Genomic DNA, 55,283 nt, shown 5'->3' on the forward strand with positions numbered 1-55,283 from the left:
CCGGTTCGACACGTGGCGCGGGATGCCGTCGGCGTAGCCGAGCGGCACGAGGCCGAGCCAGGTGTCCTCCTCGGGCCGGTAGGTGTACCCGTACGAGACGCCGGTGCCGGCCGCCACGCGCTTGACCGAGATGAGCCGGGTCTCCAGGCGAAGGGCAGGGCGCAGACCGAGCTCGGCCGACCCCACGCCGTCGTAGGGCGAGAGGCCGTACTGACCGATGCCGAGTCGCACCTGGTCGAGCCGCATCTCGGGCAGTCGCAGGGCGCCGGCGGTCGAGGCGAGGTGGCGCACGGTGGGCTCGAGTCCGGCCGCCCGCGCCGCCGCGGTCGCCTCCTCGAAGGCCGCGAGCTGCGCGCGGTCGTCGTCGTCGCTCGCGTTCGAGAGGTGGCTGAAGAGGCCCTCGACCAGGATGCGACCCTCGTCGACCCCGCGCCTCGCCTCCGCGAACGCGGGCTCCCAGTCGCTCCGCTCGAAGCCGTTGCGGCCGAGCCCGGTGTCGATCTTGAGGTGCAGGCGGGCGGGCCGGCCGGTGCTCCCGGCCTCGATCGCGGCGGCGAGCTGCCCCCGGGTCGAGATCCCGAGGGTGATGTCGTGCGCGACGGCCTCGTCGAACACCGGATGCGCGCCGTGCAGCCACGCGAGCACGGGCGCGTCGATGCCCGCATCCCGAAGCGCGAGTCCCTCAGCGACATCGGCGACGCCGAGGCTCGTCGCCCCGCCCTCCAGTGCCGCGCGGGCGGTCTCGACCGCGCCGTGACCATAGCCGTCGGCCTTCACGACCGCCATCACGGCGGCGGGGGCGACGCTCCGCGCCACGTGCTCGACGTTCGCGCTGATCGCCCCGAGGTCGATGTGCGCCCGGCGGAGCATGGGGGGCGCGCCCGCGACCCCGGTCATCCGGCGTCCCGTTCGGCCACGACGAAGGCCACGGCGTGCCCGCCGTCGTGCGTCATGCTGAGGTGCACGCGATCGGCACCGAGCTCGGCGAGGGCGGCGGCGACCCCGCCGGTGAGGGCGAAACCGGGGTTGCGTTCGGCATCCGAGACCACTTCCATGTCGTGCCAGCGGAACTCGGTCGAGTGCCCGACGGCCTTGATCAACGCCTCTTTCGCCGCGAAGCGCGCCGCGAGCGAGCGCACGGGCAGACCGCGTTCGCCAGGAGCGAACAAGCGCTCGATCAGCCGCGGCGTGCGCTCGAGCGACCGCTCGAACCGAGCCACATCGACGAGGTCGACCCCCACTCCGACGATCATCAGGGCTACTCGACCGTGACGGACTTCGCCAGGTTACGCGGCTGATCCACGTCGAGCCCCTTGGCGGTGGCGAGCTCCATCGCGAACAGCTGCAACGGGATGACGGTGAGCAGCGGCTCCATCAGCGGGGCGGCGAGCGGGATGCGGATGACCTCGTCGGCGAACGGGAGCACCGCCACGTCCCCCTCCTCGGCGATCGCCAGGATCCGCGCGCCGCGCGCCCGGATCTCCTGGATGTTCGAGACGACCTTCGCGTGCAGCGAGTTCGGGTCGCGCGGGCTCGGCACCACGACGAACACGGGCTGGCCCGGCTCGATCAGCGCGATCGGACCGTGCTTGAGCTCACCGGCGGCGAAGCCCTCGGCGTGGATATACGCGAGCTCCTTGAGCTTCAGCGCGCCCTCGAGCGCGATCGGGTAGCCGACGTGCCGGCCGAGGAAGAGCACCGCCCGCGAGTCCGACATCCACTTGGCGAGCTGGGTGATCTCGGGCGCGCTGGTCAGCACGCGCTCGATCTTGGCGGGGATCGCCTGCAGCTCGGCGAGCTGGTCGGCGGCGACCTCGGGGTCGAGCGTGCCGCGCACCCGCGCGAGGTGCAGGCCGAAGAGGTAGAGCGCGGTGATCTGCGCGACGAAGGCCTTGGTCGACGCGACGGCGACCTCGGGGCCGGCGTGCGTGTAGATCACGGCATCCGACTCGCGGGCGATCGTGGCGCCCTGGGTGTTGCAGATCGAGAGCGTGCGGGCACCGTTCGCGATGGCGTACTTGACGGCCATCAGCGTGTCCATGGTCTCGCCCGACTGGCTGATCGAGACGACCAGGGTCGTCGGGGTCAGCACCGGCTCGCGGTAACGGAACTCGTGCGAGAGCTCGACCGAGACGGGCACGCGGGCCCACTTCTCGATCGCGTACTGGCCGAGCATGCCCGAGTAGCTCGCGGTACCGCAGGCGATCACGATGATGCGGTCGATGCCGGCCAGCACGTCGTCGAGGCCGGCGAGCTCGGGCAGCACGACCTGGTCGCCGTCGACGCGGCCGAGGATGGTGTTCGCGACGGCCTCGGGCTCCTCGCTGATCTCCTTGGCCATGAAGCTCGACCAGCCGCCCTTCTCGGCGGCCGACGCGTCCCACGACACCTCGAACTCGTGCACCTCGACGGGGGCGCCGTCGAAGTCGGTCACGGTCACGGTGTCGGGCGTGATGACGACGATCTGGTCCTGCCCGATCGCGACGGCGCGGTGGGTGTGCTCGACGAACGCCGCGACGTCCGAGCCGAGGAAGTTCTCTCCCTCGCCGAGCCCGATCACGAGCGGCGAGTTGCGGCGGGCGCCGACGACGACGCCGGGCTCGTCCTGGTGCAGGGCGAGCAGGGTGAAGGCGCCCTCCAGGCGCGAGACGACCCGGGCGAGGGCGTTCGGCAGACCGTCGCCCGCGGCGTACTCGCGGCCGAGCAGCTTGGCCGCGACCTCGGTGTCGGTCTCGCTCTCGAAGGTGTAGCCGTCGTCGAGCAGCTCCTGCTTGAGCACGGCGAAGTTCTCGATGATGCCGTTGTGGATGAGGGCGATCCGGCCGTCGGCGGAGAGGTGCGGATGCGCGTTGACGTCGGTCGGTCCGCCGTGCGTCGCCCAGCGGGTGTGCCCGATCCCGGTGCGCCCGTCGGCCATCGGCCGCGCCTCGAGGTCGTCGGCCAGCACGGCGAGCTTGCCCGCGCGCTTCCGGGTCGAGAGCGAGCCGTCCTCGCCGATCACTGCCACACCGGCGGAGTCATAACCGCGGTACTCGAGCCGGCGCAAGCCGCCGAGGAGCACCTCGAGACTGCTGTTGTTGCCGACGTATCCCACGATTCCACACATGCTTGCGAGTTTAGCCGAGCGTTCCGGGGCCGAGGCTGACAGCGGCGACCGCACAGCTGCGCTCCGGATCTCGGGCAGAATGGAGTCCTATGCCCGATTCCGCAGCGACCAATGGATTCGCGCAGTTCAGCCCCTTCATGGAGTTCGACCGGGCGCACTGGGCGGCTCTCGCCCCCTCGACGCCGCTCCCCCTGCTCGAGACCGAGATCGTGCAGCTGCGCGGTCTCGGGAACCCGCTCGACCTCCGCGAGGTCACCGAGGTCTACCTGCCGCTGGCCCGGCTGATCAACCTCTACGTCACCAACGCGAAGGAGTTGCACCGCTCCACCGCCGACTACCTCGGCGAGAATTCCAAGAGCACGCCGTTCATCATCGGCGTCGCCGGCTCGGTCGCGGTCGGCAAGTCGACCACCGCGCGGCTCCTGCGCGAGCTCCTCGCCCGCTGGTCGAACACGCCCCGGGTCGAGCTCATCACGACCGACGGCTTCCTGCTGCCGAACGCCGAGCTCGAACGACGTGGGCTGATGCAGCGGAAGGGGTTCCCCGAGTCGTACGACCGGCGTGCCCTGCTGCGCTTCGTCAGCGCGATCAAGAGCGGCAACCCCGAGGTCCGGGCGCCGTTCTACTCGCACCTCAGCTACGACATCGTGCCCGAGGCCCAGATCGTGGTGCGCCAGCCCGACATCCTGATCGTCGAGGGACTGAACGTGCTGCAGCCGCCGCCGGCGAACCGGCTCGCGGTGAGTGACCTGTTCGACTTCTCGGTCTACGTGGATGCGCGCACGTCGGACATCGCCACCTGGTACGAGAGCCGCTTCCTCGACCTGCAGCGCGGGGCGTTCTCGAACCCGAAGTCGTACTTCCACCGGTACTCGAGCCTGTCCGAGGCCGAGGCGCGCGCGACCGCACGCCGCATCTGGGACTCGATCAACCTCCCGAACCTCCGCGACAACGTGCTGCCGACCCGCTCGCGGGCGACGCTGGTCCTGCGGAAGGACGCGGATCACACGATTAATAGGGTCTTGCTGAGAAAGCTGTAGCGCTGGATTTTTCTCCGCGCCGCCGCCTCTGCGGCGCGGGCGACATGCGCCGGTGCGGTCGGAGATCGCGGCCTTCGGTCGAGATCTCCGGCCGCGCCGTCGCCTTGGGTCGTCGAGAGCGGCCTGTTGCGTTCGCACCCCGCCGCGAGGTCTTTAGAGCGAGCGCTCTACTCCGGTGGAGAGGCGCTGGCGGACGACGTCGGCGAGGGACTCGGCGATGCGGTCGGCGGTGGCCTGGTCTCCGGCCTCGACCATGACGCGGACGAGCGGCTCGGTGCCCGAGGGGCGCAGCAGCACGCGGCCGGTCTCCCCCAGGTCGGCCTCGGCCTCGGCGACGGCCTCGGCGAGCACCCGGTCGGTCGAGACGCCGTCCCGATCCACCCCGCGCACGTTCACGAGCGTCTGCGGGTAGACCTTCATCACGGCCGCCAGCTCGGCGAGGCTCTTGCCCGTCGCCGCCATCTGGCTGAGCAGCTGCAGGCCGGTGAGGATGCCGTCGCCGGTGGTGGCGTGGTCGGCGAAGATGATGTGGCCCGACTGCTCGCCGCCGAGGCTCAGCTTCTTCTCGTTGATCGCCTCCAGCACGTAGCGGTCACCCACCCGTGTCTCGAGCATCTCGATACCGTTCTGGGCCATCGCGACCTTGAGCCCGAGGTTCGACATCACGGTCGCCACGAGGGTGTTCTCCCGCAGCAGCCCGCGTGAGGCCTGGGCGATCGCGAGGATCGCCATGATCTGGTCGCCGTCGATGATGTTTCCGTCGGCGTCGACCGCGAGGCAGCGATCGGCGTCGCCGTCGTGCGCGATGCCGACGTCGGCACCGGCCGCGACGACCGCGTCGGCGAGCAGATCGAGGTGGGTCGAGCCCACGCCGTCGTTGATGTTCATCCCGGTCGGGTCGTTTCCGATCACCGTGATCCGGGCGCCCGCCTGGCTGAAGGCCTCGGGCGAGACGCCGGCCGCTGCGCCGTGGGCGCAGTCGAGCACGACGTGGATGCCGTCGAGCCGGTGGGGCAGGGTCGTCAGCAGGTGGACGACGTACCGGTCCTCTGCATCCGCGAACCGCCTGATCCGGCCGATGTCGCCGCCCAGCGGCTTCAGCTGCGGATGCTCGAGCGCGGCCTCGATCTGGATCTCGACCTCGTCGGGCAACTTCTTGCCCTCGGCGGCGAAGAACTTGATCCCGTTGTCCGGCGCCGGGTTGTGCGACGCCGAGATGACGACGCCGAAGTCGGCGCCGATGTCCGCGATGAGGAACGCGGCAGCCGGGGTCGGCAGGACTCCGGCGTCGAGGACATCGACGCCGGAGCTGGCGAAGCCGGCCGAGACGGCGGCCGCGATGAAGTCACCGGACTGCCGTGGGTCGCGAGCGACCACGGCGACCGGTCGTCGACCGGCTTCTCGGGCCGCGTGACCCAGCACGCGTGCACCGGCCTGCGCGATCCGAAGAGCGAGGTCGGCGGTGACGTCCTGGTTCGCGAGCCCACGCACCCCATCGGTGCCGAAAAGGCGAGCCATCCGCTAAGCGTAGAGCCGAAGCGCGATCAGCGCTTCGAGAACTGCGACGCCTTACGTGCCTTCTTGAGACCGGCCTTCTTGCGCTCGATGACGCGGGCGTCACGGGTGAGGAAGCCGGCCTTCTTGAGCTGGGCACGGTTGTTCTCGCGGTCGATCTCGTTCAGCGCACGCGCGATGGCGAGGCGGAGCGCACCGGCCTGACCCGAGGGGCCACCACCGGTGATCTTCGCGACCACGTCGTAGGAGCCGATCAGGTCGAGCACCTTGAAGGGGTCGGTAATCAGCTGCTGGTGCAGCTTGTTCGGGAAGTAGTGCTCGAACTCGCGGCCGTTGACCGTGAGGGTCCCGGCACCCGGGACCAGGCGCACGCGGGCGATGGCCTGCTTGCGACGGCCCACGGCTGCGCCGGAGACGTTGAGGACGGCGCGAGGCGCACGGGGCGTCTCGTCGGCCGGGGTTTCGGTGGAGTAGCTCTCGGGAGCCACGTCAATCTGGTCTGCGATCTTCGCCACGGTACTGATTAGTCCTTTGTCTGAGTCTGCTGTACGAACGCGGGACGCTACTACTGGGCGACCTGGTCGAGGATGTACGGGGTGGGCTGCTGAGCAGCGTGCGGGTGCTCGGCGCCCGCGTAGACCTTCAGCTTGCGGAACTGGTCGCGACCGAGGGACGTCTTGGGGAGCATGCCACGGATGGCCTTCTCGACGGCGCGCTCGGGGTTCTTCTCGAGCAGCTCCGAGTAGGTCACGGCGCTGAGGCCGCCCGGGTAGCCGGAGTGGCGGTAGGCCTTCTTCTGGGCCAGCTTCGCACCGGTGAGCGCGACCTTGTCGGCGTTCACGATGATGACGAAGTCACCCATGTCCATGTGGGGGGTGAAGGTGGCCTTGTTCTTGCCGCGGAGGATGGCGGCGGCGTGGCTGGCCAGACGGCCGAGGACGATGTCCGTGGCGTCGATGATGACCCAGCCGCGCTGGACTTCGCTTGCCTTCGGGGTGTAAGTGCGCGTCACAGTAGTGCTGCTTTCTTGTTCGAGGTGAGGAGTTCGTGAATCCCACTCCGGTGGGTCTTCCGCTTCAGAGAGAAGAGGAAGGCAGCCGATGGAGGGCTCAACTTCGGGCGGCGCGCAACGAGGCGCGGACACCAAGGGTCAACAGTACGCGATACCACCGGCGCGGTCAAATGAGCTCACGACGCGCCCGCGTGCGCTCGGCGCGCCCCGCCAGCTCGTCGTCGGCCGGGTAACCCACCTCGGTGAGGACCAGGCCCTTCGCCGGCATCACCAGGAAGGCGCCCGAGCGCATCCGCTCGTCGCGGAGCCGGACGAGGTCGGAGGCCGTGAGGCTGCCGTCGCCCACCGCGACCGTGGCGCCGACGAGCGAGCGCACCATGCTGTGGCAGAAGGCGTCGGCCTGCAGCGACGCCACGAGCACCCCCTCGCCGTCCCGCTCCCAGCGGAACGACTGCAGGGTGCGGATCGTGGTCGAGCCCGCCCGCGGCTTGCAGAAGGTGGCGTAGTCGTGGAGGCCCAGCAGGGCGCGCGCCGCGGTGTCCATCGCCTCGAGGTCGAGGGTCGCCGGATGCCGCACCGTCGTGCGCCGGAGCAGCGGGTCGCGGCCTCCGGTCGGGTCGCTCACCCGGTACTCGTAACGCCGCCAGACCGCCGAGAACCGGGCGTCGAACCCGGCGGGTGCGATCGTGCTGTCGAGCAGCACGACGTCGGAGTCGGCGCCGAGGATGCCGTTCATCCGCTGGGCCAGGAGCCGGGCGAGCGCCTCCGGCTTCATCGTCGAGGCGTCGTCGCCCCGGCGCCGGAGGCTGCGGAGCTGGGCGTCCGTGAGGTCGAGGTGCGCCACCTGGCCGGTCGCGTGCACGCCCGCATCCGTCCGCCCTGCGACCGAGACCCCGGGGGCGGGCGGGTAGCGCCGGAAGAGCGTGGCCAGCACGTCCTCCAGCACGCCCTGAACGGTGCGGAGGCCCGGCTGCCGAGCCCAGCCCGAGAAGTCGGTGCCGTCGTACGCGATGTCGAGGCGGAGCCGCCAGTCTCCGTGCTCGTGTCTCACGCCCGCCATTCTACGACGAAGGCCCCGCCACCCTTTCGGGTGCGGGGCCTTCGTGCGAGTGAAGGGGGAAGCCTACTTGGCGTCCTTCTCCTCGGTCTCGGTGGTCTCCTCGGCGGGAGCCGCGTCCTCGGCCGGAGCCTCGGTCTCGGTCGCCTCATCGGCCGGAGCCTCGGTGGTCTCCTCGACCGGGGCCGACTCGGCCTCGGGCTCGGCGACCGGAGCAGCGGCGGCGGCCGGGGCAGCCTTCGTGCTCTTCTTCTTGGCCACGACGGGCTCGAGGACGAGCTCGATCTGCACCATGGGGGCGTTGTCGCCCTTGCGGAAGCCGAGCTTCGTGATGCGGGTGTACCCGCCCTCACGCTCCGCCATCAGCGGGGCGATCTCGGTGAAGAGCTCGTGCACGACGGACTTGTCGCCGATCACGCCGAGCACGCGACGACGCGCGTGCAGGTCTCCGCGCTTGGCGAAGGTGATCAGACGCTCGGTCAGCGGACGCATCCGCTTGGCCTTGGTCTCGGTCGTCTTGATGCTCTTGTGGGTGAACAGGGCGGCAGCCAGGTTCGCGAGCAGCAGGCGCTCGTGCGCCGGTCCTCCGCCGAGACGGGGTCCCTTGGTCGGCTTGGGCATTTCTTATCTCCAGATGTGGGTCAGTGTGTCAGTGAAGTCGAACGGGGCGAAGCAACGTGGTTAGACGTTGGTCTCTTCGTCGTATCCGCCGTAGAAGTGAGCGCCGTCGAAACCGGGAACGGTGTCCTTCAGCGAGAGACCGAGCTCGACGAGCTTGTCCTTCACCTCATCGACCGACTTCTGCCCGAAGTTGCGGATGTTCATGAGCTGCGTCTCCGACAGGGCGACGAGCTCGGAGACGGTGTTGATGCCCTCGCGCTTGAGGCAGTTGTACGAACGCACCGACAGGTCGAGGTCCTCGATCGGGACCGAGAGCTCCGAGGAGAGGACGGCGTCGACCGGCGCGGGGCCGATCTCGATGCCCTCGGCCGCGGTGTTGAGCTCGCGGGCGAGACCGAACAGCTCGGTGAGGGTACGGCCGGCGGAGGCGATGGCGTCGCGCGGCGTGATGGCCGGCTTCGTCTCGACGTCGACCACGAGGCGGTCGAAGTCGGTGCGCTCACCGGCACGGGTGGCCTCGACGCGGTAGGTGACCTTGAGCACGGGCGAGTAGATCGAGTCGATCGGGATCTGACCGGCCTCGGAGAACTCGCTGCGGTTCTGGGTCGCCGAGACGTAGCCGCGGCCACGCTCGATGATCAGCTCGAGCTCGAACTTCGCCTTGTCGTTGAGCGTGGCGATGACGAGCTCGGGGTTGTGGATCTCGACCCCGGCCGGAGCCGAGATGTCGGCCGCGGTGACCTCGCCCGACGCGTGCTTGCGCAGGTAGGCGGTGATCGGCTCGTCGTGCTCGCTCGAGACGACGAGGCCCTTGACGTTGAGGATGATCTCGGTGACGTCTTCCTTCACACCGGGAATGGTGCTGAACTCGTGCAGGACGCCGTCGATGCGGATGCTCGTGACAGCCGCCCCGGGGATCGAGGAGAGCAGGGTGCGGCGGAGCGAGTTGCCGAGGGTGTAGCCGAAGCCGGGCTCCAGCGGCTCGATGACGAACCGCGAGCGGAACTCCGAGATGTTCTCCTCGGTGAGAGTGGGGCGCTGTGCAATGAGCACTGTTATTCCTTTCGGCTGAGTGTCCGCTATATGACACTCACGTGACGAGGTATTGAGTTGTGAGAAAGGATGACCGCCGGGGCGCGCAGAGCGCACCCCGACGGTTGAAGAGCGCTAGCGCTACACGCGGCGACGCTTGGGCGGGCGGCATCCGTTGTGCGCCTGCGGGGTCACGTCGTTGATCGAGCCGACCTCGAGGCCTGCGGCCTGGAGGGAGCGGATCGCGGTCTCGCGGCCGGAGCCCGGTCCCTTGACGAACACGTCGACCTTCTTCATGCCGTGCTCCTGAGCCTGGCGCGCGGCCGACTCGGCAGCGAGCTGCGCGGCGAACGGGGTCGACTTGCGCGAGCCCTTGAAGCCGACGCCACCCGAGGAGGCCCAGCTGATGACCGCACCGGTGGTGTCGGTGATCGAGACGATCGTGTTGTTGAAGGTCGACTTGATGTGGGCCTGGCCCACGGCGACGTTCTTCTTCTCTTTCTTGCGCGGCTTGCGAACGGCCGACTTGGGGGTTGCCATATTTCTCTCCTGGAATCCTGGTCAGTCGCCCGCTACTAGCGGCCGGCCTTCTTCTTGCCGGCGACGGTGCGCTTCGGGCCCTTGCGGGTACGAGCGTTGGTCTTGGTGCGCTGACCGCGGACCGGGAGGCCCTTGCGGTGACGGACGCCCTCGTAGCTGCCGATCTCGACCTTGCGGCGGATGTCGGCGGCGACCTCACGGCGGAGGTCACCTTCGACCTTGTAGTTGCCCTCGATGTAATCGCGGAGGGCGACCAGCTGGTCGTCGGACAGATCCTTGACGCGGATGTCTCCGCTGATCTCCGTGTCGGCGAGGGTCTTCAGCGCGCGAGTGCGGCCGACCCCGTAGATGTACGTGAGGGCAACTTCCACGCGCTTGTCGCGGGGGATGTCAACTCCTGCTAGACGTGCCATTGTGGCTATCTCCTGTTGATGAGTGGAGGTCTGTGACAGTGAATGTGCTCCGGCCTCCTACCGAAGGTGTCCGCCGCCCGACTCTCGCCGGGCGGCTTCTGACACTGCCATGTGTTGTTCGCGACCTGGGTCGCGCGACGGGGACTAGCCCTGACGCTGCTTGTGACGCGGGTTGCTCTTGCAGATGTTCATCACGCGGCCGTTGCGGCGGATGATGCGGCAATGCTCGCAGATGGGCTTGACGCTGGGGTTGACCTTCATGTGATTTTCTCTCTTCGCTGTCCTCGTACCCGATAACTCATCGGGCCGTTACTTTCCAGCGCAGCCGAAATGGTTCGGCACTACTTGTATCGGTAGACGATCCGGCCACGGGTGAGGTCGTAGGGGCTCAGCTCCACGATCACGCGGTCCTCGGGGAGGATCCGGATGTAGTGCTGGCGCATCTTGCCCGAGATGTGGGCAAGCACCTTGTGGCCGTTCGTCAATTCCACCCGGAACATTGCGTTCGGGAGGGCTTCGACGACCGCGCCTTCGATCTCGATAACACCGTCTTTTTTGGCCATAGCCTCACTGTCGCTCAAGTAGTCTGTGCTGGTCTTGCGGAGGATCGACCCACGAAAATGGGCCGAAAACACCAAAGATCGAGCCTACACTACGAAGCGCTCATTACAAAACGCCGGTGGTCAATCAGCGGAAGGCGTCGACGGATCGGATAGTGGCCACGAGGTCGGCGAAGAGCGGATGCTCCGGCCCGATCCCGCAGACCTCGGTCGCGAACTCCTCGGGCGACTTCGACGAGAGCAGCTCGGCGAGCTCGGCGCTCTGCGGATCGCTCGGCGCGTCGAAGCGGAGGGCGGCGCGGACCGCGCGGAGCAGCGCCGCATACGGCAGCCCCCGCTCGGCCAGCTCGGCCGCGGGGCCGATGAACCGCTCGTGCCGGCTGAGCTTGCGGAGCGGCTGCCGCCCCACCCGCTCCGGGGTGTCGGTGAGGGAGGGGTTGGCGAAGCGCACGAGGTTCTTCTCCAGGTACGCCTCCTGCACCGCGGGCTCGAACTCGTGCTTGGCGACCAGGAGCGCCTTCGTCTCCTCCAGCACCGCCTTCACCTCGGTGAAGACCTCCGGCACCGCGAGGGCGTCGGCCAGCGTCGTGGCCCCCTCGACCCAGCCGTGGTAGGCGACGGTGGCGTGACCGGTGTTCACCGTGAACAGCTTGCGCTCGATGTAGGGCGCCAGGTCGGCGACGAAGTGTGCCGCGGGGATGACGGGAGGCGTGTCGCCGAACGGCCCCGCCTCGATGGCCCACTCGAAGAAGTCCTCCACCGTCACGTCCAGGCCCTGCCCGGGCGCCTGGTTCGGCACGATCCGGTCGACCGCGGTGTTGGCGAAGAGGGCGCGGCCGAGCGCGGGCGACGACTCGCCCTCGGTCAGCCGGCCGACGATCTCGGCCTTCAGCGCATCCGTCGCGTTGATCGCGTTCTCGCAGGCCATGACCGTCAAAGGCGGCAGTGAGGGGTCGCGGGCCTCGAGGCCGCGGGCAATCACCGGCGCCACGAACTTCAGGATGGTGGGGCCGACCGCGGTCGTCACGATCTGGGCCGTCGCGATCTCGGCGACCACCGCATCCTCGTCGGTGCCACTGTTCAGGGCACGGAAGCCCGTGACCGTCTGCGTGGACGAGTCCTCCCCCACCGCGTGCACCTCGTAGCTCGTCGCCGCGGCGAGCGCGTCGATCAGCTCGGCGTTCACGTCGGCGAAGACGAGTTCGTAGCCGGCGTCGTGGAGGATGAGCCCCACGAACCCGCGCCCGATGTTCCCGGCTCCGAAGTGCACGGCTTTCATGGGAGTACTCCTTGGTTCGGTTGTGGTGTCCGTCAGCTGCTGACGTCGCCGAGGATGGCGAGGACCTCGTCCGGCGTCTCGGCGGCCAGCAGCTTGTCGACCTCGTCCTCGTCGCTGAACACGATGGCGATCCCGGAGAGGATCTCCATGTGCCCGCCGTCCTTGCCCGCGATGCCGACGACGAAGCGCACGTCTTCGCCGCCCCAGTCGAGGGGCTCGTCGTACCGCACGAACGAGAGCGCGGAATCGAGGATCGTGTCCTTGCCCTCGTTCGTGCCGTGCGGGATGGCGAGGAGGTTGCCCATGTACGTCGACACCGTCTCTTCACGCTGACGCATGAAGTCGAGGTAGGCCGGTTCGACCGCACCGGCGGCCACCAGGATGGCGGCGGCCTCGGCGATCGCCTCGTCCTTCGTCTTGGCAGTGCCGTGCAGGTTGATCTGCGACGCTTCGATGACGGCCATGGGCTTTTCCTCCTCGTCGTGCCGCGCCTACTCGGCGGCGGCCTGGTCCTTCAGCTTCTCGACGACCTCGTCGTAGCGAGGGCTGTTCATGAAGTTGTCCACCGAGACGTGCTCGGCGCTCGGGGTGCGCTGCTGGGCCCGGGGGGTCAGCTCGCGCTGGGTGATCACGAGGTCGATGTCGTCGTCGAGGTTCGCGATGGCCTTGTTGACCACCGTGACGCCGTCGATACCGGCCTTCTTGATCTTATTCCGCAGCACCGACGCGCCCATGGCGCTCGAGCCCATTCCGGCGTCGCAGGCGAACACGATGTTCCGGATCGGACGGGTGTCGGTCAGCAGCGAGGTCTCCTCGGCGACGGCCTCGGCGTCACCGGCGGGGACGCCCTCGGCGCGGAGGTTGCCCAGGACCGAGCTCTCCTTGCCCTTGTTGGCCTCGGTCTTGGCGATGGCGGCCGACAGGTCGCCGGCATCCTCCCGCTCGAGGTCGCGCTTGCGGCTGGCCCGCAGGATGATCGCCGTGACCAGGAACGAGACGGCAGCGGCAGCGATGACCGAGAGGATCACGCCGACGAAGCTGTCCGGCGCGGTCGCGGCGAGCACGGCGATGATGCTGCCGGGCGAGGCCGGGGCGCGGAGGCCGGAGTTGAACAGCACGTTGACCGCGACACCGGTGGCGCCACCCGCGATGGCCGCGAGGATGGTCATCGGCTTGGAGAGCACGTACGGGAAGTAGATCTCGTGGATGCCGCCGAAGAACTGGATGATGACGGCTCCGGGGGCGCTCGCCTTGGCCAGTCCGATCCCGAAGATCGAGAAGGCGAGCAGGATGCCGAGGCCGGGGCCGGGGTTCGCCTCGATCAGGAACAGGATGGACTTGCCCTGCTCCGCGACCTGCTGCACGCCCAGCGGGGTGAACACACCGTGGTTGATGGCGTTGTTGAGGAAGAGCACCTTGCCCGGCTCGACCAGGATCGAGGCCAGCGGCAGCAGACCGAGGCTGATCAGCCAGTCCACGCCCGTCTCGAGCGCCTTCGACAGGCCCTGGATGACCGGGGCGATGCCGAAGAAGCCGGCGATCGCGAGCAGACCACCGAGGATTCCGGCGGAGAAGTTGTCGACCAGCATCTCGAAGCCGGCCTTGATCTTGCCGGCCCAGATCTTGTCGATCTGCTTGATCAGGTACGCACCGAGCGGGCCCATGATCATCGCGCCGATGAACATCGGGATGTCCGCTCCGACGATGACGCCCATGGTCGCGATCGTGCCGACCACGCCACCGCGGGCGCCGTAGACCATACGGCCACCGGTGTTCGCGATCAGCAGGGGCAGCAGGTACGTGATCATCGGCCCGACCAGACCCACGTACTGCGGGAAGGTGGTGCCGTCGTCGGCCTGGGCCAGCGCGGTGGCCGCACCCGTCCAGCCGATGGCGTCGGCGTTGCCGAAGCCACCGAGGATGCCGTTCGGCACCCAGCCGGTGGCGATGAAGAGGCTCGTGATGAGGCCCCAGGCGATGAAGGCGGGGATGTTGGGCATGACCATGCCCGAGAGGAAGGTTCCGAAGCGCTGAACGCGCACCCGGGCCCCACCCCCTGTCGTGGTTCCTGACGTCGTTGTCATGACGACTGCTCCAATTCTGTGTTCGTAGGGTTGCGTGTGAAGGGGTGTTACTCGGTGGTCGCGGCGGCCGAGGTGACCGCCGCTCGGGCTTCGACCGCGCTGTTCGCCGAGAGTGCGAGCTCGGCGAATCGACGGGCGTCCTCCCGCGTGAAGCGGGAGAGTTCGGCGCGCACGTCGGCCAGGGCCGACGGCGACATCGAGAGGGTGGTGGCTCCGAGGCCGACCAGCACGACGGCCAGCAGCGGGTCGGCCGCCGCCTCGCCGCAGATGCCGACCGGCTTGCCGGTGGCCTGCCCGGCCTTCCCGACCTCGCCGACCAGCTTCAGGACCGCGGGGTGCCACGGGTCCTGGAACGAGGCGACCGAGCCGAGTAGACGGTCGGCGGCCAGCGTGTACTGGGTCAGGTCGTTCGTGCCGATCGACGCGAAGTCGGCGTCGGCCAGGATGCGGTCGGCCAGGAGCGCCGACGAGGGCACCTCGACCATGACCCCGGCCGTCTTGAGCCCGGCCTCTCGGGCAAGGGCGGTGAAGTACCGCGTCTCCTCGACCGTGGAGACCATCGGCGCCATGACCCAGAGGTCGGCGTCGGTCTGGGCGTCGGCGGCGGCGAGCGCGGCGAGCTGGTCGCGGAGGATCGGCTCGTTGGCGCGCAGGGCGCGGAGTCCGCGGAGGCCGAGCGCGGGGTTCTCCTCGGGGGCGTCGTTCAGGAAGCTGAGGGGCTTGTCGGCTCCCGCATCCAGGGCCCGCACGACGACCTTCTTGCCCGCGAACGCGTGCAGCAGGCGCACGTACTGCGTCTTCTGCTCCTCGACGGTGGGGGCGCTCGTGGAGTCGAGGAAGAGGAACTCGGTGCGGAACAGGCCCACGCCCTCGGCGCCCTTCTCCAGCGCGTCCGCGGCGCCGTCGGCCGAGCCGAGGTTGGCCAGCAGCGGCACGAGGGTGCCGTCGGCGAGCGTTCCGGGGCCGGTCGCCGCGTTGCGGGCGGCCTTGAGCTCGGCTGCGCGCGCGACGGCCGCATCCCGTTCTTCATCGCTCGGGGAGACGGTGACGACGCCGGTGGAGGCGTCGACGACGATCTCGGTGCCGTCGGCGAGGCCCAGCGCATCCGCGACGCCGACCACGGCGACGATCGACTTCTCTCGGGCCAGGATCGCGGTGTGCGAGGTCGGGCCGCCGTCGCTGGTGACGAGGGCGAGCACCTTCGAGAGGTCGAGCAGGGCGGTGTCGGCCGGTGCGAGATCGCGGGCCACGAGAACGAACGGATGCTCGGGGTCGGGCACCCCGGGAGCCGCCACCCCGCGCAGGTGCGCGACCACCCGCTGCGAGACGTCGTCGAGGTCGGTCGCCCGCTCCCCCATGTAGCCGCCCATGCTGAGCAGCAGCTCGCGGAAGGCGGCGAAGGCCTCGAACACGGCGCGCTCGGCGGTCTTGCCGGTGTCGATCCGCTCGCCGACGTCGTCGATCAGGGTCGGGTCCTCGGCCATGAAGGCCTGGGCCTCGAGCACGTCCTTGGCCGAGCCACCGGCCCGCTCTCCGCGGTGCCGGATGATCGCGGCGGTCGCGGCGAGCGAGGCCCGCGCGCGCTCCTTCTCCGCGTCGGGGGTGAGCGCGCTGGGCGTCTCGTCAGGCTCGGGGAGCGGGTCGGGCATCCGGAGCACGGGGCCGACGGCGATGCCGCGGCCGATGCCGGTTCCCTGGAGGGTGGATCCGCTCATCACTCGGCGTCCAGGTCGGAGGCCAGCAGCGCAGCGAGCTCGTCGAGCAGCGCGTCCGAGGCCGGGTCCTCCGACACCAGCGTGACGGTGTCGCCGTGCTCGATGCCCAGCGAGATCACGCCGAGGATGCTCGCCGCGTTCACCGTGCGGCCGCTCGCCTTCGAGATCTGCACGGGCACGCCGGACTTCGCGACGGTCTGAGTGAAGAGGGTCGCCGGACGGGCGTGGAGTCCGTGCTTCGAGGCGATTTCGACGGTGCGTTCGGCCATGTTCTTCTCCTTGTCTCCGCTCATCCCTGAGCGTTGGGGCTCGAGCTCCCGCGGGCGGCGAGGAGTTCGGTCACGATGTCGGCGGCGAGTTCTCCGCCGTCCGGTCCGTAGACGGTTCCGGGCAGCAGGCCGGCTTCCGCACCCGCGGCGGCGGCTTCGCCGGCGAGGGCGCCGAACTGCTCCGCGAGGTGGGGGCCGACCAGAAGGATGCGTGTGGCTGCGAGCCGCTCGCCCACGTCCGCCACCGTCCCGGCTTCCACGACGAGGTCGAGGTCGCGTTCGCGGAGCGCCCGGCGCATCCGCAGGGCGAGGAACGTGCTCGATGCTCCCGCACCGCAGACGATCAGCACCCTGTCCACGCACGCCTCCTCGCGTCCTGCTTCGATCTCAGACGATCATCCGCCACCGGTGCGACGGGATCCAGCGACGTTGCTTCCGGACCCCCGGAAGCGGCCCGACCCCCACGTACACTGGGTGCAGATGAGCGAGAAGTACGAACGGCTGCTGGCGTATCTGGCCGAGTCCGACGACTGGGTCACCGCCGGTGAGCTCGCCGACCGGCTGGGCGTGACGACGCGCAGCGTGCGCAGCTACGTCACCGCCGTGAAGACGGCCGCGAAGCCCCTCGAGGTCATCGTCTCCTCCACGAGCGGCTACCGGCTGAACCGCGAGGCCTACGCCACCTTCCTCGCCGACCGCCGCTCCCGCGACAGCGAGCCGGGGAGCCCCCGGGAGCGCGTGCACGTGATCATCCGCAGTCTGGGCGACTCGATCGACGGCCTCGACGTGTACGACCTGGCCGCCGGGCTCTTCGTCAGCGAGTCGACGATCGAGGCCGACCTGCGGAAGGCGAAGCTGCTGGTCGAGGAGGCGGGGCTCTCGCTCGTCCGCCGGGGCAGCACGGTCGCCCTCTCCGGCACCGAGCTCAACCGCCGGCGGCTGCTCAGCCGGCTGTTCCGCGACGAGAGCGCCCAGGGCTTCCTCGACCTCGAGAACATCCAGCGCGAGTTCTCGTCCGAGAACCTGGCGGGCTTCAAGTCCGAGCTGATCGCGATGCTCGACGGCAACGGCTACTTCGTCAACGAGTACTCGATCAACAACGTGCTGCTGCACATCGCGATCGCGGTCGACCGGGTGGGCAAGCAGCAGTCGATCGACCCCGCCGACGACCAGCCCGCGGCCGACGCCGAGCTCGACGTCTCCCCCCAGCTCGACGAGCTCATCCGCTCGCACTTCGGGGCCTCCCTCGGGGCGCGCGAGCTGCGCTACCTCTCGGTGCTGCTGACCACGCGGGTGCTGACGCCCGGGCACGGGCAGCCGGCCGAGAGCGTGGCCTCGAGCTACCTCGACCCGGACGACCTGGCCGCGATGCGCGACATCGTCCGGCTCGCCAGCGACGAGTACCTGGTCGACCTGAACGACGAGGACTTCATCGTGCGGCTGAGCCTGCACATCCGCAACCTCGTCGCCCGCGCGCAGGAGAACTCGTTCTCGCGCAACCCGATGACCCGCTCGATCAAGGGCTCCTACCCGATGATCTACGAGCTCGCCGTCTTCATCGCGAGCCAGATCCAGCGGCGCGAGGGCATCGTCGTCACCGAGGACGAGATCGCCTACATCGCCCTGCACGTGGGCTCCTACCTCGAGCGCCAGAACCTCCGCGAGGAGCGGGTGACCTGCGCGATCGTCTGCCCGAACTACTACGACATGCACCTGATGCTGCGGCAGAAGCTCGAGGCCGAGCTCGGCACCGAGCTGCAGGTCGACGTCGTGATCACTCGGGCCGACGTCGACTGGCCGGCGCTCTCCTCGGACATCGTGGTGACGACGATCCCGGTGCCGACCATGCGCGACAACGTGGTGCTCATCCAGCCCTTCCTCACCGAGGGCGACCTGCAGGCCGTGCGGCGCGCGATCGCCGCCGTGCGGAGGCACCGGCGGCGGATGGAGATCAAGGACGAGCTGCTCCAGTACTTCGACGAGCGCCTGTTCTACCGCAACGTCGAGGCCAGTTCCGAGGCCGAGCTGATCCGGATGCTCGGGGGCGCGATGGTCTCCCTCGGCGTGATCGACGAGAGCTACGTCGAGGGCGCGATCGAACGCGAGCGGATGTCGTCGACCGCGTTCACCGACACCATCGCGGTGCCGCACGCGATGGCGATGACCGCATCCCGTACCGCGATCGCGCTGGTGGTCAACGAGTCGCCGATGACCTGGGGCGACAACCGGGTCAACGTGATCGCGCTGATCGCGTTCAGCGCGAGTGGGCGGAAGGCGTTCCAGAACGTCTTCGATCAGCTCGTCGAGGTGTTCTCCGAGCGCGAGGACATGCAGCGCATCGTGCGCGGTTCGACCGACTTCGCATCCTTCATCGACGCCCTCGTCCACGTCATGGACGTCTGACCCCACGTCATGGACGTCTGACCGAGCGTTACGGGATGGGGACGGGCGTGATCCCGAGAGGGGCGAGCGCCGCCGCTCCCCCGTCTTCGGCGGTCAGCACCCAGATGCCGTTCTCGTGCACCGCGACCGAGTGCTCCCAGTGCGAGGACATGCTGCCGTCGGCCGAGGCCACGGTCCACTCGTCCTCCCGCACGATGGTCTCGGTCGTGCCGGCGGTGATCATCGGCTCGATGGCGACGACCAGGCCGGGCTTCACCTCGGGTCCGCGCTGGCGCACCCGGTAGTTGAACACCGGCGGCGCCTCGTGCATGCTGCGGCCGATGCCGTGCCCGATGTAGTCGGTGAGGATGCCGTAGACGGCTCCCTCGCGCGTCGACGGGTGATCCTCCACGTACTCCTCGATCGCCTCGCCCACCTCGTTGAGGTGACGGGCGGTCGCGAGCCGAGCGATCCCGTGCCAGAGCGACTGCTCGGTGACCTCGGAGAGCAGCCGCCGGCGGGCGACCTCCTCGGGACGGGACGGGTCGTCGAGCACGATCGTGATGGCGGAGTCGCCGTTCCAGCCGGCCACCTCGGCACCGCTGTCGATCGAGACGATGTCACCGGGCTCGAGGACGCGTCCGCCGGGGATCCCGTGCACGATGTCCTCGTTCACCGAGGTGCAGACCGTGTGGGCGTAGCCCGGCACGAGCTGGAAGTTCGAGATGCCGCCGAGCGATCGGATGGTGCGGTCGGCGATCGCATCGAGCTCGAGCGTCGTAATCCCGGGCCGGATCGCCTTCCGCACCGCGGCGAGCGACGCGGCGGTGACGAGGCCCGGCTCGACCATCAGCCGGAGCTCTTCGGGCGTCTTGTAGATGCCCTTCTTGCGCCCGATCATCGGCGGGGAACCGAGTTCATCGTGCGGATCCGGTTCATCGGGCGGCGAGGGCCGCGATGATCCGGCCGGTGACGACGTCGATGTCCCCGAGGCCGTCGACGTTCACCACGAGGCCGCGCTCGTCGTAGACGGCGACGAGCGGAGCGGTCTGCTCCTCGTACACGTCCAGACGCTTGCGGATGACCTCTTCGGTGTCGTCGCTCCGGCCCTGCTCGGCCGAGCGCTTCAGCAGCCGGGTGACGACCTCGTCGGTGTCGGCGGTCAGCACGACCACCGCATCCAGCGAGAAGCCGTCGACACCGAGGATGCCGTCGAGCTCCTCGACCTGCTGCAGCGTGCGCGGGTAGCCGTCGAGCAGGAAGCCGTCGGCCACGTCGGGCTGGCTGAGCCGGTCACGCACCAGGTCGTTGGTCAGCGAGTCGGGGACGTACTGTCCCGCATCCATGTAGCCCTTGGCCTGGACGCCGAGCTCGGTGCCGTTCTTGACGTTCTCGCGGAAGATGTCTCCGGTCGAGATCGCGGGGATGCCGTACGCCTCGGAGAGGCGGGCGGCCTGCGTTCCCTTGCCGGCTCCGGGAGGCCCGATCAGCAGGAGGCGCAGGGCGCCGCTCGCGTCGGACGCTCCGCCGGGCACGGTCATCGAAGCAGTCCCTCATAGTGCCGCTGCTGCAGCTGCGAGTCGATCTGCTTCACGGTCTCGAGTCCGACACCGACGATGATCAGGATCGACGCGCCACCGAACGGGAAGTTCTGATTGGCGCCGACCGCGACCAGCGCGATCAACGGCAGCAGCGCGATCAACCCCAGGTAGATCGAGCCCGGCAGGGTGATGCGGGTGAGGACGTAGTCGAGGTACTCGGCGGTCGGCCGGCCGGCACGGATGCCGGGGATGAAGCCACCGAACTTCTTCATGTTGTCGGCGACCTCTTCGGGGTTGAAGGTGATCGCGACGTAGAAGTAGGTGAACCCGACGATGAGCAGGAAGTACAGCAGCATGTAGAGCGGGTGATCGCCGCGGACCAGGTAGTTGTTGATCCAGGTCACCCAGCCGGCGGGCTGCTGCCCGGCAGCGGGCTGGTTGAACTGCGCAATCAGCGCGGGCAGGTACAACAGCGACGAGGCGAAGATGACGGGCACCACGCCGGCCATGTTGACCTTGATCGGGATGTAGGTGTTGTTGCCGCCGTACGTCCGCCTCCCGACCACGCGCTTGGCGTACTGCACAGGGATGCGTCTCTGCGAGAGTTCGACATAGACCACCGCGAAGACCACGCCGATGCCGACGACGATCACGATCAGGAAGGTCTCGAAGCCCTTCGTCTGGGCGATGAGGCCGAGCGACTCGGGGAAGCGGGCGGCGATCGACGTGAAGATCAGCAGCGACATTCCGTTGCCGATGCCGCGCTCGGTGATGAGCTCGCCCATCCACATGATGACACCGGTACCGGCGGTCATGGTGATGACCATGAGCAGGATGGCGTACCAGGCGTCGTTGGTGATCAGCTGGCCGCACTCCGCGACGGTGGAGGTGCCGAACAGGGCGCCCGAGCGGGCGACCGTGATCAGGGTCGTGGACTGCAGGACACCGAGCGCGATGGTGAGGTAGCGGGTGTACTGCGTCAGACGGCTCTGGCCCGACTGACCCTCCTTGTAGAGGGTCTCGAAGTGAGGGATGACCACGCGCAGCAGCTGCACGATGATCGAGGCCGTGATGTACGGCATGATCCCCAGCGCGAAGATTGACAGCTGGAGGAGCGCGCCACCGGAGAACAGGTTGACGAGCTCGTAGAGGCCCGACGTGCCCTGGTTCGCGGCCAGACAGGTCTGAACGTTGGCGAAATCGACGAACGGCGCCGGGATGAACGATCCCAGACGGAACAGCGCGACGATGCCGAGCGTGAAGCCGATCTTCCTTCTGAGGTCCGGAGTCCGGAAGATCCTCGCGACGGCTTTGAACAAAAAGGGCCTCCTGCGTTCGTGTGGCTCAGTGCCAAGAAAGCCGGTGACCCGATTCGTGGCCTCGACAGGCTACCTCATTCTCATGACGTATCTGACGACTGCCTACGGATCGGGTCACCGGTTTTGGGGGTACCTACTTGACGGAACCACCAGCGGCGACGATCTTCTGCTCGGCGGAGCCGGAGACCTTGTCGACCGCGACGTTCAGCTTCACTGCGATGTCGCCATCGCCGAGAACCTTCACTTTTTCGTTCTTGCGAACCGCACCCTTGGCGACCAGGTCGCCGACGGTGACGTCGCCACCGGCCGGGTAGAGCTCCGCGAGCTTCTGCAGGTTTACGACCTGGTACTCGACGCGGAACGGGTTCTTGAAGCCGCGCAGCTTCGGGGTGCGCATGTGCAGCGGCATCTGCCCACCCTCGAAGCCGATACGCACGGTGTAGCGAGCCTTCGTACCCTTGGTACCGCGGCCCGCGGTCTTACCCTTGGAGCCCTCACCACGGCCGACGCGGGTGCGTGCCTTCTTGGCACCCGGAGCCGGACGGAGGTGGTGCACCTTGAGCACGTGCTCGCGAGCGGCTGCCTCGTCGGCCGAAGCCTTCGGGGCGGCCTTGGCCGCGGGCGCCTTGGCGGCGGCAGGCGCCTTCTCCGCAGCCTCGGCCTTGTCGGCCTTGGGCGCGGCGGCCTTCTTGGGAGCAGCGGCCTTCGCAGGCGCCTTCTCCGCAGCATCCGCCTTCGCAGCGGAGGCCTTGGGGGCGTCGGCCTTGGGGGCAGCGGCCTTCTTCGGGGCGGCAGCCTTCTTCGGAGCAGCCTTGGCGGCGGTCTCCTTGGCTTCTTCTTCAGCCATTAGTCAATCTCCTCGACCTTCACCAGGTGTGCGACGGTGCGCACGTAACCACGGTTCTGGGCGTTGTCTTCGCGCACGACGATGTCGTTGATGCGCTTCAGTCCGAGGCTGCGCAGCGTGTCCCGCTGGTTCTGCTTCTCGCTGATCTTGGACTTGATCTGGGTAATCTTCAGACGCGCGGCCATCATGCACCTGCCTTCGCTGCGAGGGCGTCGGCCTCGGCACGCACGAGGCGGGCCGGGGCGACGTCTTCGAAGTCGAGGCCACGACGAGCGGCGACGGCGCGCGGCTCCTCGAGCTGCTTCAGGGCCTCGACGGTCGCGTGCACGATGTTGATCGTGTTCGACGAGCCGAGCGACTTCGAGAGGATGTCGTGGATCCCGGCGCACTCGAGGACGGCGCGGACCGGGCCACCGGCGATGACACCGGTACCGGCGGCGGCGGGGCGCAGGAGCACCACACCGGCAGCCGCCTCACCCTGAACCGGGTGGGGGATCGTGTTTCCGACGCGGGGGACGCGGAAGAAGTTCTTCTTCGCCTCCTCGACGCCCTTGGAGATCGCGGTCGGCACCTCGCGGGCCTTGCCGTAGCCGACGCCCACCAGACCGTTGCCGTCGCCGACGACCACGAGAGCGGTGAAGCTGAAGCGACGACCACCCTTCACGACCTTGGAGACGCGGTTAATGGTGACGACGCGCTCGAGGAAGTTGCTCTTGTCAGAGTCACGTCCTCCACGGTCGCCGCGGTTGGGGTTGCGCTCCCGGCCGCCACGACGGGCCTCGCGGGGTTCCGTCGTCGCGTTCTGGCCGCTCGAAGCCGCCGTCTCGACGGGCGCCTCGGTGATCGCGGCGACGTCGGGCTCTTTGTTGGTTTCAGTGCTCACAGGTTCAGACCACCCTCTCGTGCTCCATCGGCGATCGCGGCGACGCGACCGGCGTAGCGGTTGCCACCGCGGTCGAAGACCACGGCCTCGATGCCGGCCAGCTTGGCGCGCTCGGCGACGAGCTCGCCGACCTTCTTGGCCTTGGCGGTCTTGTCACCGTCGAAGCTGCGGAGATCGGTCTCGAGCGTCGAAGCCGACGCGAGGGTGTGACCCTTGCTGTCGTCGACGATCTGCACGAAGACGTGGCGGGCCGAACGGGTGACGACCAGGCGCGGACGCACCGGCGTTCCCTCGACCTTCTTGCGAAGGCGGGTGTGCCGGCGCTCGCGGGCTGCGGCCTTCGATTTTCCTCTGGTTCCAGTAGCCATGGCTTACTTACCACTCTTTCCGGCCTTGCGGCGAACTACCTCGCCGGCGTACCGCACACCCTTGCCCTTGTAGGGCTCGGGCTTGCGCAGCTTGCGAATGTTGGCGGCAACCTCACCGACAGCCTGCTTGTCGATTCCGTTGACCGTGAGCTTGTTGTTTCCCTCGACGGTGAACGTGATGCCCGCAGGCGGCTCGACCGAGATGGGGTGCGAGTACCCGAGAGCGAACTCCACGCCGCTGCCCTTGGCAGCGACACGGTAACCGGTCCCGACGACCTCGAGGCTCTTGGAGTAGCCCGTGGTGACGCCGATGATCTGGTTCGCGATGAGGGTACGCGTGAGGCCGTGGAGCGAGCGCGAGGTGCGCTCGTCATCCGGACGGGTGACGAGAACCTGGTTCTCCTCGACCGTGGCCGCGATCGGGGCTGCGATGACGAGCGCGAGCTCACCCTTGGGCCCCTTGACTGCAACCTGCTGGCCGTCGATGGTGACGGTGACGCCGGCAGGGATGTCGATGGGAAGACGTCCGATTCGTGACATTGTCAGTTACCACACATAGGCGAGGACTTCCCCACCTACGCCCTTCTTGCTCGCCTGGCGGTCCGTCAGAAGACCCGAGGAGGTGGACAGGATGGCGACGCCGAGGCCACCGAGGACCGTGGGGATCTCGGTCGACTTCGCGTAGACGCGGAGTCCGGGCTTCGACACCCGCTTGATGCCTGCGATCGAGCGCTCGCGGTTCGGTCCGAACTTCAGGTTCAGCGTGAGCGTCTGCCCGACCTTCGCGTCCGTGACCTCCCAGCCCGAGATGTAACCCTCGGACTTCAGGATGTCGGCGATGTGCGACTTCAGCTTCGAGTGCGGCATCGACACCGTGTCGTGGTGTGCCGAGTTCGCGTTGCGCAGTCTGGTCAGCATGTCTGCGACCGGATCTGTCATTGTCATGATCTATTGCCTTTCGCGCCTGGTTTCGACACCCTTTCCGAGGATGCCGACCTGTGGTCGTCGTGGGTGGGTGGAGCTAGTTGGTGGTGCTGTCGTTCGACTTGAAGGGGAAGCCGAGCGCCTTGAGCAGCGCGCGTCCCTCGTCGTCGTTCTTCGCGGTGGTGACGACGGTGATGTCGAATCCACGCACGCGGTCGATCTTGTCCTGGTCGATCTCGTGGAACATCGACTGCTCGGTCAGACCGAAGGTGTAGTTGCCACGGCCGTCGAACTGCTGGTCCGAGAGACCGCGGAAGTCGCGGATACGGGGCAGGGCGAGCGAGACCAGGCGGTCCATGAACTCCCAGGCGCGGTCGCCGCGCAGCGTCACGTGGGCGCCGATCGGCTGACCCTCGCGCAGCTTGAACTGGGCGATCGACTTGCGGGCCTTCGTGACCTGCGGCTTCTGGCCGGTGATCGCGGTGAGGTCCTTCACGGCGCCGTCGATGACCTTGCCATCGCGGGCTGCTTCACCGACACCCGTGTTCACGACGATCTTCACGACGCCGGGCACCTGGTGCACGTTCGTGAAGCCGAAGTCCTTGGTGAGCTGATCGACGATCTCGCTCTTGTACTTCTGCTTGAGGCGCGGCTGGATTTTGCCAGCGGGCGCGGCAGTCTCGGTGCTCATCAGAGGTCTTTTCCTGACTTCTTCGCGTAACGAACGCGGACAGTCTTGGTGACGCCGTCCTTCGTTACCTCTTCGTTGCGGTGGCCGACGCGGGTCGGCTTCTTGGTCTCGGGGTCGACCAGGGCGACGTTCGACACGTGGATCGGCGCCTCCATGGTCTCGATGCCGCCGGTCTTGGTGCCGCGCTGGGTCTGGCCCACGCGGACGTGCTTCGTGACGAAGTTGACGCCCTCGACGACGACGCGGTCCTTCTCGACCTGCACCTCGATCACGCGACCCTGCTTGCCGCGGTCTCCGCCACGGTCCTGGGTCGCGCCGGAAATGACCTGAACCAGGTCACCCTTCTTGATGTTTGCCATGACTAAATGACCTCCGGTGCCAGCGAGATGATCTTCATGAACTTCTTGTCACGGAGCTCACGGCCGACCGGGCCGAAGATACGGGTGCCACGGGGGTCACCATCGTTCTTCAGGATCACGGCGGCGTTCTCGTCGAACTTGATGTAGGAGCCGTCGGAACGACGGGTCGACTTGACGGTACGGACGATGACGGCCTTGACCACATCGCCCTTCTTGACGTTTCCGCCGGGGATGGCGTCCTTCACGGTCGCGACGATGACATCGCCGAGACCTGCGTAGCGACGGCCGGATCCACCGAGCACACGAATCGTCAGGAGTTCCTTGGCGCCGGTGTTGTCGGCGACCTTGACTCGTGATTCTTGCTGCAGCATGTTACTTCGCCTTCTCCAGGATCTCGACCAGGCGCCAGCGCTTGGAGGCGCTCAGCGGACGGGTCTCGTTGATGAGGACGAGGTCGCCGACCCCGGCGCTGTTGGTCTCGTCGTGCGCCTTCACCTTGGAGGTGCGGCGGATGACCTTGCCGTACAGCGGGTGCTTCACGCGGTCCTCGACCTCGACGACGATGGTCTTGTCCATCTTGTCGCTGGTCACGTAGCCGCGACGAGCCTTGCGGTATCCGCGGGCCGCCTCGTCCTTGACGTCGTGCGAGGACGACTCGTGGCCGGCCGCGACGACCTTCTCTTCGGTCTTAGCCATTACTTCGCCTCCTCAGCGTCTGCAGCGGGGGCCTCGGCCTCTGCTGCCTTCTTGGACTTCTTGGTGGTCGTCTTGGCCGGAGCCTCGACGGGGGCGGGGGTGGCACGGATGCCGAGCTCCCGCTCGCGGATGACCGTGTAGATGCGAGCGATGTCGCGCTTCACGGCACGGAGCCGGCCGTGGCTCTCGAGCTGGCCGGTCGCCGACTGGAAGCGCAGGTTGAACAGCTCTTCCTTGGCCTTGCGGAGCTCTTCGAGCAGCCGGGACTCTTCGAACGTGTCGAGCTCAGCCGAGGCGAGCTCCTTGGATCCGATCGCCATTACGCGTCGCCCTCCTCGCGCTTGATGATGCGTGCCTTGAGAGGCAGCTTGTGAATTGCACGGGTGAGTGCCTCGCGGGCGACCGTCTCGTTGACGCCGCTCAGCTCGAACAGCACTCGTCCCGGCTTGACGTTGGCGACCCACCACTCGGGCGAACCCTTACCGGAACCCATGCGGGTCTCGGCAGGCTTCTTCGTGAGCGGACGGTCGGGGTAGATGTTGATCCACACCTTTCCACCACGCTTGATGTGACGGGTCATCGCGATACGAGCGGACTCGATCTGACGGTTGGTCACGTACGCGGGGGTGATGGCCTGGATGCCGTACTCGCCGAAGCTCACCTTCGTGCCGCCGGTGGCCTGGCCACTGCGTCCGGGGTGGTGCTGCTTGCGGTGCTTGACTCTACGGGGGATAAGCATGGTTACGCCTCAACTCCTGCTGCGACCGGTGCGTCCGCCTTGGGGGCGGAGTTGCGGCGCGGACGGTCACGGTCGCCGCGCTCGGGGCGCGAGGACTTCTGGTTGGCCTGCTCGCGAGCGAGCTCCTTGTTGGTGATGTCGCCCTTGTAGATCCAGACCTTCACACCGATGCGGCCGAACGTCGTCTTGGCCTCGTAGAAGCCGTAGTCGATGTTGGCGCGGAGGGTGTGCAGCGGAACGCGGCCCTCACGGTAGAACTCCGAGCGGCTCATCTCGGCGCCGCCGAGACGGCCCGACACCTGGATGCGGACACCCTTGGCGCCGGCGCGCTGAGCGCCCTGGAGGCCCTTGCGCATCGCACGGCGGAACGCCACACGAGCGGTGAGCTGCTCGGCGATGCCCTGCGCGACGAGCTGGGCGTCGGCCTCGGGGTTCTTGACCTCGAGGATGTTCAGCTGGATCTGCTTGCCCGTGAGCTTCTCGAGGTCGGCGCGGATGCGCTCGGCCTCGGCGCCACGACGACCGATCACGATGCCCGGACGGGCGGTGTGGATGTCGACGCGGACGCGGTCACGGGTGCGCTCGATCTCGATCTTCGCCACACCGGCGCGGTCGAGCGAGGTCTTCAGCAGGTTGCGGATCTTGACGTCCTCGGCGACGTAGTCGCTGTAACGCTGACCCTTCTTCGTGCTGTCGGAGAACCAGCGCGACACGTGGTCGGTGGTGATTCCGAGACGGAAGCCGTACGGATTGACTTTCTGGCCCATTACTTGCTCACCTTCTTGCTCGCGCCCTCGATCGAGGCGGCCTCATCGGGCGTCGCGAGGACGATCGTGATGTGGCTCGTGCGCTTGAGGATCTGGAACGCTCGTCCCTGAGCACGGGGCTGGAAACGCTTGAGCGTGGTTCCCTGGTCGACGTAGGCCTTCGCAATGAAGAGGTCCTGCTCGTCCAGGTAGCTGTTCGCGGCGTCCGCCTTGACCCGTGCGTTCGCGATCGCCGAAGCGACCAGCTTGTACACCGGCTCCGAAGCGCCCTGGGGGGCGAACTTCAGGATGGCCAACGCCTCGATGGCCTGACGACCGCGGATCAGGTTGACGACTCGACGGGCCTTCATGGGGGTGACGCGGATGTGACGCACGCGTGCGATCGACTCCACCATTTCTCTTCCTCCTTCACGTCGCCGCGTTAGCGGCGACGGCCCTTCTTGTCGTCCTTCACGTGTCCACGGAAGGTGCGGGTCGGGGCGAACTCGCCCAGCTTGTGACCCACCATGGTCTCGGTGATGAACACCGGGATGTGCTTGCGGCCGTCATGCACGGCGATCGTGTGCCCGAGGAAATCCGGGATGATCATCGAGCGGCGCGACCAGGTCTTGATGACGTTCTTGGAGCCGGCTTCGTTCTGCGTGACGACCTTGCGGTACAGGTGGTCGTCGACGAAGGGGCCCTTTTTGAGACTGCGTGGCATTTTCTAAGACTCCTACTTACGCTTCTTGCCGACGGTCCGACGACGCACGATGAGCTTGTCGCTTTCCTTGTTGGGGTGACGGGTACGGCCCTCGGCCTGACCCCACGGGCTGACGGGGTGACGACCACCGGACGTCTTGCCCTCACCACCACCGTGCGGGTGGTCGACCGGGTTCATGGCGACACCACGGACGGTCGGGCGGATGCCCTTCCAGCGGTTACGGCCGGCCTTGCCCCAGTTGATGTTCGACTGCTCGGCGTTGCCGACCTCGCCGATCGTGGCGCGGCAGCGCGCATCCACGTTGCGGATCTCGCCCGACGGCAGACGGAGCTGCGCGTAGGGGCCGTCCTTCGCCACGAGGCGAACCGACGCTCCGGCGGAACGGGCCATCTTGGCACCGCCGCCCGGCTTCAGCTCGATCGCGTGGATCACGGTACCGGTGGGGATGTTGCGCAGCGGCAGGTTGTTGCCGGGCTTGATGTCCGCGCCGGCACCCGACTCGACGATGTCGCCCTGGGCGAGCTTGTTCGGCGCGAGGATGTAGCGCTTGGTGCCGTCCACGAAGTGGAGCAGCGCGATGCGCGCGGTGCGGTTGGGGTCGTACTCGATGTGAGCGACCTTGGCGTTCACGCCGTCCTTGTCATTGCGACGGAAGTCGATGACGCGGTACTGGCGCTTGTGGCCACCACCGATGTGGCGGGTGGTGATCCGCCCCTGGTTGTTGCGGCCGCCGGTCTTGGAGAGCGGGCGGAGCAGCGACTTCTCAGGAGTCGAACGGGTGATCTCGGCGAAGTCCGAGACGGACGAACCGCGACGACCAGGGGTCGTGGGCTTGTACTTGCGAATAGCCATGTGTCTTTTCCTCTAGCTTCCGGGCCTAGCCGACGGCCGTGAAGATGTCGATGGAGCCGGACTTGAGGGTCACGATCGCGCGCTTGGTGTCCTTGCGCTTGCCCTGACCGAACTTGGTGCGGCGGGTCTTGCCCGTGCGGTTGAGCGTGTTGATCGACGCGACCTCGACCTTGAAGATCTTCTCGATGGCGAGCTTGATCTCGGTCTTGTTCGAGCGGGGGTCCACGACGAACGTGTACTTGCCGGCGTCGATCAGGCCATAGCTCTTCTCGGAGACGACCGGGGCGAGGATGATGTCGCGCGGGTCCTTGTTGAACGCGGCGTTGCTCATGCGGAAACCTCTTCCTTCTTGGTCTTCGACGCGACGAACGAGTCGAACGAACCCTTGGTGAAGACGATGTCGTCGGAGACGAGGACGTCGTAGGCGTTCAGCTGGTCTGCGGGCAGCACGTGAACGGTCGGGATGTTGCGGACGCTCTTGAGGCTCAGCTCGTCGGTGCGCTCCAGCACGACCAGGACGTGCTTGGACGACGCGACCGTCGAGAGGAACTCGATGACGGCCTTGGTCGACGGCGCCTCGCCCTGCGAGAGGGACTCGACGACGTGCACGCGGCCACCGCGGGCGCGGTCGGACAGAGCGCCGAGCAGAGCCGCGGCGATCATCTTCTTGGGGGTGCGCTGCGAGTAGTTGCGGGGCACCGGTCCGTGGACGATGCCACCACCGGTCATCTGAGGGGCGCGGATCGAGCCCTGACGAGCGCGACCGGTTCCCTTCTGCTTGAACGGCTTGCGACCGGCACCGGAGACCTCACCACGACGCTTGGTCTTGTGGGTTCCCTGACGGGCGGCGGCGAGCTGGGCGACGACGACCTGGTGGATGAGCGGGATGTTGGTCTGCACGTCGAAGATCTCGGCGGGCAGCTCGACGGTGCCGGACTTCTTGCCGGAGACGTCGAGGACATCGAGCGTGTTAGTTGCGGTAGACATGGACTACGCCCCCTTCACTGCGTTGCGAACGAAAACGAGGCGGCCCTTGGCGCCGGGAACGGCGCCCTTGACCAGCAGCAGGCCCTTCTCGGCGTCGACCGAGTGGATGACCAGGTTAAGCACGGTGACGCGCTCGCCACCCATGCGGCCCGCCATGCGCATGCCCTTGAAGACACGGCTGGGGGTCGAGGAAGCACCGATCGAACCGGGCTTGCGGTGGTTGCGGTGCGAACCGTGCGAGGCGGAGACGCCCTTGAAGTTGTGACGCTTCATCACACCGGCGAAGCCCTTACCCTTCGAGGTGCCCACGACGTCGACCTTCTGGCCGGCCTCGAAGACGCCCTCGGCGGTGAGCTCCTGGCCGATGGTGTAGTCGGCCGCATCCGCGGTGCGGATCTCGGTGATGTGACGACGGGGCGTCACGCCCGCGGCGTCGAAGTGGCCGGTGGCCGGCTTGTTCACCTTGCGGGGGTCGATCTGACCGGCGGCGATCTGGACGGCCGAGTAGCCGTCGCGCTCCGGGGTGCGGATCTGGGTGACGACGTTCGGGGATACCTCGACGACGGTCACGGGGATGAGACGGTTGTTCTCGTCCCACACCTGGGTCATGCCGAGCTTCTTGCCGAGCAGGCCCTTGGAAGTCTTAGCGGTGGTTGCCATGATCTTTTACTGGTCCCTTCCCGCTAGAGCTTGATCTCGATGTTGACGTCGGCGGGGAGGTCGAGACGCATGAGCGAGTCGACGGCCTTCGGCGTCGGGTCGATGATGTCGATGAGGCGCTTGTGCGTGCGCATCTCGAAGTGCTCGCGGCTGTCCTTGTACTTGTGGGGCGAACGGATGACTGCCACCACGTTCTTCTCCGTCGGAAGCGGCACGGGGCCGACGACGGTCGCTCCTGCGCGGGTGACCGTGTCGACGATCTTGCGCGCCGAGGTGTCGATGACCTCGTGGTCATACGACTTAAGTCGGATGCGGATCTTCTGTCCCGCCATGTGTGACTCTCTCTCTGTCTCGCGTCATACAGCCTCGACTGCATTGGACGCCCACTGTTCTGCTATCAAGCACCGCGCGCACACACACTTCACCTAGATGAAGGAGGAGGTTGCGATTAAGCTTCGTTCTGCTGCCTGCGGCCTAATCTCGAGGACTATGCACTGCCAAGACAGTGATCAGGGCACGCGCGAAGCGGCCCGAAATGTTGAACTAGACGAGTTTGCCACATCCACGGCCCAGTTGCAACCCGGGCGTGTCGCGCGTCAGCGGGCCTCGCCCGATGCGCCCCGGAGGACGGCCTCGGCGGCCCGCTCGAGCTCCGCGCCGTAGGACGGACCGTGCCCGACCGCGTGCACGGCGAGGGGGAACAACTGGTGCAGCGGCACCCGGGAGTGCCAGCCCGGCTTGAGCGGTGCGGCCTGGTCGTAGGCGGCCAGGATGTCGTCGAGGAACGGCGCCCCGAAGAGCACCAGCATGGCCAGGTCGGTCTCGCGGTGGCCACCGTGCGCGGCCGGGTCGATCAGCACCACGCCGTGGCCCGTCCACATCACGTTGCCCGACCAGAGGTCGCCGTGCAGCCGCGCCGGGGGTTCGCCGTCGTCGAAGATGCCCGATCGGATCAGGTCGCAAGCCCGGACGACCGTCTGGAAGCCGTCAGCCGACAGGTTGCCCCGCGCGACCGCCTGCTCGGCGTACGGGCGCACACGCTCACGCGGGTAGAACTCGCTCCAGGAGTCGTACTCCCCCACCGGCATGCTGCGGCGCCCGATGTAGCAGGGGCCGTCCCAGCCGGCGGGCGGGGCGCCGAACGCGGGGGCGCCGGCCGCGTGGGTCCGCGCGAGGAGTTCGCCGAACCGGCGGGCCGCCTCGCGGCTCGGCCGGGTCTCCCGGAGCTCGGCCAGCTCGATCAGCCCCGGCTCGACCCGGACGACGTCCACGCACGGCACTCCCCCGGCGGCCGAGAGCCAGGCGAGGCCGGCGGCCTCCGCCTCGAAGAAGCCCTCGGGGGCGTCGGCGTTCTGCTTGGTGAACACGTCTCCCACGCTAAGCCCTGCGTCCGCTCATCAGGGGCTCACTCACCGGGCTCATCCACCTCGGGTTCACTCGTAGAGGAGTGCGCGCAGTTCGGATTCCGGGCGGCGGGGGTCGATGACCTGGCCGGCCGCGTAGTGATCGACGACCCGGGGGTCGACGTAGCTCTTCTTCGCGATCGCCGGGGTGTTGCCGAGCACGGCCGACGCGTCCCGCATCGCCTGGGTCAGAGCCCTGGCGCGCGCAGTCTTCTTCTCCTCCGGGCCGTGCTCGGCGAGGCTCACGGCTGCCGCGATCGTTCCGTGCAGTGTGCGGAAGTCCTTGGCGGTGAAGTCCCCGCCGGTGCGCTCCCGGACATACTCGTTGATCTCGCTCGGATCGATCGGATGCCAGGTCTTCGTGCCCTCGTTCTTCCAAGCGAGCAGCCGCGCCTGCGGACCCCGGCGCTTGAGGCTCCGCACGACGTGGGCGAGATCGGCGTCCTTGATCTCGGACGACCACTCCTCACCGCTCTTCGCCGGGAACTCGAGCTTGACGATGTCGCCCGAGACGGTGGCGTGTTGGCAGAGCAGGCTGGTGAGACCGTAGCTCCCGTGCTGCTGCGCGTAGCGTTCGTTGCCGACCCGCAGCGAACCGGTGTCGAGCATCCGGAACCCCGCGGCCAGCACGCGCTCGCGCGGGTAGCCGTCCTTCCGGAGGTCCATCGTCACCAGCCGCCGGGCACCGGGGAGGGATTCGGCGAGGGCTAAGGCGCGGTCGTACTTGATCCGGTCCTTCTGCTCGCGCCAGGTGGGGTGGTAGATGTACTGGCGCCGGCCGGCACCGTCGACGCCGGTGGCCTGGATGTGACCGTTCGCGTACGGGGCGATCCACACATCCGTCCACGCGGGCGGGATGGCGAGGTGCTCGATCCGGGCGCGGAGCTCGGGATCGGTGACCGTCACGCCTGCGTCGTCGCGGTAGGTGAAGCCCTTGCCCGAGCGAATTCGCCGGAGCCCCCGCCCCGAGGAGTCTGATCGTCGAAGCCGCGGCATGACCCCATCTAACCCCGAACAGCGCCGGGTCGCCTCCCGACGCAATGCCCGGGGACGACGAAAGGGCCGCGCCCTGAGGCGCGGCCCTTCGTTGTGGAACGGGTGTTACTTGATGATCTTCGTGACGGTACCGGCACCGACGGTGCGGCCACCCTCACGGATGGCGAAGCCGAGGCCCTCTTCCATCGCGATCGGCTGGATCAGCGTGACCGAGATGTCCGTGGTGTCGCCGGGCATGACCATCTCGGTGCCCTCGGGCAGCGTGATGACGCCGGTGACGTCCGTGGTACGGAAGTAGAACTGCGGGCGGTAGTTCGTGTAGAAGGGGTTGTGACGGCCACCCTCATCCTTCGACAGGATGTAGGCGGTGCCTTCGAACTCGGTGTGCGGCGTGACCGAACCGGGCTTGACGACGACCTGACCGCGCTCGACGTCCTCGCGCTTGGTGCCGCGGAGGAGCAGACCACAGTTCTCGCCGGCCCAGGCCTCGTCGAGCTGCTTGTGGAACATCTCGATACCGGTGACCGTGGTCTTCTGCGTCGGGCGGATGCCGACGATCTCGACCTCGGAGTTGATGGCGAGGGTTCCACGCTCGGCGCGGCCGGTGACGACGGTTCCACGACCGGTGATCGTGAAGACGTCCTCGATCGGCATGAGGAACGGCTTGTCCTTGTCGCGGATCGGGTCCGGGATGGACTCGTCAACGGCGTCCATGAGGTCGAGGATGGACTGGGTCCACTTCTCGTCACCCTCGAGGGCCTTGAGGCCCGAGACGCGCACGACGGGAGCGTCGTCGCCGTCGAAGTTCTGGCTCGACAGCAGCTCGCGGACCTCGAGCTCGACGAGCTCCAGGATCTCCTCGTCGTCGACCATGTCGGCCTTGTTCAGCGCGACCAGCAGGTAGGGGACGCCGACCTGCTTGGCGAGCAGCACGTGCTCGCGGGTCTGAGCCATGGGGCCGTCGGTGGCGGCGACCACGAGGATCGCGCCGTCCATCTGAGCCGCACCGGTGATCATGTTCTTGATGTAGTCGGCGTGACCAGGGGCGTCGACGTGAGCGTAGTGACGCTTGGGCGTCTCGTACTCGACGTGCGAGATGTTGATCGTGATGCCGCGCTGGCGCTCCTCAGGAGCGGAGTCGATCGACGCGAAGTCGCGCTGAACGTTGGTCGCCGACGGGAACTTGTCCGCCAGGACCTTCGAGATGGCAGCGGTAAGAGTGGTCTTACCGTGGTCAACGTGACCGATCGTTCCGATGTTGACGTGCGGCTTGGTCCGCTCGAACTTGGCCTTAGCCACTAGGTCCTCCTCAGGACTCTCATGCCGGACTCCGGGTGCTGGATTGCATCCGGGATCAGGCGGGGGTTTGTTGATATTTTACGCGAACCTACGAGGCCCGCAGAACTCGGGTGTTACTCGCCCTTGTTCTTCTGGATGATCTCGTCGGCCACAGCCTTCGGGACCTCGGCGTAGCTCTCGAACGACATCGAGTACACCGCGCGGCCGGAGGTCTTGGACCTCAGGTCACCGATGTAGCCGAACATCTCCGACAGCGGAACGTGCGCCCGGACCACCTTGACGCCGGAAGCGTCCTCCATGGACTGGATCTGGCCTCGGCGGGAGTTGAGGTCGCCGATGACGTCGCCCATGTACTCCTCGGGCGTGCGGACCTCGACGGCCATCAGCGGCTCGAGCAGAACAGGGCTGGCCTTGCGGGCCGCTTCCTTGAACGCCATCGAACCGGCGATCTTGAACGCCATCTCCGAAGAGTCGACGTCGTGCGACGCACCGTCGAGCAGCGTGGCCTTGACGCCCACCATGGGGTATCCGGCGAGCACGCCGACCTGCAGCGCATCCTGGATTCCGGCGTCGACCGAGGGGATGTACTCGCGCGGCACGCGGCCACCCGTGACCTTGTTCACGAACTCGTAGATCGTCTCCGCCGTGACCTCGAGAGGCTCGATGGCGATCTGGATCTTCGCGAACTGGCCGGATCCACCGGTCTGCTTCTTGTGCGTGTAGTCGTGACGCTCGACGGTCTTGCGGATCGTCTCGCGGTAGGCCACCTGGGGCTTTCCGACGTTCGCCTCGACGTTGAACTCGCGCTTCATGCGGTCGACCAGGATGTCGAGGTGGAGCTCGCCCATTCCCTTGATGACCGTCTGACCGGTCTCCTGGTTCTGCTCCGTGCGGAAGGTCGGGTCTTCTTCAGCGAGCTTCTGGATGGCGACACCCAGCTTCTCCTGGTCGGCCTTCGTCTTCGGCTCGATCGCGACCTCGATCACGGGCTCCGGGAAGGTCATCGACTCGAGCACGATCTGGTTCGACGGGTCGGACAGGGTGTCACCGGTGGTGGTGTCCTTCAGGCCGATGACCGCGTAGATGTGACCGGCGGTGACCGAGTCGACCGGGTTCTCCTTGTTGGAGTGCATCTGGAAGATCTTGCCGATGCGCTCCTTCTTGCCCTTGGTCGAGTTCATGACCTGGCCGCCGGAGTCGAGGTGACCCGAGTACACGCGGATGTAGGTGAGACGACCGAAGAACGGGTGCACGGCGACCTTGAAGGCCAGGGCCGCGAACGGGTCCTTGGGGTCGGGGTGACGCTCGACGACGATCTCCTCGTCGCGGATGTCGTGACCCTCGGTGGCCGGCACGTCGAGCGGCGACGGCAGGTAGTCGACGACCGCGTCGAGCATCGGCTGGACGCCGCGGTTCTTGAACGCGGAGCCGCAGAGCACCGGGTAGATCTCGCTGTTGACGGTCAGCTTGCGGATGGCGCCCTTGATCTCGGCGACCGAGAGCTCCTCGCCCGCGAAGAACTTCTCGAGCAGAGCGTCGTCGGTCTCGGCGACGGTCTCGAGGAGGAGCTGACGGTACTCGTCTGCCTTGTCCTTGAGGTCGGCCGGGATCTCCTCGATCTCGTACTTGGCACCCATCTGCACGTCACCCTTGGCGTCTCCGCGCCAGGTGAGTGCACGCATCTCGACCAGGTCGATGACGCCCTCGAAGGACGACTCCGCACCGATCGGGAGCTGGATCACGAGGGGCTTGGCGCCCAGACGGTTGATGATGGTGTCGACCGTGAAGTAGAAGTCGGCGCCCAGCTTGTCCATCTTGTTGACGAAGCAGATGCGGGGCACGTTGTACTTGTCGGCCTGACGCCACACCGTCTCCGACTGGGGCTCGACGCCCTCCTTGCCGTCGAACACGGCGACGGCGCCGTCGAGGACGCGGAGCGAACGCTCCACCTCGACGGTGAAGTCGACGTGACCGGGGGTGTCGATGATGTTGATCTGGTTCTTGTTCCAGAAACAGGTCGTCGCAGCAGAGGTGATCGTGATGCCACGCTCCTGCTCCTGCGCCATCCAGTCCATCGTGGCAGCGCCGTCGTGGACCTCACCGATCTTGTGCGTGATACCCGTGTAGAACAGGATGCGCTCGGTCGTAGTGGTCTTGCCGGCATCGATGTGGGCCATGATGCCGATGTTGCGGACCTTGTTCAGGTCGGTGAGCACGTCCTGTGCCACGGATTTCCTCCGAAAGGTAAAGAGTTGAAGGCGGCGAACGAGGTTCGGACTACCAGCGGTAGTGCGCGAAGGCCTTGTTCGACTCGGCCATCTTGTGGGTGTCCTCGCGACGCTTGACAGCAGCGCCCAGACCGTTCGACGCGTCGAGGATCTCGTTGGTGAGACGCTCGGTCATGGTCTTCTCGCGGCGAGCCTTGGCGTAGGTGGTGAGCCAACGCAGGGCGAGGGTGTTGGCGCGGTGAGGCTTGACCTCGATCGGCACCTGGTAGGTCGAGCCACCGACGCGGCGGCTGCGGACCTCGAGCGTGGGGCGGACGTTGTCGAGCGCCTTCTTCAGCGTGACGACCGCATCCTGGCTGTTCTTGGCCGAGACACCCTCGAGCGCGTCGTAGACGATGCGCTCAGCGGTGGCCTTCTTGCCGTCGAGCAGGATCTTGTTGACCAGCTGGCTGACGATCGGCGCGCCGTAGACGGGGTCGGCGACAACGGGACGCTTCGGGGCGGGACCCTTGCGAGGCATTACTTCTTCTCCATCTTCGCGCCGTAACGGCTGCGAGCCTGCTTGCGGTTCTTCACGGCCTGCGTGTCGAGCGCGCCGCGGATGATCTTGTAGCGAACACCGGGGAGGTCCTTCACACGACCGCCGCGCACGAGCACCATCGAGTGCTCCTGCAGGTTGTGACCCTCACCGGGGATGTAAGCGGTGACCTCGGTGCCGTTCGACAGCTTGACGCGGGCGACCTTGCGAAGCGCGGAGTTCGGCTTCTTGGGGGTGGTGGTGTACACACGGGTGCACACGCCGCGCTGCTGGGGGTTGGCCTTGAGGGCGGGCGCCTTGGTCTTGGTGACCTTCGGGGTGCGACCCTTGCGGACCAACTGCTGAATGGTTGGCACTACTTACTCCTTGTATTCGTCACGCTCAGTGTCTGTCGGGCACGGACATCCGGAACCCGTTCGTTCACGTCCTGCGCACGCCTGTGGTGGCGTGTCGAGTTCGTTTGGACCCACCGGCGGTACAAAATGGCTCTGGTATCGCTGGTTGGAAGAGCGGTGGAGACTTTTCAGTCTTACTTTGCTCGAAAATCTGGGCATGCAAGTATGCACACACCCGGAAAATAATAGCTTCTGAAACCGCCCCGGTCAAATGACGCGGAGACGGGACCTGGTGATGTTACCAGGTCGTGCTGGGTGCTGCGGGATCGTGCTGCGCTTCGTCGCGCTCACGCTGCTCGCGCAGCTCCCGCTGCTCCCGGTCGAACTCCTCGCGGGCGGTGACGTTGCGCGCCTTGAGCCGTCGGCCTCGGAGGGCGATGAACGCGCCGGTCCAGATCGAGGCCTCGCGGGCGACGATCGCGGCGGCGAGGGTGAGCGGATCCATGGTGAGCGAGCGCACGAAGTCGTACTGCTCCTGGGGCTGCCAGGCCCAGGCCTGCACGTGGATGAGGGCGCCCGCGATCGCGCCGAAGTAGACGAGCACCGCGACCAGGAAGCCGCCGAGCACGTAGGCCCACCAGCCGGCCCGGTTGACGATGAGCACGATCAGGATGAGGGCCAGGGCGAAGACCACGACCGGGACGATGAAGGCGGCACTGGCGAGGAACGAGGTGAAGGCCGAGACGGCCGCCTCTCCGCTCAGGTTGGCCAGGATGATCAGGAAGCCGACTCCGCCGTAGACGAGCGCGAACAGCACCGTGCCGGCGAGGGCGATCAGGCTCCCCGCTCCGCGGTTGCCCTTCGGCCGGGGCGGCACGGGGGCCGTGAGGGGCTGGGGGGAGGCGAGGTAGGCGGGGAAGGTCTCGCCGGGGGCGGCCGGGGCACCCGGGTTCGCCGCATTCACCGGGGCGGCGGCGGGGGCGGCGGACGAGTAGGCGGCAGCGGCCGCAGCGGGGGCGTAGGCGGCCGCGGGGTAGGGGGTGCGCTCGGGCTGCGGCTCGGCGGAGCGCTCCGTCTGGCGGTATGCCTGGGCCTCGCGGTACGCGTCCTGCTCCGGCTCGGAGGCGGTCACGTAAGGGCCGCCCTGGGGCGCACGGTCGTAGGCCTTGACGGCCTGCTCGGAGATCGGGGAGCCGGCCTCGTCGACGACGTACGGGCCGCCGAGCGGGTCGCGGGTCGTGGCGCCGGCGGCATCCTCTCGGGGGGACTCGGCCGCGGCGTCGGAGGCGGACTCGGCGCGGTGGATCGCGGCGTCGTCGGCCGGCATGCGGATCGGCTCCGGGATGACGACGGCGGGGCCGGCAGGCGCGTCCCACGCGGGCATGTCGGGAAGGCCGCTCGTGCGCTGCCCGTCCTGGGCGGCGGCGGAGTCATTGGCTGCGGCGTCGTGAGCCGAGCCGGAGTCGGCTCCAGCCGCGTCTGAGCGGGGCGTGGCGGGGTCGATGAGGTGGCCGTCGGCGTCCCGCATGGGGAACTCCGGCTGATCGCTCTGACGGTCGTCGGTGCTCATCTGGCTGCTCCTCACGGCCCGGGTGGCCTGTCCGCACCCCGGCAGGGTGCTGGCGACACTCTAACAACGGGACCGCCCGCGGTCGGGGACGCGCGGCCGGGGAACACGCAGACCGTTCCGCGCGTTCTCCCCGGCATGGACAGTCCGCTCCCCCGCCGCACCCGCGTCGTCGTCATCGGCGCGGGTCAGGCCGGGCTCTCCGTTGCCTATCACCTGCAGCGCCGGGGCCTCCGACCGGGAGTCGACCTGGTCGTGCTCGACCGCGGGCCCGGTACCGGCGGAGCGTGGCAGTTCCGCTGGGAGTCGCTGCGGCTGGGCGACGCGCACCGGGTGAACGACCTGCCGGGGATGGCCGAGCTCGGCCTGAGCTTCGAGACGGCGGATGCGACGGTGCCCGCCCGGGAGATCGTCGCCGACTACTACCGCCGGTTCGAGGACGCCTACCGCCTCGAGGTGCGGCGCCCCGTCGCCGTGACGGCGGTCGAGGACGCCGGGGACCTCCTGCGGGTGGTCACCGACCACGGCACGATCGAGGCCGAGGCCGTGGTCAACGCCAGCGGCACCTGGGGCGCGCCCTTCCGGCCGCGGGTGCGCGGCGACGAGACCTTCCGGGGACGGCAGTGGACCACCGTCGACTACGTGGATGCCGCGGACTTCCGCGGGCGCCGGGTGGTGGTGGTCGGGGGCGGCACCTCGGCCGTGGGCTTCGTGCGCGAGCTCGAGGGCGTGGCGGCAGCGACCACGTGGGTGACCCGCCGTACGGTCGAGTTCGTCGAGGGCGACGGGCTCGCGCAGGAGAACGGCATCGCCGCCGTCGCCGCTCAGGACGAGGCGGCCCGCGCCGGGCTGCCCCTGCCCAGCATCGTCAGCGGCACGAAGCTGGTGGCGACACCGCGCATCCGGGCCGCGATCGACCGGGGGACCCTTGTCGCGCATCCGATGTTCACGGCCGTCGAGCCGGACGGCGTGCGATTCGCCGACGGTTCGTTCGTGCCGGCTGACGACATCATCTGGGCCACGGGGTTCCGGCCCGAGCTGAAGCACCTGGCGCCGCTGCACCTCCGCGAGCACTCGGGCGGCATCGTCGTCGAGCGCGGTCGGGTGACGCGTGAGCCCCGCCTGTTCCTGGCCGGCTACGGCCCCCAGGCCTCCACCATCGGCGCCAACCGCGCCGGCCGTGCCGTGGCCGCCCAAGTCCTCGCCCTTCTCGACCAGAAGCCTTAACGGCGAAGGGCCCCTCACCAGTGGTGAAGGGCCCTCCGACGTACGGGATCTACGACTCGTTAGTTGTAGGTACCGGGGGTGTAGTCATCCGAGCTGAAGCTGTCGAAGTCGACGAACGAGAGGTCCGCCTCCGAGAACACCGAGTCATCCGTGAAGATGCGGTTCGGGTAGCGCTCGGCCTTGGCCTCTTCGGTCGCCTCGACGGTGACGTTGCGGTACCGCTGGAGACCGGTACCGGCCGGGATCAGCTTTCCGATGATCACGTTCTCCTTCAGGCCCACCAGCGGGTCGGACTTGCCCTCCATGGCGGCCTGCGTGAGAACACGCGTGGTCTCCTGGAAGGACGCGGCCGACAGCCACGACTCGGTCGCGAGGGACGCCTTGGTGATACCCATGACCTCCTGGCGAGCCGATGCGGGCTTCTTGCCCTCGGCGACAGCGGCGCGGTTCACCTCGGTGTAACGCGCCCGGTCGACGAGCTCACCCGGCAGCAGATCGGTGTCGCTGTGCTCGACGACGGTGACCTTGCGGAGCATCTGTCGGACGATGACCTCGATGTGCTTGTCGTGGATCGGGACACCCTGCGAGCGGTAGACGCCCTGCACACCGCCGACGAGGTGCTTCTGCACCTCGCGGACGCCCTTGACTCGAAGGACTTCCTTCGGGTCGACGGCGCCGACGATGAGCTGCTGCCCGAGCTCCACGTGCTGCCCGTCCTCGATGAGGAGGGTCGCACGCTTCAGCACCGGGTAGGCGATCGGCTCGTCGCCGTTGTCCGGCGTGAGGATCACCTTGCGGCTGCGGTCGGTGTCTTCGATCGTGACGCGACCGGCGGCCTCGACGATGGGCGACGCACCCTTGGGGGTACGGGCCTCGAAGAGCTCCTGCACGCGGGGAAGACCCTGCGTGATGTCGTCGGCCGAAGCCGATCCACCGGTGTGGAAGGTACGCATCGTGAGCTGGGTACCGGGCTCACCGATCGACTGGGCCGCGATGATGCCGACGGCCTCGCCGATGTCGACGAGCTTGCCCGTGGCGAGCGAGCGGCCATAGCAGGCCGCACACACACCGACGGCCGACTCGCAGGTCAGGACCGAACGCACCTTGATGGTGCGGACGCCCGCGGCGACCAGCTTCTCGATCAGCACGTCTCCGACGTCGTCTCCGGCCTCGGCCACGACCTCGCCGGCCTCGTTCACCGCGTCAGCGGCGAGCGATCGGGCGTAGACCGAGTTCTCGACGTTGTCGTCGCGGGTCCAGACGCCGTCGGCGCCCTCGACCGCGATCGGCAGGTCGAGACCACGCGACGTGCCGCAGTCGGGCTCGCGGATGATGACATCCTGCGAGACGTCGACGAGACGACGGGTCAGGTAGCCCGAGTCGGCCGTACGGAGAGCCGTGTCGGCCAGACCCTTACGAGCACCGTGGGTCGCGATGAAGTACTCCGCCACCGACAGCCCCTCGCGGTACGAGGAGATGATCGGACGAGGGATGATCTCACCCTTCGGGTTGTTCACGAGGCCTCGCATGCCGGCGATGTTGCGCACCTGCAGCCAGTTACCACGAGCACCCGAGGTGACCATGCGGTTGATCGTGTTGTCGACCGGGAAGTTCGCGCGCATGGCTGCGGCGACCTCGTCGGTGGCCTTCGTCCAGATCTGGATGAGCTCCTGGCGACGCTCGAGGTCGGTCGTGAGACCCTTCTCGAACTGCGCCTGGACCTTGGCGGCCTGCTTCTCGTAGCCCGCGACGATCTCCCGCTTGGTGGGAGGCGTCAGGATGTCCGAGAGCGCGACGGTCACACCGGAGCGCGTGGCCCAGTAGAAACCGGCGTCCTTGATCCGGTCGAGCGATGCAGCGACCTCCACCTTGGGGTAGCGCTCCGCGAGATCGTTGACGATCGCGGAGATCGCGCCCTTGTCGGCGACCTGCTGCATGTAGGGGTAGTCCTCCGGCAGCGCCTCGTTGAAGAGGGCGCGGCCGAGGGTGGTCTCCACGATGACGGGACCGCCGTCGTAGCCCTCGGGGCCTTCGCCCTCGCCGAAGTGCACGTCGCTCATGCGGATCTTGACGACCGCGTTGAGGTCGAGCGAACCCTGGTCCTTGGCCATCAGCGCCTCGGCCACGGTCGAGAACGAACGGCCCTCGCCGATCGCCCCCTCCTTGATCGTGGTGAGGTGGTGCAGACCGATGATCATGTCCTGCGTGGGCAGGGTCACCGGACGGCCGTCGGACGGCTTCAGGATGTTGTTCGACGCGAGCATCAGGATGCGGGCCTCGGCCTGGGCCTCGACCGACAGCGGCAGGTGGACGGCCATCTGGTCACCGTCGAAGTCCGCGTTGAACGCGGCGCAGACGAGCGGGTGCAGCTGGATCGCCTTGCCCTCGACGAGCTGAGGCTCGAAGGCCTGGATGCCCAGGCGGTGCAGCGTCGGTGCGCGGTTCAGCAGCACGGGGCGCTCGCGGATGATCTCCTCGAGCACGTCCCAGACCTGCGGACGGCTGCGCTCGACCATGCGCTTCGCGGCCTTGATGTTCTGAGCGTGGCTCAGGTCGATCAGGCGCTTGATCACGAACGGCTTGAACAGCTCCAGCGCCATCTGCTTGGGCAGACCGCACTGGTGCAGCTTCAGCTGCGGGCCGACGATGATGACCGAACGGCCCGAGTAGTCGACGCGCTTTCCGAGCAGGTTCTGGCGGAAACGACCCTGCTTTCCCTTGAGCATGTCGCTCAGGGACTTCAGGGCGCGGTTGCCGGTACCCGTGACGGGGCGACCACGGCGGCCGTTGTCGAACAGTGCGTCGACGGCCTCCTGCAGCATCCGCTTCTCGTTGTTGACGATGATCTCGGGGGCACCGAGGTCGAGCAGTCGACGGAGACGGTTGTTGCGGTTGATCACGCGGCGGTACAGGTCGTTCAGGTCGCTGGTCGCGAAGCGGCCACCGTCGAGCTGCACCATCGGGCGCAGCTCCGGCGGGATGACCGGGACGACGTCGAGCACCATGGCGGCCGGCGAGTTGCCGGTGGCCAGGAACGAGCTCACCACGCGCAGACGCTTGATGGCACGGATCTTCTTCTGACCCTTGCCCTCGGAGATCTGCAGGCGGAGGTTCTCGCCCTCGGTGACGAGGTCGAACGCCTCGAGGCGCTTCTTGATGGCCTCGGCGCCCATGTAGGCCTCGAAGTACATCCCGTAGCGGTCCTGGAGCTCGTGGAAGATCGCGTCTTCCGGCTTCAGCTCGCCGACCTTGAGGTTGCGGAAGTCCTCCCAGACACGCTCGAGCTGGGAGATCTGGTCGTCGTAGGCCTTGCGGGTCTGCGACATCTCCTTCTCGGCGCCATCCTTCGTGCGGCGCTTCTGGTCGGCCTTGGCGCCCTCGTTCTCGAGGTCGGCGAGGTCGGTCTCCAGACGCGTAAGACGATCGGCGATGCGGGCATCGCGCTGGTCGGACAGGGTCTTGATCTCGAGGCGCAGCTCGTTCTCGAGGCCGGGCATGTCTTCGTGACGGCCGTCCTCATCCACCGAGATGATCATGTACGCGGCGAAGTAGATGACCTTCTCGAGGTCCTTCGGCGCCATGTCGAGCAGGTAGCCCAAGCGCGAGGGAACGCCCTTGAAGTACCAGATGTGGGTGACGGGCGCGGCGAGCTCGATGTGGCCCATGCGCTCGCGACGGACGGAGCTCTTGGTGACCTCCACGCCGCAGCGCTCGCAGACGATGCCCTTGAAGCGGACCCGCTTGTACTTGCCGCAGGAACACTCCCAGTCACGGCTCGGCCCGAAGATCTGCTCTCCGAAAAGGCCGTCCTTCTCGGGCTTCAGCGTGCGGTAGTTGATGGTCTCGGGCTTCTTGACCTCACCGTGCGACCACTTGCGGATGTCGTCGGCCGTTGCGAGGCCGATCCGCAGCTCATCAAAAGTTGTTACGTCGAGCAATTTTCCTTCTCTCCTGGAAAAAGTCTTCTAGTGGTTGCCGGCTCAGATGTCGTCGATGGACGACGACTCGAAGCGCGAGGAGATGTTGATGCCGAGCTCTTCGGCGGCACGGAAGACCTCGTCGTCCGTGTCGCGCAGGCTGACCGCCGTGCCGTCCGCCGAGAGCACCTCGACGTTCAGGCAGAGCGACTGCATCTCCTTGATGAGGACCTTGAAGGACTCGGGGATGCCCGGCTCCTGGATGTTCTCACCCTTGACGATGGCCTCGTACACCTTCACGCGGCCCAGGATGTCGTCCGACTTGATGGTCAGGAGCTCCTGCAGGGCGTAGGCGGCACCGTATGCCTCGAGCGCCCACACCTCCATCTCGCCGAATCGCTGTCCACCGAACTGCGCCTTACCACCCAGCGGCTGCTGCGTGATCATCGAGTACGGGCCCGTCGAACGCGCGTGGATCTTGTCGTCGACCAGGTGGTGCAGCTTCAGGATGTACATGTAGCCGACCGAGACCGGCTCCGGGTACGGCTCGCCGGAGCGGCCGTCGAACAGCTGCGTCTTTCCGGTGGAGTCGATCAGTCGCTCGCCGTCGCGGGTGAGGGTCGTCGAGTCGAGCAGACCCGCGATCTCCTCCTCCGAGGCGCCGTCGAACACCGGGGTGGCGACCTTGGTGCCGGGGGCTGCCGAGCGGGCGGCCACGGGCAGGTTCGCTGCCCACTTGGCCTTGCCGTCGACCTCCCAGCCCTGCTTCGCGATCCACCCGAGGTGGGTCTCGAGCACCTGGCCGAAGTTCATCCGGCCAGGGATGCCCATCGGGTTCAGGACGATGTCGACCGGGGTCCCGTCGGCCAGGAACGGCATGTCCTCGACCGGAAGGATCTTGGAGATGACGCCCTTGTTGCCGTGACGGCCGGCGAGCTTGTCGCCCGCGGTGATCTTGCGCTTCTGGGCGATGTAGACCACGACGCGCTGGTTGACGCCCGAGCCGAGCTCGTCGTCGTTCTCGGCAGAGAACTCCTTGACGGCGATGATCGTGCCTTCTTCACCGTGAGGCACCTTGAGGCTCGTGTCACGGACCTCGCGGCTCTTCTCGTTGAAGATCGCGCGCAGCAGGCGCTCCTCGGCGGAGAGCTCGGTCTCGCCCTTGGGCGTGACCTTGCCGACGAGGATGTCGCCGGGGCGGACCTCGGCTCCGATGCGGATGATGCCGCGCTCGTCGAGGTCGGCCAGCAGCTCCGGGCTGACGTTGGGGAGGTCACGGGTGATCTCCTCCTTGCCGAGCTTGGTGTCGCGGGCGTCGACCTCGTACTCCTCGATGTGGATCGAGGAGAGCACGTCGTCCTTCACCAGGTTCTGGCTCAGGATGATCGCGTCCTCGAAGTTGTGACCCTCCCACGGCATGAACGCCACGAGGAGGTTCTTGCCGAGGGCGAGCTCGCCGTTCTCGGTGGCCGGGCCATCCGCGATGACCTGACCGACCTCGATCCGCTCGCCTTCGGAGACGATGACGCGGTTGTTGTACGACGTGCCCTGGTTGGAGCGGTCGAACTTGCGGAGGTAGTAGGTCTCCGAGCCGCCCTCGTCGAGCATGACGGTGACGGAGTCGGCCGAGACCTCCTCGACCACACCGGCGCCGTTCGCGGTGACCACGTCACCGGCGTCGATGGCTGCGAAGCCCTCCATACCGGTTCCGACCAGCGGCGACTCCGAGCGGAGAAGCGGCACGGCCTGGCGCTGCATGTTCGCACCCATGAGGGCGCGGTTCGCGTCGTCGTGCTCGAGGAACGGGATGAGGGAGGTCGCGACCGACACCATCTGGCGCGGCGAGACATCCATGTAGCCGATGTCCTCCTGCGGGAACAGGTCGACCTCGCCACCCTTCTTACGGGCGAGCACGCGGGCCTCGGCGAACTTCGCGTCCGCGGTCAGCGGGGCGTTCGCCTGGGCGACGATGTACTCGTCCTCCTCGGATGCGGTGAGGTAGTCGATGTTCGCCGTGACGACGCCGTCGACGACGCGACGGTACGGGGTCTCGATGAAACCGAAGGAGTTGATGCGGGCGAACGACGCGAGCGAGCCGATCAGGCCGATGTTCGGGCCTTCCGGGGTCTCGATCGGGCACATGCGGCCGTAGTGCGACGGGTGGACGTCGCGGACCTCGACGCCGGCACGCTCACGGGACAGACCACCCGGGCCCAGCGCGGAGAGACGACGCTTGTGCGTCAGACCCGCGAGGGGGTTGTTCTGGTCCATGAACTGGGACAGCTGGCTCGTTCCGAAGAACTCCTTGATCGCGGCGACGACGGGGCGCACGTTGATCAGGGTCTGCGGGGTGATGGCCTCGATGTCCTGCGTGGTCATGCGCTCACGGACGACGCGCTCCATCCGGGACAGACCTGTGCGGACCTGGTTCTGGATGAGCTCGCCGACGGCGCGGATACGACGGTTGCCGAAGTGGTCGATGTCGTCCACGTCGAGGCGGATGTCAACCTTCTTGCCGTCGCGCACGCCCGGGAGCTGCGTCTGGTTGTCGTGCAGGGCGACCAAGTACTTGATCGTCGCGATGATGTCCTGGTTCGTGAGGACCGAGTCGGACAGCGGCGCGTCGATGCCGAGCTTGCGGTTGATCTTGTAACGACCGACCTTCGCCAGGTCGTAGCGCTTGGGGTTGAAGTAGAAGTTGTCCAGCAGCGCACGTGCGGCCTCGGCGGCGACCTGCTCGCCCGGGCGCAGCTTGCGGTAGATGTCCTTCAGCGCCTCTTCCTTGGTGAGGATGGAGTCCTTCTCGAGGGTGGCCTCGATCGAGGCGTAGCCCTTGAACTCCTCGAGGATCTCCTCGGAGGTCAGGCCGAGGGCCTTGAGGAACACCGTGACCGACTGCTTGCGCTTGCGGTCGATGCGGACGCCGACCTGGTCGCGCTTGTCGATCTCGAACTCGAGCCAGGCACCGCGGCTCGGGATGATGCGCGCCGAGTAGATGTCCTTGTCGGAGGTCTTCTCGGGGGTGCGCTCGAAGTACACGCCGGGGGAACGGACCAGCTGGGACACGACGACACGCTCGGTGCCGTTGATGATGAACGTGCCCTTCTCGGTCATGAGCGGGAAGTCGCCCATGAAGACCGTCTGGGTCTTGATCTCACCGGTCTGGTGGTTCATGAACTCGGCCTCGACGTAGAGGGGAGCGGCGTAGGTCTTGCCACGCTCCTTGCACTCGTCGATGGTGTACTTCTCGGGCTCGAGGAACGGGCTCGTGAAGCTGAGCTGCATGGTCTCGCCGAGGTCTTCGATCGGCGAGATCTCCTCGAAGATCTCATCGAGACCCGAGCGGCTCGGCAGGTCTTGACGACCGGCCTTCTTGGCATCGGCGACGCGTGCCTTCCACACGTCGTTCCCGACCAGCCAGTCGAAGCTCTCGGTCTGCAGAGCGAGCAGATCCGGAACGGTCAGCGTGTCGGTGATCTTGGCGAACGAGAGCCGCGATGCGGCCCGGCCGTTCTTGGGTGAAGTGGTGGTTGCGTTGCGCGCAGCAGCCAAGGAAATAACCTCCGTGGGCCCCGTCGGGCCATGCGTTACTTACGGTCGATGTGGGTCGAGAACTCCCGAGATATGGTCCGAACCCGCAATATGGTTCTAGAGTGTTGCTGCGCGGTAGAGTGTGAACTCGTTCGCGCGGCTGCCGACCACAATATGAAGGCATGATTGTTCTGGGAGCGCAAAGAACAATCATATGCGTCTCCGACACGCCTGTCCAGTCGAAATCTTGACCAGTTTGGTTTTCTCAGGTATAACCGCGTGGCTCAATCTTCTCCTCCCCCTTCTCTGCGTCTGTCGGACGGGTTGCTCGCGACGATCGAGGACGACCGTTTCCGGCCCGGCTCCCGCGTTCTCATCGTCGACGGCACCCCGCAGTCGCACGTGGATATCGAGGATCCGACCTACCTCTCCTTCGAGTACGTGCGGCGGATCGGGCACGGCATCGACCTGCTCGCCCCGGCCTCCTCCCCGATCACGGCCGTGCACCTGGGCGGCGGGGCCTTCACGCTCCCCCGCTACGTCGAGGCGACCCGGCCGGGCTCCCGGCAGCAGGTGGTCGAGATCGACAGCGAGCTCGTGGGCTTCGTGCGGTCCGAACTGCCGTTGCCGCGCGGGGCGAGCATCCGGGTGCGGCACGGGGATGCGCGGGCGGTGCTCGAGAAGTTCCCTCCGGGCCTCCGCGGAACGGTCGACCTCGTGGTCGTCGACGTGTTTGCCGGGGCGCGGACGCCGGCCCACGTGACGAGTACGGAGTTCTACGAGGCGGTGCGCGGCATCCTTCGACCCACCGGCGTGGTCGCCGTGAACATCGCCGACGGGGCCGGGCTCGCCTTCGCCCGGGGTCAGGCGGCGACCCTCTCGCACGTCTTCCCTGCCGTGTCACTCTCGGTCGACCCGCAGATGCTCAAGGCACGGCGGTTCGGCAACGTGGTGGCGTTCGCGTCGCCGTCGCCTTTCCCTGCTTCCTTCGACGGGCTGCCGCGGCTGCTCGCCGGCGACCCGGTGGCGGCCAAGGTCGTGACCGGGCGGGAGCTGACGAACTTCATCGCCGGCGCACCCGTCTCGACAGATCAGACCTCGACCAAATCTCCGGCCCCGGCTCGGAGCATTTTCCAGGTCGACCGGCGCAGACTGGGGGAATGAAGCGGCGTCTGGTGAAGTCGGGGCTCGGTGCGGGGGCGCTGGGCGTGGTGGGGGTTCTGCTGGCGGGGTGCGGGGCGGACTCTTCTTCTGCGCCGTCTGGGTCGTCTTCTGCTTTGCCGTCTTCTCCTTCTGGTTCTGCTTCGCAGTCTTCTGCTCCTTCTGGTTCTGCTGCTCCTTCTTCTCCTTCTTCTCCTTCTTCTCCGTCGGTGGCGCCCGTGGAAGATCTCGGGCCGCTCGTGCCGTCGGGCGACCCGGTGCCCCTGGCCAGCGACCTCCCGGCACCGTGGTCGATCGCCGTGCTGGCCGACGGCACCCTGTTCGTGAGCGAGCGGGACGACGCCGCGATCGTGGAGGTCGTGGGTTCGTCGACCTCGCTCGTGACCAGCGTGGGCGGAGTGTCACCGGCCGGCGAGGGCGGGCTGCTCGGGATCGCGACGCTCGAGGACGCATCCGGTGACTGGCTCTACGCGTACTACACGGGCGCATCCGACAACCGGGTGGTGCGGATGCCGCTGTCGGGCGGCCCCGGGGCGCACACGGTCGGCGACCAGCAGGTGGTCATCGCGGGGCTGCCGAAGGCCTCGAACCACAACGGCGGGCGGATCGCGTTCGGGCCGGACGGGATGCTGTACGCCACGGCCGGGGACGCGAGCCGGGGAGCGAACGCGCAGACGCTCGACTCGCTGGGCGGGAAGATCCTGCGCGTGACGCCGGACGGGCAGATCCCCTCGGACAATCCTTTCGCCTCGGCGGGGTCGCCGGTGTGGTCGATGGGGCACCGCAACCCCCAGGGCATCGCGTGGGCGGCCGACGGCACGATGTGGGCCGCGGAGTTCGGGCAGGACACCTGGGACGAGATGAACCGGATCGTGCCGGGCGGGAACTACGGGTGGCCGGAGGTCGAGGGGATCGCTGGAGCCGCCGGCTACATCGACCCGATCCAGCAGTGGGCGACCGACGACGCCTCGCCCTCGGGGATCGCCGTCGTGGGCGACACGATCTTCATGGCAGGCCTCGGCGGCGAGCGTCTCTGGACCGTGGGCTTCGACGGCGCCGCACAGGAGTGGTACGGGGGCGGGCAGCTGGGAAGGATCCGGGACGTGGTTCGGGGGCCCGGTTCGTCGCTGTACCTGGTGACGAACAATACGGACGGGCGCGGGGATCCTCGGGCGGGGGACGATCGGCTGTACTCGGTGGGGTTGGTTGCTGCAGGGTGACGCGGTCTGGGGCCTGGCGGGGTCTGGCTGCCGGGTTCTGGCTGCCGGGTTCTGCCTGCCGGTTCTGCTCTCGTCTTCGCGACCTGCCGGGGCTGGCGCGGGCGCTTGTCAGGGCGGGTGGGTACCCTTGATCGACGGGACCCGAACGCCCGAATAGCACCATCAGGAGCACGCACTGAGCATCATCACCGGTTATGACATGGCCACCCTGCGGGAGAAGGTCGACCTGCAGGCCGCGGTCGATCGCCTCGACGAGCTCGGCAAACTGCGCAGCCTCTCGGCACTGAACGAGAAGGTCGTGCTGCTGCGCCTGCTCGACCGTCTCGACGAGGCCTTCACGATCGCGAACGAAGCGGTTCGCCAGGCCCGCTTCTCGGGTGACCGGGAGATGGCGCTGGGGGCGCGCATCCGTCGCGCTCAGGTGCAGCAGTACCAGGCGAAGTACCCCGCCGCTCTGCAGGAGCTGAGCCTTTGCGTCGAAGAGGCGCAGAACCACGAGTGGGGTTCGCTCGAGTCGATCGCGACCCTCAGCCGGGGCAAGGTGCACTTCGAGATGGGCGAGTTCGAGCTCGCGCTCGTCGACTTCAAGGCCGCCGTCTTCCTCATGGAGCGCCAGGGCGCGTCGATCGACCAGCTCGAGAGCGCGCTCGTGGCCGTCGCCGTGACCGAATCGTTCCTCGCGGCGTAGCCGATGGCTGACCTCGCGCGGGTGACGCGGTGGGCCGACGCCCTCATCCGGATGCACCTCGACCCCGCGGTCTGGAGCTTCGGCTTCGACAACGCCAAGACCCGGGCCGGTCAATGCAACTACACCTCACACCGCATCACGGTCTCGCGGTATCTCGCGGCGCGGTACGACGACGACGAGATCCACCAGATCCTGTTGCACGAGGTGGCGCACGCACTCGCGGGATCGGGAGCCGGCCACGGGCCGCGCTGGGTCGCGATCGCTCGCGACCTCGGCTACGAGGGCAAGCGCCTGCACGAGGGTGACCGCGCCGACGAGCTCGCGCCCTGGGTCGGCCGCTGCCCCGCGGGCCACGAGTTCTACCGGCACCGCCGTCCGGCCGCGCGGCTCTCGTGCAGCCTCTGTGCGCGCGGCTTCTCGCCCGCGCACCTCATCACCTGGACCCGCCGCGACGTCACCGCCGCCCGCCGCTCCGTCCGCGGCGCGGTCCGCTCCGCGTCCTGACCTGCGCGCTCCGACGGCTGATCCGGGAGGCTTCGGTTCACCCGAGTCTCCCGTTCAGCACGATTGGTCGGCCAGCACGACAGCTCAGAGGCGCCAGCGGATGCTGCCGTTGGAGAGGTCGACGAACCAGAGCAGTCCGGTCTGCGTGACGGTGACGTCGTCCGGGATGATGCCGGTGAACGGGGTGGCCGTCCACGAGACCGACCCGGACGCATCGACGGTGCCGAGTCCCCGGTTCTGATCGGCGAAGTACAGCTCGCCGTGCGCCCCCTCGGCCAGGGAGTGAACCGAGGCCCGCTCGCGGGGCGGGAGCGGGATGGGCAGACGGGTGATCGCACCGGTCGGATCGATGTGCGCGATCTCCGTGCCTCCGGCGGCCCAGAGGCCACCGTCGCTCGCCGGGGCGAGCCCGACGACCGAGTCGAGACCCGTGTCGATCGACGTGAAGGTACCCGTCGCGGGGTCGAAACCGTCGAGGATCGGCGAGACCATCGCGCTCGACCAAACACGCCCGTCGGACGTCGAGGCGAGCGTGCCCTGGAGGTACATGGCGGGGGTGTCGGTGTCGAGCAGCGTTCCGTCAGGCGCGATCCGTCCGATGTGGTTCGTCGAGGAGTCGACGAACCACACGCCGTCTGCCGACGCCATCAAGGAGTTCGCGAAGGATCCGGTGGTCGCCAGCGGGAACGAGGTGATCGTGCCCGATACCGGGTCGAGGGAGCGCATGACCTTGGCGAACGGGTCCGAGAACCAGAGAGAACCGTCGGCGCCCTGCACCTCGTCCGACACGTAGGTGCCGGCCGGGAGCGGATAGACCCTGGTCGTGCCGGTCGCGTAGCTCACGTGCACGATCTGCGCGTTGGAGTTGTCGGCGTACCAGACGCCTCCCGCCGGGTCTGCGGTCAGGGCGTGAGCGAAGCCACCCGGGGTGGCGAGCGTGAGTTCATGCCAGGAGGGCGAAGGGAGGATGGCATTGGCCGGCGTCACGGCGCCGGCGGTGCAGGCGACCGCGACAGCGGCGGTGGCTGCAAGACCGAGCAGCAGCCGGGAGCGGCGCGAGCGCGGTTGCGAAGGAGACGTGATGGTCGAGTCGTTCATGGTGTTCGTGGTGTCCAATCGAGTCGAGCGGCAGAGTGCCGCTTGGTGCCGGTCGCGATCGCGAGGCGGCTCGGCGCGCGGGTGACGCGCCGAAGCTTTGGGGTGGTGCGTATGGCGTTCCTCAGGCCTCGTCCGTCGATGTGCGCCTGGCCTGAGGAATTCCTGCACACCCCGCGGAAGGCGCGCCTAGCCCGTGGAAGGCGTGCTCAACCCGTAGAAGGCATGCATGTCCGCCCTCGAAGGGTCGAACGCCGGGTCAGACGTTTCCGAGGGTGGCGCGGAGGGCGTCGGTGTACCAGAGGGAGCCGTAGGAGGTGACCGCCAGGCGGTCGGGGACGCTGCCGGCGAAGGGCGGGCGGGAGTAGGTGACACGACCAGACGTGGAGACCGTGCCGATGCCCATCGTGGGATCGGTGAAGTGCAGTTCGGAGTCGATGCCCGGGACGAGACGCCTCGGGGCGGTGTAACCCGCGGGCGAGGGCGGAAGCGCGACGGACGCCTTGACCGAGCCGTCGAGGCCGAGTCGGGTGAGTGCATCCACCCCGCCGACCCAGAGGTCGCCCGTGTTCGAGAGCGAGAGGCCCGTGAACTCGCGGATGCCGCCAGGAACGAGGACGCTCTCGAAGAGACCGGTTCGGGGGTCATACGCGCCGAGCTCTCCGGTGCGGTCTTTCGGGTACCAGAGGCGGCCGTCGGGAGCTGCGACGAGGATGGCGATCTCGGTGCCCGAGGGCTCCGGGATGCGGGTGATGTGCCCGTCTGGAGCGATCGCGCCGAGTCCGTAGTTCTGTGGGTCGCCGAACCAGATGTCTCCTCCGGGACCGGCTACCAGCGAGCTCGCCCAGTCGAACGGGCCGCCGAGCGGGTAGGTGTCGACGGCACCCGACGCCGGGTCGAGGCGGCCGATGGCCCCGTTCGCGGTGTCGCTGTACCAGACCGAGCCGTCGAGACCGAAGGCGATCGAGCCGATGCCCGGAGTGCTCGGCCCGAGATCGTAGGCACGAGCGGTCGCCGGGGCCCCGGTCGGGACGCGGACGATCTGGTTGCTCAGCGAGTCGGCGTACCAGACGTTGTCCGCCGCATCCATGGCGAGGGTCTGCGGGTTGCCACCGGGCGTCGCCGGTTCGTACTCGTGCCAGGTCGCGAAGCCGCCCGGGATCGGGTCGAGTGCGTGGGCCGGCACGGTGGCGACGAGGGCTCCGCCTGCCAGAGCCACCGCTGCTGCAGCAAACGCCGCAACACGGCGAAGGCGACGGGACATGCTGCGGGACAGAAGGCGGCGGGACACAGAGAAACTCCTCGGACAGAAGATGGAAAGGCGGCGCGTAAGGGGGGAAACGCGCCGCCCGAGATCACCGTAGGCGAGGAGTTCTCAGGGGTGTGACGAGTAATTCGTACTCAGTCGGTGACCTGAACTTCTTTCCAGAACGCGACGTAGTCGGTGAAGTCCTTGCCCACGCGGTCGAAGGCCGCCGGGTAGGGGTGCGGGTAGCTCCAGGCGCGATCCTTGAGCACGGTGTCGCCGTCCTTGACGCTGAAGTACTGGCACTCGCCCTTCCAGGGACAGGTGTAGGGCGTGGGGCTCTTCTCGAGGAACTCGGCCTTCACGCTCGACGGCGGGAAGTACCAGTTGCCCTCGATCGCGATCAGGTCTTCCTTCGGGGCTTCGGCGATGACGTTGCCGCCCAGTGTTGCTTTCATCTGCTGTCCTCCTGTGTCGAACTCACGCTGTCGCTCACACGCTACGCCTTCTGCACAAGCGACGCGGTCTGCGCATCCGTGCACAGTGCTTGGTCAGAAGCCGACGTCACGCGAGACTGTGGGAATGCGCGTGCTGCTGAAGCTCATCCTCGACTGCGACCCCGACGCCGCCTGGCGTGCCATCCGGAGCCCTGCCGTGTTCCGGGAGGTCTCCAGCCCGCTGGTCGAGGTGGAGTCGCTCGCCGCCGACGGCTTCCCGACGGTGTGGGAGCCGGGGCAGCATCCGGTCTCGATGCGCGGAGGCGGCGTCATCCCGATGGGCAAGCAGATCATCCGGTTGAACTTCGAGACCGCCCAGCGGGGATCGGTGCGCATCGTGCACGACTCGGGTCAGGGCGTGACCGGGGCGGTCAGCACCATCAAGCTCTGGGATCACAAGATGGCCATCGCCCCCGACCCGGCGGGCACCGGCAAGACCCTCTACCGCGATCAGCTCGTGATCAAGGCCGGCCTGTTGACCCCCATGGCCTGGTACAGCCTGTGGGCCTTCTGGCAGTTGCGCGGCCTGAAGCTCAAGAAGCTCGCCCCCACCTGGGCCTACGACCCCGCGATCGAGGCGGTCGAGGTCGCCGACGAAGTCGACGCGACCGAGCACGCCGACCAGAAGGAGACCCGATGAGCACCCCGGCCACCATCGCCCTCGAGACCGCCGACTGGCGCCGTCGCGTCTTCAGCATCTACGAGGAGGTGCGGCGACTGCGCAGTGAAGACGCGGTCGAGGCGCACGAGTTCTGGCGCGAGATGCGAGACGACCTCTTCTCCCAGCATCCGGCGTCACCCCTCCTGCCGGAGGACGCCGCGGGCTTCACCGGCCTCCCGATCGCCCCCTACGACCCGTCGTGGAGCTTC

At 67.7% G+C, this 55,283-nt stretch carries 63 protein-coding genes (2 of these 63 only partly in view); 9 read left to right on the plus strand and 54 right to left on the minus strand.

What is annotated here, in order from left to right; all coding sequences use genetic code 11:
• The 3 genes in view from alr to glmS are tightly spaced (at most 5 nt apart) and all read right to left on the minus strand, a layout consistent with a single transcriptional unit that may run on beyond the window.
• Positions 1–897 carry the 5' portion of an alanine racemase gene (gene alr / locus HSO01S_RS10445; RefSeq protein ID WP_084361551.1) on the minus strand. The gene continues 231 nt to the left of window position 1, outside the view, so the window shows 897 of its 1,128 coding nt (coding positions 1–897); it begins with the start codon at positions 895–897; its stop codon lies beyond the left edge, outside the window.
• Complete coding sequence (locus HSO01S_RS10450) at positions 894–1,253, minus strand: holo-ACP synthase (protein WP_066041105.1); 360 nt, start codon at positions 1,251–1,253, stop codon at positions 894–896. Before HSO01S_RS10450 ends, alr begins: the two co-directional genes overlap by 4 nt.
• 5 nt (positions 1,254–1,258) lie before the next feature.
• Positions 1,259–3,106, minus strand: coding sequence for a glutamine--fructose-6-phosphate transaminase (isomerizing) (gene glmS / locus HSO01S_RS10455; RefSeq protein ID WP_066041108.1), 1,848 nt, complete (start codon positions 3,104–3,106; stop codon positions 1,259–1,261).
• 89 nt (positions 3,107–3,195) lie between these two features.
• Between glmS and coaA the strand changes: the two genes are divergently transcribed.
• Positions 3,196–4,146, plus strand: coding sequence for a type I pantothenate kinase (coaA, locus tag HSO01S_RS10460; protein WP_066041110.1), 951 nt, complete (start codon positions 3,196–3,198; stop codon positions 4,144–4,146).
• A gap of 153 nt (positions 4,147–4,299) precedes the next feature.
• Here coaA and glmM read toward each other — a convergent pair whose 3' ends face one another.
• From glmM to HSO01S_RS10540, 16 genes are all read right to left on the minus strand, one after another.
• A complete protein-coding gene (gene glmM / locus HSO01S_RS10465; RefSeq protein WP_066041112.1) occupies positions 4,300–5,664 on the minus strand; it encodes a phosphoglucosamine mutase in 1,365 nt (454 codons plus the stop codon).
• Between the two features lie 26 nt (positions 5,665–5,690).
• Entirely contained in the window at positions 5,691–6,176 is a 486-nt protein-coding gene (gene rpsI / locus HSO01S_RS10470) for a 30S ribosomal protein S9 (RefSeq protein WP_066041114.1), read from the minus strand.
• Positions 6,177–6,226: 50 nt separating this feature from the next.
• The gene (gene rplM / locus HSO01S_RS10475; protein WP_066041115.1) at positions 6,227–6,673 is read right to left on the minus strand and encodes a 50S ribosomal protein L13; all 447 of its coding nucleotides are present in this window, start codon (positions 6,671–6,673) and stop codon (positions 6,227–6,229) included.
• 166 nt (positions 6,674–6,839) lie between these two features.
• Positions 6,840–7,733: a tRNA pseudouridine synthase A gene (locus HSO01S_RS10480; RefSeq protein WP_066041120.1), complete on the minus strand. Its 894-nt coding sequence runs from the start codon at positions 7,731–7,733 to the stop codon at positions 6,840–6,842.
• 63 nt (positions 7,734–7,796) lie between these two features.
• On the minus strand, positions 7,797–8,351 hold the full coding sequence (gene rplQ, locus HSO01S_RS10485) for a 50S ribosomal protein L17 (RefSeq protein WP_066041123.1): 555 nt from the start codon (positions 8,349–8,351) through the stop codon (positions 7,797–7,799).
• Between the two features lie 60 nt (positions 8,352–8,411).
• The gene (locus HSO01S_RS10490) at positions 8,412–9,404 is read right to left on the minus strand and encodes a DNA-directed RNA polymerase subunit alpha (protein ID WP_066041125.1); all 993 of its coding nucleotides are present in this window, start codon (positions 9,402–9,404) and stop codon (positions 8,412–8,414) included.
• 120 nt (positions 9,405–9,524) lie between these two features.
• On the minus strand, positions 9,525–9,923 hold the full coding sequence (gene rpsK, locus HSO01S_RS10495) for a 30S ribosomal protein S11 (RefSeq protein WP_022896808.1): 399 nt from the start codon (positions 9,921–9,923) through the stop codon (positions 9,525–9,527).
• Positions 9,924–9,958: 35 nt separating this feature from the next.
• Positions 9,959–10,336, minus strand: a complete 378-nt coding sequence (gene rpsM / locus HSO01S_RS10500) for a 30S ribosomal protein S13 (protein ID WP_066041126.1) — start codon at positions 10,334–10,336, stop codon at positions 9,959–9,961.
• Positions 10,337–10,480: 144 nt separating this feature from the next.
• On the minus strand, positions 10,481–10,597 hold the full coding sequence (rpmJ, locus tag HSO01S_RS10505) for a 50S ribosomal protein L36 (RefSeq protein ID WP_066041129.1): 117 nt from the start codon (positions 10,595–10,597) through the stop codon (positions 10,481–10,483).
• A gap of 80 nt (positions 10,598–10,677) precedes the next feature.
• Complete coding sequence (infA, locus tag HSO01S_RS10510; RefSeq protein WP_022883252.1) at positions 10,678–10,899, minus strand: translation initiation factor IF-1; 222 nt, start codon at positions 10,897–10,899, stop codon at positions 10,678–10,680.
• 124 nt (positions 10,900–11,023) lie between these two features.
• Entirely contained in the window at positions 11,024–12,175 is a 1,152-nt protein-coding gene (locus HSO01S_RS10515; RefSeq protein ID WP_066041131.1) for a mannitol-1-phosphate 5-dehydrogenase, read from the minus strand.
• A 32-nt stretch (positions 12,176–12,207) separates the two neighbouring features.
• Complete coding sequence (locus tag HSO01S_RS19495) at positions 12,208–12,639, minus strand: PTS mannitol transporter subunit IIA (protein WP_066041133.1); 432 nt, start codon at positions 12,637–12,639, stop codon at positions 12,208–12,210.
• Positions 12,640–12,666: 27 nt separating this feature from the next.
• A complete protein-coding gene (locus tag HSO01S_RS10525; RefSeq protein ID WP_066041135.1) occupies positions 12,667–14,259 on the minus strand; it encodes a PTS mannitol transporter subunit IIBC in 1,593 nt (530 codons plus the stop codon).
• 47 nt (positions 14,260–14,306) lie between these two features.
• Positions 14,307–15,974, minus strand: a complete 1,668-nt coding sequence (gene ptsP / locus HSO01S_RS10530; protein WP_084361552.1) for a phosphoenolpyruvate--protein phosphotransferase — start codon at positions 15,972–15,974, stop codon at positions 14,307–14,309.
• Complete coding sequence (locus HSO01S_RS10535) at positions 15,974–16,243, minus strand: HPr family phosphocarrier protein (protein ID WP_066041138.1); 270 nt, start codon at positions 16,241–16,243, stop codon at positions 15,974–15,976. Before HSO01S_RS10535 ends, ptsP begins: the two co-directional genes overlap by 1 nt.
• Before the next feature lie 20 nt (positions 16,244–16,263).
• A complete protein-coding gene (locus HSO01S_RS10540; protein ID WP_066041140.1) occupies positions 16,264–16,602 on the minus strand; it encodes a PTS sugar transporter subunit IIB in 339 nt (112 codons plus the stop codon).
• A gap of 121 nt (positions 16,603–16,723) precedes the next feature.
• Between HSO01S_RS10540 and HSO01S_RS10545 the strand changes: the two genes are divergently transcribed.
• Complete coding sequence (locus HSO01S_RS10545; RefSeq protein ID WP_174522984.1) at positions 16,724–18,646, plus strand: BglG family transcription antiterminator; 1,923 nt, start codon at positions 16,724–16,726, stop codon at positions 18,644–18,646.
• A 28-nt stretch (positions 18,647–18,674) separates the two neighbouring features.
• Here the strand turns inward: HSO01S_RS10545 and map are convergent, their stop codons facing one another.
• From map to HSO01S_RS10695, 30 genes are all read right to left on the minus strand, one after another.
• Positions 18,675–19,526 carry a type I methionyl aminopeptidase gene (map, locus tag HSO01S_RS10550; RefSeq protein ID WP_066041144.1) on the minus strand — a complete coding sequence of 284 codons (852 nt, stop codon included), beginning with the start codon at positions 19,524–19,526 and terminating at the stop codon, positions 18,675–18,677.
• Positions 19,527–19,560: 34 nt separating this feature from the next.
• Entirely contained in the window at positions 19,561–20,166 is a 606-nt protein-coding gene (locus HSO01S_RS10555; protein ID WP_066041146.1) for an adenylate kinase, read from the minus strand.
• The gene (secY, locus tag HSO01S_RS10560) at positions 20,163–21,485 is read right to left on the minus strand and encodes a preprotein translocase subunit SecY (protein WP_066041149.1); all 1,323 of its coding nucleotides are present in this window, start codon (positions 21,483–21,485) and stop codon (positions 20,163–20,165) included. Before secY ends, HSO01S_RS10555 begins: the two co-directional genes overlap by 4 nt.
• A gap of 133 nt (positions 21,486–21,618) precedes the next feature.
• Positions 21,619–22,332, minus strand: a complete 714-nt coding sequence (gene rplO, locus HSO01S_RS18350) for a 50S ribosomal protein L15 (RefSeq protein WP_084361554.1) — start codon at positions 22,330–22,332, stop codon at positions 21,619–21,621.
• A complete protein-coding gene (gene rpmD, locus HSO01S_RS10570) occupies positions 22,332–22,517 on the minus strand; it encodes a 50S ribosomal protein L30 (RefSeq protein WP_066041154.1) in 186 nt (61 codons plus the stop codon). The genes rplO and rpmD overlap by 1 nt, the downstream gene beginning before the upstream one ends.
• Entirely contained in the window at positions 22,517–23,215 is a 699-nt protein-coding gene (gene rpsE / locus HSO01S_RS10575; RefSeq protein ID WP_084361555.1) for a 30S ribosomal protein S5, read from the minus strand. Before rpsE ends, rpmD begins: the two co-directional genes overlap by 1 nt.
• Positions 23,212–23,583, minus strand: coding sequence for a 50S ribosomal protein L18 (gene rplR, locus HSO01S_RS10580; protein WP_066041157.1), 372 nt, complete (start codon positions 23,581–23,583; stop codon positions 23,212–23,214). Before rplR ends, rpsE begins: the two co-directional genes overlap by 4 nt.
• A gap of 3 nt (positions 23,584–23,586) precedes the next feature.
• Complete coding sequence (gene rplF / locus HSO01S_RS10585) at positions 23,587–24,123, minus strand: 50S ribosomal protein L6 (RefSeq protein ID WP_066041159.1); 537 nt, start codon at positions 24,121–24,123, stop codon at positions 23,587–23,589.
• A 6-nt stretch (positions 24,124–24,129) separates the two neighbouring features.
• On the minus strand, positions 24,130–24,528 hold the full coding sequence (gene rpsH / locus HSO01S_RS10590) for a 30S ribosomal protein S8 (protein WP_066041161.1): 399 nt from the start codon (positions 24,526–24,528) through the stop codon (positions 24,130–24,132).
• 76 nt (positions 24,529–24,604) lie between these two features.
• Positions 24,605–25,198 (minus strand): 50S ribosomal protein L5, encoded by a 594-nt coding sequence (gene rplE / locus HSO01S_RS10595; RefSeq protein ID WP_066041163.1) that lies wholly within the window; start codon positions 25,196–25,198, stop codon positions 24,605–24,607.
• Positions 25,198–25,557: a 50S ribosomal protein L24 gene (rplX, locus tag HSO01S_RS10600; RefSeq protein WP_066041165.1), complete on the minus strand. Its 360-nt coding sequence runs from the start codon at positions 25,555–25,557 to the stop codon at positions 25,198–25,200. The genes rplE and rplX overlap by 1 nt, the downstream gene beginning before the upstream one ends.
• Positions 25,558–25,559: 2 nt before the next feature.
• Positions 25,560–25,928: a 50S ribosomal protein L14 gene (rplN, locus tag HSO01S_RS10605; protein ID WP_066041167.1), complete on the minus strand. Its 369-nt coding sequence runs from the start codon at positions 25,926–25,928 to the stop codon at positions 25,560–25,562.
• Position 25,929: 1 nt separating this feature from the next.
• A complete protein-coding gene (gene rpsQ, locus HSO01S_RS10610; protein ID WP_066041168.1) occupies positions 25,930–26,253 on the minus strand; it encodes a 30S ribosomal protein S17 in 324 nt (107 codons plus the stop codon).
• Positions 26,253–26,573: a 50S ribosomal protein L29 gene (gene rpmC / locus HSO01S_RS10615; protein ID WP_066041171.1), complete on the minus strand. Its 321-nt coding sequence runs from the start codon at positions 26,571–26,573 to the stop codon at positions 26,253–26,255. Before rpmC ends, rpsQ begins: the two co-directional genes overlap by 1 nt.
• The gene (gene rplP, locus HSO01S_RS10620; protein ID WP_066041172.1) at positions 26,573–26,992 is read right to left on the minus strand and encodes a 50S ribosomal protein L16; all 420 of its coding nucleotides are present in this window, start codon (positions 26,990–26,992) and stop codon (positions 26,573–26,575) included. The genes rpmC and rplP overlap by 1 nt, the downstream gene beginning before the upstream one ends.
• A 2-nt stretch (positions 26,993–26,994) precedes the next feature.
• Entirely contained in the window at positions 26,995–27,759 is a 765-nt protein-coding gene (rpsC, locus tag HSO01S_RS10625) for a 30S ribosomal protein S3 (protein WP_066041174.1), read from the minus strand.
• Complete coding sequence (gene rplV / locus HSO01S_RS10630) at positions 27,759–28,154, minus strand: 50S ribosomal protein L22 (RefSeq protein ID WP_066041178.1); 396 nt, start codon at positions 28,152–28,154, stop codon at positions 27,759–27,761. The genes rpsC and rplV overlap by 1 nt, the downstream gene beginning before the upstream one ends.
• A 26-nt stretch (positions 28,155–28,180) precedes the next feature.
• Positions 28,181–28,462, minus strand: a complete 282-nt coding sequence (gene rpsS, locus HSO01S_RS10635; protein ID WP_066041179.1) for a 30S ribosomal protein S19 — start codon at positions 28,460–28,462, stop codon at positions 28,181–28,183.
• Between the two features lie 12 nt (positions 28,463–28,474).
• Positions 28,475–29,314 carry a 50S ribosomal protein L2 gene (gene rplB, locus HSO01S_RS10640; RefSeq protein ID WP_066041181.1) on the minus strand — a complete coding sequence of 280 codons (840 nt, stop codon included), beginning with the start codon at positions 29,312–29,314 and terminating at the stop codon, positions 28,475–28,477.
• Between the two features lie 25 nt (positions 29,315–29,339).
• Positions 29,340–29,645, minus strand: a complete 306-nt coding sequence (rplW, locus tag HSO01S_RS10645; RefSeq protein ID WP_066041183.1) for a 50S ribosomal protein L23 — start codon at positions 29,643–29,645, stop codon at positions 29,340–29,342.
• Positions 29,642–30,301, minus strand: coding sequence for a 50S ribosomal protein L4 (rplD, locus tag HSO01S_RS10650; protein WP_066041185.1), 660 nt, complete (start codon positions 30,299–30,301; stop codon positions 29,642–29,644). Before rplD ends, rplW begins: the two co-directional genes overlap by 4 nt.
• A 3-nt stretch (positions 30,302–30,304) precedes the next feature.
• Positions 30,305–30,961: a 50S ribosomal protein L3 gene (gene rplC, locus HSO01S_RS10655; RefSeq protein WP_066041188.1), complete on the minus strand. Its 657-nt coding sequence runs from the start codon at positions 30,959–30,961 to the stop codon at positions 30,305–30,307.
• 23 nt (positions 30,962–30,984) lie between these two features.
• On the minus strand, positions 30,985–31,293 hold the full coding sequence (gene rpsJ / locus HSO01S_RS10660) for a 30S ribosomal protein S10 (protein WP_022895514.1): 309 nt from the start codon (positions 31,291–31,293) through the stop codon (positions 30,985–30,987).
• 264 nt (positions 31,294–31,557) lie between these two features.
• On the minus strand, positions 31,558–32,328 hold the full coding sequence (locus HSO01S_RS10665; RefSeq protein WP_245635973.1) for a fructosamine kinase family protein: 771 nt from the start codon (positions 32,326–32,328) through the stop codon (positions 31,558–31,560).
• A gap of 66 nt (positions 32,329–32,394) precedes the next feature.
• A complete protein-coding gene (locus HSO01S_RS10670; RefSeq protein ID WP_066041191.1) occupies positions 32,395–33,360 on the minus strand; it encodes a DNA topoisomerase IB in 966 nt (321 codons plus the stop codon).
• Between the two features lie 105 nt (positions 33,361–33,465).
• Positions 33,466–34,659: an elongation factor Tu gene (gene tuf / locus HSO01S_RS10675; RefSeq protein WP_066041192.1), complete on the minus strand. Its 1,194-nt coding sequence runs from the start codon at positions 34,657–34,659 to the stop codon at positions 33,466–33,468.
• 113 nt (positions 34,660–34,772) lie between these two features.
• Positions 34,773–36,887, minus strand: a complete 2,115-nt coding sequence (fusA, locus tag HSO01S_RS10680; protein ID WP_066041194.1) for an elongation factor G — start codon at positions 36,885–36,887, stop codon at positions 34,773–34,775.
• Between the two features lie 49 nt (positions 36,888–36,936).
• The gene (gene rpsG / locus HSO01S_RS10685) at positions 36,937–37,407 is read right to left on the minus strand and encodes a 30S ribosomal protein S7 (RefSeq protein ID WP_066041196.1); all 471 of its coding nucleotides are present in this window, start codon (positions 37,405–37,407) and stop codon (positions 36,937–36,939) included.
• A complete protein-coding gene (gene rpsL / locus HSO01S_RS10690) occupies positions 37,407–37,781 on the minus strand; it encodes a 30S ribosomal protein S12 (RefSeq protein ID WP_056734914.1) in 375 nt (124 codons plus the stop codon). The genes rpsG and rpsL overlap by 1 nt, the downstream gene beginning before the upstream one ends.
• Positions 37,782–38,058: 277 nt before the next feature.
• Complete coding sequence (locus HSO01S_RS10695; protein WP_066041199.1) at positions 38,059–39,330, minus strand: APC family permease; 1,272 nt, start codon at positions 39,328–39,330, stop codon at positions 38,059–38,061.
• A gap of 135 nt (positions 39,331–39,465) precedes the next feature.
• Here HSO01S_RS10695 and HSO01S_RS10700 point away from each other — a divergent pair, with 135 nt between their 5' ends.
• On the plus strand, positions 39,466–40,554 hold the full coding sequence (locus HSO01S_RS10700; RefSeq protein WP_066041201.1) for an FAD-dependent oxidoreductase: 1,089 nt from the start codon (positions 39,466–39,468) through the stop codon (positions 40,552–40,554).
• Between the two features lie 59 nt (positions 40,555–40,613).
• Here HSO01S_RS10700 and HSO01S_RS10705 read toward each other — a convergent pair whose 3' ends face one another.
• Positions 40,614–44,492 (minus strand): DNA-directed RNA polymerase subunit beta', encoded by a 3,879-nt coding sequence (locus HSO01S_RS10705; protein WP_066041203.1) that lies wholly within the window; start codon positions 44,490–44,492, stop codon positions 40,614–40,616.
• 42 nt (positions 44,493–44,534) lie between these two features.
• Positions 44,535–48,023 (minus strand): DNA-directed RNA polymerase subunit beta, encoded by a 3,489-nt coding sequence (gene rpoB / locus HSO01S_RS10710; protein ID WP_066041205.1) that lies wholly within the window; start codon positions 48,021–48,023, stop codon positions 44,535–44,537.
• A gap of 258 nt (positions 48,024–48,281) precedes the next feature.
• Here rpoB and HSO01S_RS10715 point away from each other — a divergent pair, with 258 nt between their 5' ends.
• The 4 genes from HSO01S_RS10715 (at position 48,282) to HSO01S_RS10730 (ending at position 51,575) form a co-directional block, all read left to right on the plus strand.
• Positions 48,282–49,166 (plus strand): spermidine synthase, encoded by an 885-nt coding sequence (locus HSO01S_RS10715; RefSeq protein WP_066041207.1) that lies wholly within the window; start codon positions 48,282–48,284, stop codon positions 49,164–49,166.
• Positions 49,167–49,372: 206 nt separating this feature from the next.
• On the plus strand, positions 49,373–50,383 hold the full coding sequence (locus HSO01S_RS10720; RefSeq protein WP_245635974.1) for a PQQ-dependent sugar dehydrogenase: 1,011 nt from the start codon (positions 49,373–49,375) through the stop codon (positions 50,381–50,383).
• Positions 50,384–50,582: 199 nt separating this feature from the next.
• A complete protein-coding gene (locus HSO01S_RS10725) occupies positions 50,583–51,071 on the plus strand; it encodes a hypothetical protein (protein WP_174522985.1) in 489 nt (162 codons plus the stop codon).
• Between the two features lie 3 nt (positions 51,072–51,074).
• On the plus strand, positions 51,075–51,575 hold the full coding sequence (locus HSO01S_RS10730) for a SprT-like domain-containing protein (protein WP_066041211.1): 501 nt from the start codon (positions 51,075–51,077) through the stop codon (positions 51,573–51,575).
• An 84-nt stretch (positions 51,576–51,659) separates the two neighbouring features.
• Here the strand turns inward: HSO01S_RS10730 and HSO01S_RS10735 are convergent, their stop codons facing one another.
• From HSO01S_RS10735 to HSO01S_RS10745, 3 genes are all read right to left on the minus strand, one after another.
• Positions 51,660–52,673, minus strand: a complete 1,014-nt coding sequence (locus HSO01S_RS10735) for a Vgb family protein (protein ID WP_066041213.1) — start codon at positions 52,671–52,673, stop codon at positions 51,660–51,662.
• Positions 52,674–52,929: 256 nt separating this feature from the next.
• Positions 52,930–53,889 carry a Vgb family protein gene (locus HSO01S_RS10740; RefSeq protein WP_066041214.1) on the minus strand — a complete coding sequence of 320 codons (960 nt, stop codon included), beginning with the start codon at positions 53,887–53,889 and terminating at the stop codon, positions 52,930–52,932.
• A 182-nt stretch (positions 53,890–54,071) separates the two neighbouring features.
• Positions 54,072–54,374, minus strand: a complete 303-nt coding sequence (locus tag HSO01S_RS10745; protein WP_066041215.1) for a DUF427 domain-containing protein — start codon at positions 54,372–54,374, stop codon at positions 54,072–54,074.
• Between the two features lie 124 nt (positions 54,375–54,498).
• Between HSO01S_RS10745 and HSO01S_RS10750 the strand changes: the two genes are divergently transcribed.
• Complete coding sequence (locus HSO01S_RS10750) at positions 54,499–55,053, plus strand: hypothetical protein (RefSeq protein WP_066041217.1); 555 nt, start codon at positions 54,499–54,501, stop codon at positions 55,051–55,053.
• Positions 55,050–55,283, plus strand: partial view of a DUF1684 domain-containing protein gene (locus tag HSO01S_RS10755; RefSeq protein ID WP_066041219.1) — the 5' portion only. It continues 435 nt past the right edge of the window; the window shows 234 of its 669 coding nt (coding positions 1–234); it begins with the start codon at positions 55,050–55,052; the stop codon falls past the right edge of the window. Before HSO01S_RS10750 ends, HSO01S_RS10755 begins: the two co-directional genes overlap by 4 nt.

Origin of the sequence: Herbiconiux solani NBRC 106740, from assembly GCF_001571005.1 — a bacterium.
Classification (GTDB): Bacteria; Actinomycetota; Actinomycetes; order Actinomycetales; family Microbacteriaceae; genus Herbiconiux; species Herbiconiux solani.

Coding starts and splice junctions, on each gene's coding strand:
- HSO01S_RS10450 (WP_066041105.1), bottom strand. CDS start 1,253: ATGATCGTCGGAGTGGGGGTCGACCTCGTCGATGTGGCTCGGTTCGAG.
- glmS (WP_066041108.1), bottom strand. CDS start 3,106: ATGTGTGGAATCGTGGGATACGTCGGCAACAACAGCAGTCTCGAGGTG.
- coaA (WP_066041110.1), top strand. CDS start 3,196: ATGCCCGATTCCGCAGCGACCAATGGATTCGCGCAGTTCAGCCCCTTC.
- glmM (WP_066041112.1), bottom strand. CDS start 5,664: ATGGCTCGCCTTTTCGGCACCGATGGGGTGCGTGGGCTCGCGAACCAG.
- HSO01S_RS10480 (WP_066041120.1), bottom strand. CDS start 7,733: ATGGCGGGCGTGAGACACGAGCACGGAGACTGGCGGCTCCGCCTCGAC.
- rplQ (WP_066041123.1), bottom strand. CDS start 8,351: ATGCCCAAGCCGACCAAGGGACCCCGTCTCGGCGGAGGACCGGCGCAC.
- rpsK (WP_022896808.1), bottom strand. CDS start 9,923: ATGGCAACCCCCAAGTCGGCCGTTCGCAAGCCGCGCAAGAAAGAGAAG.
- rpsM (WP_066041126.1), bottom strand. CDS start 10,336: ATGGCACGTCTAGCAGGAGTTGACATCCCCCGCGACAAGCGCGTGGAA.
- rpmJ (WP_066041129.1), bottom strand. CDS start 10,597: ATGAAGGTCAACCCCAGCGTCAAGCCCATCTGCGAGCATTGCCGCATC.
- infA (WP_022883252.1), bottom strand. CDS start 10,899: ATGGCCAAAAAAGACGGTGTTATCGAGATCGAAGGCGCGGTCGTCGAA.
- HSO01S_RS10515 (WP_066041131.1), bottom strand. CDS start 12,175: ATGAAAGCCGTGCACTTCGGAGCCGGGAACATCGGGCGCGGGTTCGTG.
- HSO01S_RS19495 (WP_066041133.1), bottom strand. CDS start 12,639: ATGGCCGTCATCGAAGCGTCGCAGATCAACCTGCACGGCACTGCCAAG.
- HSO01S_RS10525 (WP_066041135.1), bottom strand. CDS start 14,259: ATGACAACGACGTCAGGAACCACGACAGGGGGTGGGGCCCGGGTGCGC.
- ptsP (WP_084361552.1), bottom strand. CDS start 15,974: ATGAGCGGATCCACCCTCCAGGGAACCGGCATCGGCCGCGGCATCGCC.
- HSO01S_RS10535 (WP_066041138.1), bottom strand. CDS start 16,243: ATGGCCGAACGCACCGTCGAAATCGCCTCGAAGCACGGACTCCACGCC.
- HSO01S_RS10545 (WP_174522984.1), top strand. CDS start 16,724: ATGAGCGAGAAGTACGAACGGCTGCTGGCGTATCTGGCCGAGTCCGAC.
- map (WP_066041144.1), bottom strand. CDS start 19,526: ATGATCGGGCGCAAGAAGGGCATCTACAAGACGCCCGAAGAGCTCCGG.
- HSO01S_RS10555 (WP_066041146.1), bottom strand. CDS start 20,166: ATGACCGTGCCCGGCGGAGCGTCCGACGCGAGCGGCGCCCTGCGCCTC.
- rplO (WP_084361554.1), bottom strand. CDS start 22,332: ATGGCTGAAGAAGAAGCCAAGGAGACCGCCGCCAAGGCTGCTCCGAAG.
- rpmD (WP_066041154.1), bottom strand. CDS start 22,517: ATGGCCGCGCGTCTGAAGATTACCCAGATCAAGTCCAAGATCAGCGAG.
- rplR (WP_066041157.1), bottom strand. CDS start 23,583: ATGGCTACTGGAACCAGAGGAAAATCGAAGGCCGCAGCCCGCGAGCGC.
- rplF (WP_066041159.1), bottom strand. CDS start 24,123: ATGTCACGAATCGGACGTCTTCCCATCGACATCCCTGCCGGCGTCACC.
- rpsH (WP_066041161.1), bottom strand. CDS start 24,528: ATGACAATGACAGATCCGGTCGCAGACATGCTGACCAGACTGCGCAAC.
- rplE (WP_066041163.1), bottom strand. CDS start 25,198: ATGAGCACCGAGACTGCCGCGCCCGCTGGCAAAATCCAGCCGCGCCTC.
- rplX (WP_066041165.1), bottom strand. CDS start 25,557: ATGGCAAACATCAAGAAGGGTGACCTGGTTCAGGTCATTTCCGGCGCG.
- rplN (WP_066041167.1), bottom strand. CDS start 25,928: ATGCTGCAGCAAGAATCACGAGTCAAGGTCGCCGACAACACCGGCGCC.
- rpsQ (WP_066041168.1), bottom strand. CDS start 26,253: ATGGCTAAGACCGAAGAGAAGGTCGTCGCGGCCGGCCACGAGTCGTCC.
- rpmC (WP_066041171.1), bottom strand. CDS start 26,573: ATGGCGATCGGATCCAAGGAGCTCGCCTCGGCTGAGCTCGACACGTTC.
- rplP (WP_066041172.1), bottom strand. CDS start 26,992: ATGCTTATCCCCCGTAGAGTCAAGCACCGCAAGCAGCACCACCCCGGA.
- rpsC (WP_066041174.1), bottom strand. CDS start 27,759: ATGGGCCAGAAAGTCAATCCGTACGGCTTCCGTCTCGGAATCACCACC.
- rplV (WP_066041178.1), bottom strand. CDS start 28,154: ATGGTGGAGTCGATCGCACGCGTGCGTCACATCCGCGTCACCCCCATG.
- rpsS (WP_066041179.1), bottom strand. CDS start 28,462: ATGCCACGCAGTCTCAAAAAGGGCCCCTTCGTCGACGACCACCTGTAC.
- rplB (WP_066041181.1), bottom strand. CDS start 29,314: ATGGCTATTCGCAAGTACAAGCCCACGACCCCTGGTCGTCGCGGTTCG.
- rplW (WP_066041183.1), bottom strand. CDS start 29,645: ATGAGCAACGCCGCGTTCAACAAGGACCCGCGCGACATCATCCTCGCC.
- rplD (WP_066041185.1), bottom strand. CDS start 30,301: ATGTCTACCGCAACTAACACGCTCGATGTCCTCGACGTCTCCGGCAAG.
- rplC (WP_066041188.1), bottom strand. CDS start 30,961: ATGGCAACCACCGCTAAGACTTCCAAGGGCCTGCTCGGCAAGAAGCTC.
- rpsJ (WP_022895514.1), bottom strand. CDS start 31,293: ATGGCGGGACAGAAGATCCGCATCCGACTTAAGTCGTATGACCACGAG.
- HSO01S_RS10670 (WP_066041191.1), bottom strand. CDS start 33,360: ATGCCGCGGCTTCGACGATCAGACTCCTCGGGGCGGGGGCTCCGGCGA.
- rpsG (WP_066041196.1), bottom strand. CDS start 37,407: ATGCCTCGCAAGGGTCCCGCCCCGAAGCGTCCCGTTGTCGCCGACCCC.
- HSO01S_RS10695 (WP_066041199.1), bottom strand. CDS start 39,330: ATGAGCACCGACGACCGTCAGAGCGATCAGCCGGAGTTCCCCATGCGG.
- HSO01S_RS10700 (WP_066041201.1), top strand. CDS start 39,466: ATGGACAGTCCGCTCCCCCGCCGCACCCGCGTCGTCGTCATCGGCGCG.
- HSO01S_RS10725 (WP_174522985.1), top strand. CDS start 50,583: ATGGCCACCCTGCGGGAGAAGGTCGACCTGCAGGCCGCGGTCGATCGC.
- HSO01S_RS10730 (WP_066041211.1), top strand. CDS start 51,075: ATGGCTGACCTCGCGCGGGTGACGCGGTGGGCCGACGCCCTCATCCGG.
- HSO01S_RS10735 (WP_066041213.1), bottom strand. CDS start 52,673: ATGAACGACTCGACCATCACGTCTCCTTCGCAACCGCGCTCGCGCCGC.
- HSO01S_RS10745 (WP_066041215.1), bottom strand. CDS start 54,374: ATGAAAGCAACACTGGGCGGCAACGTCATCGCCGAAGCCCCGAAGGAA.
- HSO01S_RS10750 (WP_066041217.1), top strand. CDS start 54,499: ATGCGCGTGCTGCTGAAGCTCATCCTCGACTGCGACCCCGACGCCGCC.